At 59.9% G+C, this 56463-nt stretch carries 53 protein-coding genes, 2 tRNA genes and 1 other RNA gene (1 of these 56 running past the window's edge); 40 read left to right on the plus strand and 16 right to left on the minus strand.

Annotated elements, in window-relative coordinates:
* From pstB to V2391_RS00795, 6 genes are all read left to right on the plus strand, one after another.
* Nucleotides 1-635, plus strand: partial view of a phosphate ABC transporter ATP-binding protein PstB gene (gene pstB, locus V2391_RS00770; RefSeq protein WP_035137966.1) — the 3' portion only. 169 nt of this gene lie to the left of the window's left edge; the window shows 635 of its 804 coding nt (coding positions 170-804); the start codon falls outside the window, past its left edge; it ends in the stop codon at nt 633-635.
* A gap of 92 nt (nt 636-727) precedes the next feature.
* Nucleotides 728-1585, plus strand: coding sequence for a phosphate signaling complex PhoU family protein (locus V2391_RS00775; RefSeq protein WP_329737873.1), 858 nt, complete (start codon nt 728-730; stop codon nt 1583-1585).
* Between the two features lie 120 nt (nt 1586-1705).
* Complete coding sequence (locus V2391_RS00780; RefSeq protein ID WP_329737874.1) at nt 1706-2443, plus strand: YggS family pyridoxal phosphate-dependent enzyme; 738 nt, start codon at nt 1706-1708, stop codon at nt 2441-2443.
* 60 nt (nt 2444-2503) lie between these two features.
* Nucleotides 2504-3229 (plus strand): cell division protein SepF, encoded by a 726-nt coding sequence (locus tag V2391_RS00785; RefSeq protein ID WP_329737875.1) that lies wholly within the window; start codon nt 2504-2506, stop codon nt 3227-3229.
* A 57-nt stretch (nt 3230-3286) separates the two neighbouring features.
* The gene (locus V2391_RS00790) at nt 3287-3532 is read left to right on the plus strand and encodes a YggT family protein (RefSeq protein WP_255360343.1); all 246 of its coding nucleotides are present in this window, start codon (nt 3287-3289) and stop codon (nt 3530-3532) included.
* 62 nt (nt 3533-3594) lie between these two features.
* Nucleotides 3595-4272, plus strand: a complete 678-nt coding sequence (locus V2391_RS00795) for a DivIVA domain-containing protein (RefSeq protein ID WP_035137975.1) — start codon at nt 3595-3597, stop codon at nt 4270-4272.
* 166 nt (nt 4273-4438) lie between these two features.
* Here the strand turns inward: V2391_RS00795 and V2391_RS00800 are convergent, their stop codons facing one another.
* From V2391_RS00800 to V2391_RS00810, 3 genes are all read right to left on the minus strand, one after another.
* A complete protein-coding gene (locus V2391_RS00800) occupies nt 4439-4969 on the minus strand; it encodes a nitroreductase family protein (RefSeq protein ID WP_329737876.1) in 531 nt (176 codons plus the stop codon).
* A 285-nt stretch (nt 4970-5254) separates the two neighbouring features.
* Entirely contained in the window at nt 5255-5878 is a 624-nt protein-coding gene (locus V2391_RS00805) for a DUF47 domain-containing protein (RefSeq protein WP_118080370.1), read from the minus strand.
* A gap of 67 nt (nt 5879-5945) precedes the next feature.
* The gene (locus V2391_RS00810; RefSeq protein ID WP_006234237.1) at nt 5946-6995 is read right to left on the minus strand and encodes an inorganic phosphate transporter; all 1050 of its coding nucleotides are present in this window, start codon (nt 6993-6995) and stop codon (nt 5946-5948) included.
* A gap of 248 nt (nt 6996-7243) precedes the next feature.
* On the opposite strand from V2391_RS00810, the gene V2391_RS00815 reads away from it, so the two are divergent.
* From V2391_RS00815 to V2391_RS00830, 4 genes are all read left to right on the plus strand, one after another.
* A complete protein-coding gene (locus V2391_RS00815; protein WP_035137981.1) occupies nt 7244-7582 on the plus strand; it encodes a hypothetical protein in 339 nt (112 codons plus the stop codon).
* A gap of 83 nt (nt 7583-7665) precedes the next feature.
* On the plus strand, nt 7666-8361 hold the full coding sequence (locus V2391_RS00820; protein ID WP_329737877.1) for a Bax inhibitor-1 family protein: 696 nt from the start codon (nt 7666-7668) through the stop codon (nt 8359-8361).
* Nucleotides 8362-8499: 138 nt separating this feature from the next.
* Complete coding sequence (locus tag V2391_RS00825; protein ID WP_329737878.1) at nt 8500-9618, plus strand: TIGR02452 family protein; 1119 nt, start codon at nt 8500-8502, stop codon at nt 9616-9618.
* Nucleotides 9619-9696: 78 nt separating this feature from the next.
* On the plus strand, nt 9697-10356 hold the full coding sequence (locus V2391_RS00830; protein WP_329737879.1) for an SGNH/GDSL hydrolase family protein: 660 nt from the start codon (nt 9697-9699) through the stop codon (nt 10354-10356).
* A 252-nt stretch (nt 10357-10608) separates the two neighbouring features.
* On the opposite strand, the gene thiD is transcribed toward V2391_RS00830, so the two are convergent.
* Both thiD and thiC read right to left on the minus strand, forming a co-directional pair.
* Entirely contained in the window at nt 10609-11439 is an 831-nt protein-coding gene (gene thiD, locus V2391_RS00835) for a bifunctional hydroxymethylpyrimidine kinase/phosphomethylpyrimidine kinase (protein ID WP_329737880.1), read from the minus strand.
* A gap of 177 nt (nt 11440-11616) precedes the next feature.
* Entirely contained in the window at nt 11617-12951 is a 1335-nt protein-coding gene (gene thiC, locus V2391_RS00840; protein WP_329737881.1) for a phosphomethylpyrimidine synthase ThiC, read from the minus strand.
* 171 nt (nt 12952-13122) lie between these two features.
* Between thiC and V2391_RS00845 the strand changes: the two genes are divergently transcribed.
* The gene (locus V2391_RS00845; protein ID WP_329737882.1) at nt 13123-13638 is read left to right on the plus strand and encodes a hypothetical protein; all 516 of its coding nucleotides are present in this window, start codon (nt 13123-13125) and stop codon (nt 13636-13638) included.
* Nucleotides 13639-13774: 136 nt separating this feature from the next.
* Here the strand turns inward: V2391_RS00845 and V2391_RS00850 are convergent, their stop codons facing one another.
* Together V2391_RS00850 and V2391_RS00855 are read right to left on the minus strand one after the other, a co-directional pair.
* Nucleotides 13775-14584 (minus strand): YaaA family protein, encoded by an 810-nt coding sequence (locus tag V2391_RS00850; protein ID WP_329737883.1) that lies wholly within the window; start codon nt 14582-14584, stop codon nt 13775-13777.
* A gap of 102 nt (nt 14585-14686) precedes the next feature.
* Nucleotides 14687-16084 carry an aminopeptidase gene (locus tag V2391_RS00855; RefSeq protein WP_055251716.1) on the minus strand — a complete coding sequence of 466 codons (1398 nt, stop codon included), beginning with the start codon at nt 16082-16084 and terminating at the stop codon, nt 14687-14689.
* A 166-nt stretch (nt 16085-16250) separates the two neighbouring features.
* Here V2391_RS00855 and polA point away from each other — a divergent pair, with 166 nt between their 5' ends.
* On the plus strand, nt 16251-19001 hold the full coding sequence (gene polA, locus V2391_RS00860; protein ID WP_329737884.1) for a DNA polymerase I: 2751 nt from the start codon (nt 16251-16253) through the stop codon (nt 18999-19001).
* 273 nt (nt 19002-19274) lie between these two features.
* Here polA and V2391_RS00865 read toward each other — a convergent pair whose 3' ends face one another.
* Nucleotides 19275-20102 carry an HAD family hydrolase gene (locus V2391_RS00865; RefSeq protein WP_329737885.1) on the minus strand — a complete coding sequence of 276 codons (828 nt, stop codon included), beginning with the start codon at nt 20100-20102 and terminating at the stop codon, nt 19275-19277.
* A gap of 554 nt (nt 20103-20656) precedes the next feature.
* Here V2391_RS00865 and V2391_RS00870 point away from each other — a divergent pair.
* From V2391_RS00870 to ndk, 4 genes are all read left to right on the plus strand, one after another.
* A complete protein-coding gene (locus tag V2391_RS00870) occupies nt 20657-21883 on the plus strand; it encodes an argininosuccinate synthase (protein ID WP_117647260.1) in 1227 nt (408 codons plus the stop codon).
* 233 nt (nt 21884-22116) lie between these two features.
* Entirely contained in the window at nt 22117-22287 is a 171-nt protein-coding gene (locus V2391_RS00875; RefSeq protein WP_156961417.1) for a hypothetical protein, read from the plus strand.
* A 115-nt stretch (nt 22288-22402) separates the two neighbouring features.
* The gene (argH, locus tag V2391_RS00880; protein ID WP_329737886.1) at nt 22403-23833 is read left to right on the plus strand and encodes an argininosuccinate lyase; all 1431 of its coding nucleotides are present in this window, start codon (nt 22403-22405) and stop codon (nt 23831-23833) included.
* A 384-nt stretch (nt 23834-24217) separates the two neighbouring features.
* Nucleotides 24218-24622 carry a nucleoside-diphosphate kinase gene (gene ndk, locus V2391_RS00885; protein ID WP_055251725.1) on the plus strand — a complete coding sequence of 135 codons (405 nt, stop codon included), beginning with the start codon at nt 24218-24220 and terminating at the stop codon, nt 24620-24622.
* 156 nt (nt 24623-24778) lie between these two features.
* Here ndk and rpiB read toward each other — a convergent pair whose 3' ends face one another.
* A complete protein-coding gene (gene rpiB / locus V2391_RS00890) occupies nt 24779-25246 on the minus strand; it encodes a ribose 5-phosphate isomerase B (protein ID WP_055251633.1) in 468 nt (155 codons plus the stop codon).
* Between the two features lie 270 nt (nt 25247-25516).
* On the opposite strand from rpiB, the gene V2391_RS00895 reads away from it, so the two are divergent.
* Nucleotides 25517-26836, plus strand: a complete 1320-nt coding sequence (locus tag V2391_RS00895; protein ID WP_329737887.1) for an L-cysteine desulfidase family protein — start codon at nt 25517-25519, stop codon at nt 26834-26836.
* A gap of 189 nt (nt 26837-27025) precedes the next feature.
* Here the strand turns inward: V2391_RS00895 and V2391_RS00900 are convergent, their stop codons facing one another.
* Nucleotides 27026-27784, minus strand: a complete 759-nt coding sequence (locus V2391_RS00900) for an HAD family hydrolase (RefSeq protein WP_329737888.1) — start codon at nt 27782-27784, stop codon at nt 27026-27028.
* Between the two features lie 315 nt (nt 27785-28099).
* Between V2391_RS00900 and rpsA the strand changes: the two genes are divergently transcribed.
* The 3 genes from rpsA to V2391_RS00915 all read left to right on the plus strand — a co-directional run bounded on the left by rpsA (nt 28100) and on the right by V2391_RS00915 (nt 30671).
* Entirely contained in the window at nt 28100-29266 is a 1167-nt protein-coding gene (gene rpsA / locus V2391_RS00905; RefSeq protein WP_022095232.1) for a 30S ribosomal protein S1, read from the plus strand.
* A 326-nt stretch (nt 29267-29592) separates the two neighbouring features.
* An RNA gene (rnpB, locus tag V2391_RS00910) (RNase P RNA component class A) lies at nt 29593-29954 on the plus strand.
* Between the two features lie 78 nt (nt 29955-30032).
* The gene (locus V2391_RS00915) at nt 30033-30671 is read left to right on the plus strand and encodes a YigZ family protein (protein ID WP_329737889.1); all 639 of its coding nucleotides are present in this window, start codon (nt 30033-30035) and stop codon (nt 30669-30671) included.
* 68 nt (nt 30672-30739) lie between these two features.
* Here the strand turns inward: V2391_RS00915 and V2391_RS00920 are convergent, their stop codons facing one another.
* Nucleotides 30740-31186 carry a C-GCAxxG-C-C family protein gene (locus V2391_RS00920; protein WP_329737890.1) on the minus strand — a complete coding sequence of 149 codons (447 nt, stop codon included), beginning with the start codon at nt 31184-31186 and terminating at the stop codon, nt 30740-30742.
* Nucleotides 31187-31416: 230 nt separating this feature from the next.
* Between V2391_RS00920 and V2391_RS00925 the strand changes: the two genes are divergently transcribed.
* The 4 genes from V2391_RS00925 to V2391_RS00940 all read left to right on the plus strand — a co-directional run bounded on the left by V2391_RS00925 (nt 31417) and on the right by V2391_RS00940 (nt 35347).
* On the plus strand, nt 31417-32700 hold the full coding sequence (locus V2391_RS00925; RefSeq protein ID WP_329737891.1) for an O-acetylhomoserine aminocarboxypropyltransferase/cysteine synthase family protein: 1284 nt from the start codon (nt 31417-31419) through the stop codon (nt 32698-32700).
* A 140-nt stretch (nt 32701-32840) separates the two neighbouring features.
* Nucleotides 32841-34145: an MFS transporter gene (locus V2391_RS00930; RefSeq protein WP_329737892.1), complete on the plus strand. Its 1305-nt coding sequence runs from the start codon at nt 32841-32843 to the stop codon at nt 34143-34145.
* 159 nt (nt 34146-34304) lie between these two features.
* The gene (locus V2391_RS00935) at nt 34305-34883 is read left to right on the plus strand and encodes a xanthine phosphoribosyltransferase (protein WP_022095227.1); all 579 of its coding nucleotides are present in this window, start codon (nt 34305-34307) and stop codon (nt 34881-34883) included.
* 83 nt (nt 34884-34966) lie between these two features.
* Nucleotides 34967-35347, plus strand: coding sequence for a peptide chain release factor-like protein (locus tag V2391_RS00940; protein WP_390397475.1), 381 nt, complete (start codon nt 34967-34969; stop codon nt 35345-35347).
* 86 nt (nt 35348-35433) lie between these two features.
* Here the strand turns inward: V2391_RS00940 and V2391_RS00945 are convergent, their stop codons facing one another.
* A complete protein-coding gene (locus V2391_RS00945; protein WP_329737893.1) occupies nt 35434-36396 on the minus strand; it encodes a diacylglycerol/lipid kinase family protein in 963 nt (320 codons plus the stop codon).
* A gap of 86 nt (nt 36397-36482) precedes the next feature.
* Nucleotides 36483-37904: a chloride channel protein gene (locus V2391_RS00950; RefSeq protein WP_329737894.1), complete on the minus strand. Its 1422-nt coding sequence runs from the start codon at nt 37902-37904 to the stop codon at nt 36483-36485.
* A 209-nt stretch (nt 37905-38113) separates the two neighbouring features.
* Between V2391_RS00950 and V2391_RS00955 the strand changes: the two genes are divergently transcribed.
* The 16 genes from V2391_RS00955 (at nt 38114) to V2391_RS01030 (ending at nt 53323) form a co-directional block, all read left to right on the plus strand.
* Entirely contained in the window at nt 38114-39376 is a 1263-nt protein-coding gene (locus V2391_RS00955) for a molybdopterin molybdotransferase MoeA (protein ID WP_195520768.1), read from the plus strand.
* 10 nt (nt 39377-39386) lie between these two features.
* Nucleotides 39387-39866: a MogA/MoaB family molybdenum cofactor biosynthesis protein gene (locus V2391_RS00960; RefSeq protein ID WP_118080408.1), complete on the plus strand. Its 480-nt coding sequence runs from the start codon at nt 39387-39389 to the stop codon at nt 39864-39866.
* A 203-nt stretch (nt 39867-40069) separates the two neighbouring features.
* On the plus strand, nt 40070-40942 hold the full coding sequence (gene modA, locus V2391_RS00965) for a molybdate ABC transporter substrate-binding protein (protein ID WP_329737895.1): 873 nt from the start codon (nt 40070-40072) through the stop codon (nt 40940-40942).
* Between the two features lie 245 nt (nt 40943-41187).
* Nucleotides 41188-42453 carry a molybdate ABC transporter permease subunit gene (gene modB / locus V2391_RS00970; RefSeq protein ID WP_329737896.1) on the plus strand — a complete coding sequence of 422 codons (1266 nt, stop codon included), beginning with the start codon at nt 41188-41190 and terminating at the stop codon, nt 42451-42453.
* 3 nt (nt 42454-42456) lie between these two features.
* A complete protein-coding gene (locus V2391_RS00975; protein ID WP_329737897.1) occupies nt 42457-43527 on the plus strand; it encodes a sulfate/molybdate ABC transporter ATP-binding protein in 1071 nt (356 codons plus the stop codon).
* Between the two features lie 428 nt (nt 43528-43955).
* Nucleotides 43956-45239: a double-cubane-cluster-containing anaerobic reductase gene (locus tag V2391_RS00980; protein ID WP_329737898.1), complete on the plus strand. Its 1284-nt coding sequence runs from the start codon at nt 43956-43958 to the stop codon at nt 45237-45239.
* 154 nt (nt 45240-45393) lie between these two features.
* A complete protein-coding gene (locus V2391_RS00985; RefSeq protein ID WP_329737899.1) occupies nt 45394-46557 on the plus strand; it encodes a double-cubane-cluster-containing anaerobic reductase in 1164 nt (387 codons plus the stop codon).
* Between the two features lie 104 nt (nt 46558-46661).
* On the plus strand, nt 46662-47426 hold the full coding sequence (locus V2391_RS00990) for an acyl-CoA dehydratase activase (protein WP_329737900.1): 765 nt from the start codon (nt 46662-46664) through the stop codon (nt 47424-47426).
* A 72-nt stretch (nt 47427-47498) separates the two neighbouring features.
* Nucleotides 47499-48548 carry a selenide, water dikinase SelD gene (selD, locus tag V2391_RS00995; protein ID WP_329737901.1) on the plus strand — a complete coding sequence of 350 codons (1050 nt, stop codon included), beginning with the start codon at nt 47499-47501 and terminating at the stop codon, nt 48546-48548.
* Between the two features lie 57 nt (nt 48549-48605).
* Nucleotides 48606-49232, plus strand: a complete 627-nt coding sequence (yedF, locus tag V2391_RS01000) for a sulfurtransferase-like selenium metabolism protein YedF (protein ID WP_329737902.1) — start codon at nt 48606-48608, stop codon at nt 49230-49232.
* A 19-nt stretch (nt 49233-49251) separates the two neighbouring features.
* Nucleotides 49252-49503 (plus strand): DUF3343 domain-containing protein, encoded by a 252-nt coding sequence (locus V2391_RS01005; protein WP_329737903.1) that lies wholly within the window; start codon nt 49252-49254, stop codon nt 49501-49503.
* Nucleotides 49500-50639, plus strand: coding sequence for an aminotransferase class V-fold PLP-dependent enzyme (locus V2391_RS01010; RefSeq protein ID WP_329737904.1), 1140 nt, complete (start codon nt 49500-49502; stop codon nt 50637-50639). The genes V2391_RS01005 and V2391_RS01010 overlap by 4 nt, the downstream gene beginning before the upstream one ends.
* Before the next feature lie 77 nt (nt 50640-50716).
* A complete protein-coding gene (brnQ, locus tag V2391_RS01015; protein WP_329737905.1) occupies nt 50717-52075 on the plus strand; it encodes a branched-chain amino acid transport system II carrier protein in 1359 nt (452 codons plus the stop codon).
* A 91-nt stretch (nt 52076-52166) separates the two neighbouring features.
* A tRNA-Pro gene (locus V2391_RS01020) sits at nt 52167-52243 on the plus strand.
* Nucleotides 52244-52249: 6 nt separating this feature from the next.
* A tRNA-Gly gene (locus V2391_RS01025) sits at nt 52250-52323 on the plus strand.
* A gap of 694 nt (nt 52324-53017) precedes the next feature.
* Entirely contained in the window at nt 53018-53323 is a 306-nt protein-coding gene (locus V2391_RS01030) for a hypothetical protein (protein WP_329737906.1), read from the plus strand.
* A 321-nt stretch (nt 53324-53644) separates the two neighbouring features.
* On the opposite strand, the gene V2391_RS01035 is transcribed toward V2391_RS01030, so the two are convergent.
* From V2391_RS01035 to V2391_RS01045, 3 genes are read right to left on the minus strand one after another with little or no spacing between them, the layout of a single operon-like run.
* Nucleotides 53645-55333 (minus strand): phage/plasmid primase, P4 family, encoded by a 1689-nt coding sequence (locus V2391_RS01035; protein WP_329737907.1) that lies wholly within the window; start codon nt 55331-55333, stop codon nt 53645-53647.
* The gene (locus V2391_RS01040) at nt 55312-55962 is read right to left on the minus strand and encodes a hypothetical protein (RefSeq protein ID WP_329737908.1); all 651 of its coding nucleotides are present in this window, start codon (nt 55960-55962) and stop codon (nt 55312-55314) included. Before V2391_RS01040 ends, V2391_RS01035 begins: the two co-directional genes overlap by 22 nt.
* The gene (locus V2391_RS01045; protein ID WP_329737909.1) at nt 55955-56203 is read right to left on the minus strand and encodes a helix-turn-helix domain-containing protein; all 249 of its coding nucleotides are present in this window, start codon (nt 56201-56203) and stop codon (nt 55955-55957) included. The genes V2391_RS01040 and V2391_RS01045 overlap by 8 nt, the downstream gene beginning before the upstream one ends.
* Nucleotides 56204-56463 lie beyond the last annotated feature (260 nt).

Raw genomic sequence — 56463 nt, forward strand, 5'->3', positions numbered from 1 at the left:
TGCGCTGCATCAACCGTATGAACGACCTTATCGAGGGCACTCGCGTCGAGGGCACCATGACGCTTGACGGCAACGATATCTATGCCGAGGGCGTCGACCCGGTCGATCTTCGCCGCCGCGTGGGCATGATTTTTCAGCAGCCCAACCCGTTCCCCAAATCCATCTACGAGAATGTCGCTTTTGGCCCTCGTCTGCAGGGCGTGACTAGCAAAAGCGACCTCGATGACATCGTGGAAGAATCGCTCAAGCGCGCCAACCTCTGGAAAGAGGTATCCAATCAGCTCAACAAGGATGGTTTGGCGCTCTCGGGCGGTCAGCAGCAGCGTCTGTGCATCGCGCGTGTGCTTGCGGTGCAGCCTGATGTCCTGCTGATGGACGAGCCCTGCTCCGCCATCGACCCCACGTCCGTCTCTAAGGTCGAGGATCTGATGGCCGAGCTGGCGCCCGAGATGACGATCATCATCGTCACGCATTCTATGCAGCAGGCCGCTCGTATTAGCGACTACACCGCATTTTTCTTGCAGGAAGTTGCCGGCGAGCCCGCCACGCTCATCGAGTATGGTCAAACCGACGCGATCTTCACCAGCCCGGTGGATTCGCGAACGGAAGACTATATCACCGGCCGCTTTGGCTGATCGGTGCGACTAGTCCCAATCCGATCGGACCTGGTCCGGTGCGTATTCACTGTGCGGGCGGCATGACCGCACCCAACTGATTGGAGTGAACCATGCGCAAACTGTTTTCCCGTCAGCTCATCGAGGCCCGTCACGAGATGCTGAGCATCTTCGAGGCCGTCGATCTAGCCCTTCACGACGCCGTGAAGGCCTATGTGACCGACGACCGCAAGCTCGCCACCAAGACCAAGAAGCGCACGCTTTCGATCGATGCGCGCTGCGCCAACTTGGAGGCCGTGTGCTACAACCTAATCGCTACGCAGTCGCCGGTCGCCTCCGACTTCCGCTTGCTGCAGACGATCATCTACGTCGACTTTAACCTGCAGCGCATGACCGATAAGGTTCGCCAGATCTGCCGCGCCACGCGTCACATGGTCAAGGCCGATATCTCGCTGCCCCAGGAACTCGTCGCTACGGTCGAGGCCGAGGCCGAGGCTGTTTACCAGGTGCTGGGTTCGTCGCTTTCTGCGCTCGTCACCAACGACATGTCCATCATCTGCAACCTGGCCGTCGAGGACGAGCCGGTGCATGCGGCGTACGAGAAGTTCTTCCGCACCTTTAACCGCATGGACACGGGCGATTTTATGGACGACGACAGCAACTATGACGACCTGCGTCGCGCCATCATGGTCTCGCGCTACCTCGATCGTGTCGCCTCGATTTCGATCGATGCCGCCTGCCGTCTGACCTTCCTTTTGACCGGACAGCGTATGACTGCCGGCGATATCGCCCGTACGGACGAGGATGAGCTTGAGAGCATGCGCGTGCCTTCGGGCGAGGGTGTCATTATGAGGCCCGCCGTGGATGCGGGCTATGTTGCCAAGGTGCCTGCTAACGAGGTGAGCGAGGGTCTTCGCTACCTGCTCGAGCACCTCGAGGACGAGGACGACACCGAGGATGATGAGGAGTAGGGCAGCTCCGTTCGTCGAAAGATTGTAAATACCTAAGTGAGCGCGGCCTTGCACATGCGAGGCCGCGCTCTTGCGTTAGCATGAGACTACTTGTATGGCTGTTAGCGGAGGCGATTGGCAATGGATAACTATTTGGACTTGATGCGCGCTCGCCGCGAGCAGATTCTGGAGCGTTTTTATGCGGCGCTCGATCGCGCGGGCCGTCCCCACGATGCCGCGCGCCTGATTGCCGTCTCCAAGACTGTTGGCGTCGATGAGACCGTTGCCGCTATTCAGGCGGGGTATCGCCATTTTGCCGAGAACCGCCCGCAGGAGCTCGTCCGCAAGCTTGCGGGCCTCGCGGAGCATCCGGAGCTACCCGAGGTGCGCTTCGATATGATCGGCAACCTGCAGACCAACAAGATCAATGCGGTTCTGGGCTCGGCCGAGCTGATTCATTCGGTAAGCTCGCTGCATTTGGCTCAGGCTATCTCGAGCCGTGCGGTCCGTAAGATTGAGGCGGGCGAGCTCTCCGGCCCCCAGCGCGTGCTGATCGAGGTCAATGTGAGCGGCGAGGAGTCCAAGGGCGGCTTTTCGCCCGACGAGGTGCGAGACGCCGCGGGTGAGCTTGCGGAGCTTGAGGGAATTTGTGTGCAGGGCCTTATGACTATGGCACCCCGGGGGAATAAGGATGTGGCGCGCCGCACTTTTGCCGGACTTCGCGAGCTAAGGGATGAGCTTGAGGCGACGCACTCCGACCTGAGCCTGCCCGAACTTTCCTGCGGCATGAGCGAGGACTTTGAGCCTGCCCTTGAGGAAGGCTCTACGCTCGTTCGTCTGGGCAGGGTAGTATTTAGCCCGGAGTTTGCAGTAAAATAAGGCTCTGAAGTGCGCACTGATTATCAGAGCGCCTGCACTAAACCGCGAGAGGACACAACCATGGGCTTCCTTGACGAGATTAAAAATAAGATGCACCTTGGCGGCCAGCAGGGTTACGACCAGGGCTATGGCCAGGATGACGACTACGGCTACGATGACGGCTACGACGATGGCTATCAGAACAACGGCTACAGCGGTGCCTCGGGTGAGGGCTTCTATACCCAGGACGAGCCGAGTAACGGCCTGCTGGGCCAGACGCGCCGCGGTGAGGCCGAGTCGGTCGCGGTGTACACGCGCTCCGGCCAGCTGGTCGGCGATGACTCCCGTCATGCAACGACGTACTATCCGCCGTCGCGTTCTCAGGATAGTGTCGCAGGCGGCTATCGTCCCGGCGCTTACGACACGCCGTCGAGCTATGCCGAGAGCGCTCGCGCCCGCGCCGCGGCACCTGCGCCCGCACCTGCGCCGAGCGACGCTTCGGCCTATGCGAGCAACATCATCAACGCCACGCCGCAGCTGCCTGCCTATGTCCTGCGTCCCGAGAGCTATGACGATGTCGAGACCGTTGTCCGCCGTGTGCGCACCAAGCAGCCCGTTGCGCTGATTTTTGTTGGCGTTCGCACCGAGGTCGCCAAGCGTGTCCTGGACTTTAGCTATGGCTTTGCCTGCGGCCTGGGCGCTACGGTCAAAGAGGTGGGCGATCGCGTGTTTATGGTGCTGCCCGCCGGCTGCGAGGTCAAGGATTCGGACCTCAAGAAGCTGCGTGCCGACGGCTACCTTAAGTAAACCCAAGACGAGGAGATTCTCATCAACATCTACACCATTGTCCAGCTGGTCAACACGCTGTTCAACTTCTATTCCACGCTCATTGTGGTCTATTGCTTTATGACGTGGATTCCCATGAAGCAGGGCGGCCTGCTGCAGGATATCGCCGCGGTGCTCGATAGTGTCTGCGGTCCGTGGCTCAACCTGTTTCGTCGGTTTATCCCGCCGATGGGCGGCGTTGATTTTTCGCCGGTCGTTGCAATTATTGCGTTGCAGTTGGTGCAGAGGCTGATTCTGCAGCTTCTTATAGGTATACTCGTATAGTACTGGCTCAGTAACTTACGTCGGGCGCCCGGCGCCGAGGCGATGAAAAAGGAGAACTTGTTATGGCTATTACCCCTGCTGACATCCAGGCTCAGACTTTCTCTGAGGCCAAGCGTGGCTATGACCCCGCCGAGGTCGACGTCTTTTTGGAGACGCTGTCCTCCGAGGTTGACGCTATGCTTGCCAAGATTGTCGATCTTAAGGGTCGTCTGACTGCCACCGAGCAGCAGCTTGCCGACACGCAGGCTCAGCTTGCCCAGGCTCAGGACGCTGCCGCGCAGGCCGTTCCCGCCGCTCCCGTGGCCGCTCCCGCACCCGATTTCTCTGCTCAGGAGCGCCAGATCTCCGCTGCGCTGATCGCTGCCCAGCAGACCGCCGAGGGCATCGTCAACGACGCCAACGAGAACGCTGAGCGCATCCGCAACGAAGCCGACGCCAAGGCCCGCGAGGTCATCCGTCAGGCCCTGACCGAGAAGCAGGCCGAGCTCGAGGAGATCGACCGTTTGAAGGCTTCCCGTGAGGAGTTCAAGGCCGAGTACCTCAAGCTCATCCAGCACTTCATGGACGATGCCCAGAATTCCTTCCCCGCCGATCTTATGGCCTCCACGCCGGTCGGTTCTGCGGCTTCTCCTGCAGTGACCGTTCCCGCCGCCGAGCCGTTGCCTGTCGCTGATCCGGTTGTCCCCGTGGCCGATCCCTTCGCCCCGATCGACAACTTTGCCGCCGACGACCTGGACTAGCTCCAGAGCTACAATCTAGTGCCCTTAAGAGGAGCTCGCGCCTGCGGGCTCCTTTTTTGTGGCTGCATACGGGTTGGGAAACAAAACGCCGAGCTCTGCATGTGATAGGGCAGAACTCGGCGAAGGACGCGCGATAAAAGGTAGTTTTTAGGGTATGTGCCAAAAACTACTTGAGGAGGAAGTCGGAGAGGGGAATGGTACGGGCCTCGCGATGCTTAGGATCGGCGATGTGGTCGGCAGGATAGCCGCAGACGAGCATGTGATAGGGATAGATGCCCTCGGGCAGGCTGAACTGCTCGCGGGCTACCTCGGGCTTAAAATGGCATACCCAGCACGTTCCCAGGCCCTGATCCTCGGCCTCCATCATCATCTGATCGCAGACGATCGAAGTGTCGATAGCGCTGGAGTTCATCTGGTCATAGGGACGCACCCAAGCGTCGTCGGTAACGCTGCAAACGAGGAAGATGAGCGGAGCTCCAAAGATGGACCCATCACGAGCAAACCGAGGCTGACAAGCAGCTGCCTTCTCCAGAAGCTCAGGCGTATCCAACACCATCACACGGGTTGGATGATTATTACAAGCAGAAGGAGCAATACGCCCAGCCTCAACAATGACATCCACCACAGCCTGCTCAACAGAACGATCCTGGAATTCACGACAAGAATACCGAGACCGAGCCAGATCCAAATACGACATACAAGCCCTCCAACAATTAAAAATCAAACAAATCCAAGGTAACCCAAAGAGTACCCAAAGCAGCAATCAGCCAAGCGCTCATCAAGGGCCAAAGTGTCCGAACGGGTACCAAAGGTCCCTTCAGCCAAACCCCCATTGCGCTAAAACTATCAGCCAAAGTTCCCAATGGTGGTACATAAGGGAGCGGGCCCGACCACTAATACCTTTTGAACGACTCTGCTTGCAGCCGGAGTGAAAAAGGTTATTAGTGGTCGGGCCCGCGACCGGTGGGACATGTACCCCCAATTAACTGTTCTTCATGACAATCGAATCCACGACATCGGCCACATTCTCGCAGCAGTCGGCGCAGTACTCCAGAAAGGCGTAGACGTCACGCCAGGCGATGACCTCGAGCGGGTCCTTGCCGTTGACGTGCAGGTTGCGCATGGCGTTGATGTAGAGCTCGTCAGCCTCGGACTCGATGGTGTTGATCTGGATGACGAGCTCGCGCAGGGTCTTGGACTTGCGGTAATTGGGAAGCTCGACCATCAGGTCCTTCATAGCGCGGCAGGCGTCGGTCACCTTGTGGGCGATGACGATGGCATCGGGATGGATGCTCTGGATGTTAGTGAAGTAGACGCGCTGCACGACGCCCTCGATACGGTCGAGCACGGTGTCGAGCGAGCAGCTCATCAGATCCAGATCCTCGCGCTCAAGCGGGGTGATAAAGGCAGTGAGCAAGGCATCCTCGAGCTCATGGTGCTTCTTATCGGCCGCATGCTCAATCGCATGCATCTCCTCGAGCATGCCGTGGATCTGCGCGGGGTCAAAGTTCTCAAAAATCTTGATGAGCAACTCTGCGGCCTGGACGGCAAGGTCGGCGCAGGCGACGTAGTTGTCAAAGTAGAACGAATCGGGTTTCTTTGCCATGGGTGGGTCCTTTCGAGGCGAAGACGGGTGGGCGAGGTATTGCGGTCCGGATGGACGCTCAGCGTGGCTAGAGGAACATCATGAACAGCTTGGCCATGACAAAGCTGATGAGTCCGCAGGCGGGGAAGGTGAAGAACCAGGTGAACATCATGTCCTTGACCACGCCGAAGTTGATGGCCGAGAGGCGCTTGACGGCGCCGACGCCCATGATGGCGCAGGTTTTGATGTGCGTGGAGGACACGGGGATGCCGGTAAGGGTGGCAAGTAGCAGGTTCGCGGCGCCCGCGAGGTCGGCAGAGAAGCCCTGATACTTCTCGAGCTTAACCATGCTCTGGCCGACGGACTTGATGATGCGCTCGCCGCCCACGCTGGTGCCGATGCCCATGGTGGCCGAGCACAGCAGCATGATCCAGATGGGGATGCCGGCGTCGCCGACGCTCGTCTGCCCGCTGGCGAAGGCCACGCCTAAAAAGAGCACGCCGATAAACTTTTGTCCATCCTGCGCGCCGTGCATAAAGCTCATGGCCGCAGCGCTTGCGATCTGAGCGTATTTAAAGAAGACATTGGCACGTCGTCTGTTGGCGGCGGCGAAAAGAATCGAGACGAGCTTGCACAGGACCCAGCCCATGACAAAACCCAGGCCGATGGAGAGCGCCAGGCCGTAGATGACCTTCATCCACTCGTGGACGTTGACGCTGCTCGCGCCGCCGAGGGCGATGGCGGCACCGGTCAGGCCGGCGATAAGGCTGTGGCTTTGCGAGGTGGGGATGCCAAAACGCGATGCCGTGGCACCGTAGACGACGATGGAGAACAGCGCCGCGCAGAGGCACGCGAGCGCCATGGTGCTGTTTCCGCCAAAGTCGACGATATGTGAGATGGTGTTGGCGACGCTCGCGTTAAAGTGCGTCATGATGAGCACGCCGAGGAAGTTGAATGCGGCGCTCATGAGAATGGCGGCGCGGGCGGGCATGCAACGCGTAGTGACGCAGGTCGCGATGGCGTTGGGCGCGTCGGTCCATCCATTGACGAAGATGGCGCCGAGCGCGAGGATCACGGTGACGGCAAGGACTGGGTTCGACACAATTTGGCCGAGGAAGGTTGAGAACGTTACGTCCATATATGGGCTTTCTCGAAGTTTGCAGGCACGTTACAAAAACATGATAAATCGTATCACCTCCTGTGGGTTTCTTTACCGAGTTCTGATGGGAGAAGTGATTTTTTTGGCACTAACATTGAACATTAGCCCTGTTGACCGCGGGTGTTCTTTTTGCTAACACGCCATGAGGACATGCGCGCGTCCCAACATCCCAAAATCACAGTCTGTTCGCTTTACAATATGCAAACATGCGTTCGATAATAGGGGACATGGAATATCGACAGACAGACGGCAAAACTCGGCGCGTGCACAAGCAGTATGTGGACGTCGTGGCCCGCATCCTCGCGGGCGGACAAGTCGTGCCGGTTACCGTCTGCTGGGTCGACGGCCGCTGTTTTACGATTGACGAGATTGTCTCGTCCACCGGTTTTGGCCTAACGGTTCACGGCATTCGTACGGCGACCTATAAGGTTCGTTTTGGCGGGCATGCGACCGAACTGTATCTGGAAGAACAGGCGCGCGAGCGACCGGATGGCTCGCAGGCTCATCTGATGCGTTGGTGGGTGTGGGCATTCGACCGTACACTCGAGAGTGAACGCCGCAGGTAAGAGTGCGCGACATTCGGGTACAATGGCAGGAATCTTGTCATCTGCTGTGCCGTCTTTCACGGCACTTTTTGAAAGGACGAAGTATGAACGATATCCAGGGCTATCAGAACGGCCCCATCGAAACCGGCGCAAGCCGTGCCAAGGAGATGTCGCCGCGCGCGTACAACCTTGTCATGTCTGCCCTGATCTTTTTGGGCTTTTGCGCCATGGGCGCCGGTGCTTACTTTACGAGCACCATGTCGTTTGCGCGCATGATGATGAGCGGCGCCGCTTTGCCGCTGGTCTTTGGCTCATTTATTTTGACCATCGTCGGCATGGTCATGATGTCGGCCGCTGTCAGCAAACAGTCCGTGGGCCTGTCACTCGTGGGCTACGTGGTCTTTGCGAGCACCTTTGGCCTGACGGCGTCGTTTGGTCTTGCCAACTACGACCTGCCTACCATTAACACCGCCTTTATCGCCACGGCCGCCATCACCTTTGTCTTTGGTGCGCTGGGCGTGACCTTCCCCAAGTTCTTCCAGCGTGTGTATGGCATTGGTTTTGGCATCCTGCTTGCCACGATTCTGATCGAGATCGTGCTGATGTTCATGGGCGTTTCGCAGTCCATCACCGACCTGATCGTGATTGTGGTGTTCGCCGGCTTCATCGGCTACGACACCTATGTGGCAACGACGGTGCCGCCCACGCTGCCCAACGCCGTGCTTATGGCATCCAACCTGTTCGTGGACATCATCAACGTGTTCCTGCGCATTCTGAACATCCTTGGTCGTCGCGACTAGTGCCAAATTGCAGCGGTGCTTGCCGTGCGCGCAACTCGATACGAAAGGCGGTCCTTCGGGGCCGTCTTTTTTGTGTGCGGCGGGGTATCATGGATGGGAAAAGCCGATAGCGGCAGAGACCGAGAAAGGTGACCACTTATGGCAGACGTCGACAACAGGAACCGTAACCGCAGGCCTAATCGCGCGGGACAGCCCAATCCCAAGCGCGAGGCGCGCGCCAAGGCCGCCGAGCGTCACGTGGCGACTGTGTCCGAAGCGTGCGCCAAGGATATTGAGCGCTCGCTTGCCGGCGTGCGTGAGTTCGATGGCATGCCTGCTGGATTTGTCGCGGCGATGAAGGCTAAGGCCCAAGCGACCGACACTGCCGAGGAACAGCTTGCCGAGGAGTCTGAGGCCGCTGAGGTTGCATCCGCAGAGACCGAGGTTACGGCTGAGCCTGCGCCCGCAGAGGAGGCCGCGGAGGCCGAGCCCGCGCCTGCCGCCGAAAAGCCCGCTCCGGTCCTGCCCGAGGTCACCGTGCTCGACGCCTCTGCCACGCAGGCCATTCTGGACAACGGCCGCGGCTATGCGCAGTTCTGCGACATGGCTGTGCTCGCCTTTGCCTCGTTCACCAATCCGGGCGGTGGCTACATCCAGGGCTATCTGGGCCAGGAGGCCACACTCTGTGCCGATTCGTATCTGTACAACGTCCTCGATAAGCAGCGTAAGTGGTACGGCGAGAACCGTCGCCGCAACATCAACTGCGAGCTTTACCGCAACCGTGCACTGGTGGTGCCTGCGGTGCGCTTCGACCGCAACCACGTGCATGCATATGCCGACGTAATCGTCGCCGCCGCGCCCAACGCCAAGCGCGCTCGCCAGGAGTATCGCGTGGGTGACGATGCCTTGCTGGATGCCCTGCGCGATCGCATCCGCTTGGTGCTTGCCATCTGCGACGAGCTGGGTCGCGAAAAGTTAGTGCTGGGCGCTTGGGGCTGCGACAACAACGGCTTTGACGCCGAAGCCGTGGCCGAGCTCTTCCGCAAGGAGCTCGCATCGGGCGACTTTAAGGTCAAGCAGGTCTTCTTTGCCGTGCCTTCTACGCGTTGGGACGAGGACTTTGCCAAGTTCGAGCACGTGCTGGCAAACTTCCCCGAGCGCAACGAGGAGTCCTATGCCCAGGTTGCCGCTCGCGCTGCGGCTGCTCGCGCCGCCGAGCAAGCCCAGGCTGCCGCCGAGGACGATGAGGACGATGACGATTGGCACAAGTACCTGTAATCGGTATGTGCTGACAGATAGGTCGATCCGGCAGGAGAGACTGCTCCCGCCGGCTTTTTACTAGAGGAAGGGCTTACGATGAAAAACATTCTGTGCTTTGGCGACAGCAATACCTATGGCTATGATCCGGCGGGCATGCGCGACGGCACCGCGGTGCGCTATGCGCACGATGTGCGCTGGTGCGGCGTGGCACAGCGTGACCTGGGCGAGGGCTGGCATGTGATTGAGGAGGGGCTCAACGGCCGCACGACGGTGCGCGACGATATGTGCCATCTGGACACTAACCTCAACGGCATTCGCGCGTTGCCGATGCTGCTCGAGTCTCATAAGCCGCTGGATGCGATCGTGATTATGCTGGGCACCAACGACTGCAAGACGGTCTTTAGCGTGGGGGCTGCCGATATCGCTGACGGTGCCATGGCGCTGATTCGCACCGTCCGCGCGTTTCCCTGGACCGAAGCCGCGCCCTGCCCGCGTATTCTGCTGATGGCGCCTATCAAGATTAAATCGCAGATCGCCGATGTGTACATGACCGACTTTGACGAGCACTCCGTCGAGGCCTCGGAGCATTTTGCCGAATACTATAAGTATGTTGCCGAACAGTTTGGCTGCGACTTTTTGAATGCCGCCGATTTTGCCGAGCCGGGCGATATCGATTATCTGCACATGATGCCCGAAAGCCACGAGAGCCTGGGCCACGCCGTGGCAGCCAAGCTCAAAGAGATGCTCGGAGAGTAGCGCGGCCCAAAGCGCTACAAAAGTTCCCCTTGCGGAGGCTTGTTTCGTTGGTTTGTCTTGATCTGTAACAGTTGTAAGGCTGAAAACGGGCTAGATGTTACAGATCGAGATTATTTAGGTCGATATCGGTCGTTTGTCTCGATCTGTAACATCTAGGGTCGATTTTGCCGAGCTACTGTTACAGATCGAGATGTTTGTGGGAACCACCGCAAAGGTGTCTGCCCCCTTTGCGGTGGTTTTGGGCTGCGAATCTTAATACTGCCACATGTGATTGACGGGGCCGGAGCCTCTGCCCATGTCAAAGCCGGCGGCCAGAGCGCCCGTTAGGTAGGCCTTGCCGGCGTTGACGGCATCGGCAAGATCCATGCCCTGGGCCAGCGCGCAGGCGATGGCGGACGAAAGCGTACAGCCGGTGCCGTGCGTGTTATTGGTGTCGATACGCTTGTGACGGAACCACGTGGTGAGCGGATCGCCCAGATGGTTGCCCTCGTCATCGAGCGGCGCGGGCTCTGCTAGCACATCGTTGGCTTCGTTGACAAAATGCCCGCCCTTAACGAGGGACGCGCAGCCAAAGCGGCGGGTGAGGAGCATGGCGGCATTTTGCTGCGTGCGCTCGGAATCGACCTCGTAATCGAGCAGTGCCATGGCCTCGGGAATATTGGGCGTGATGACGGTCGCCAGTGGGAACAGGCGACGGGTAAGCGCTTCGGCGGCGTCCTCTGCGATCAGGCGAGCGCCCGAGGTGGCGACCATGACGGGGTCGACGACGATATTTTGTGCGTCCCAGGCACTCAGGCGGTCGGCGATAACCTCGATAATCTCGGCAGAGGAGACCATGCCGATCTTGACGGCGCTGGGTCGAATATCGTCAAAAACGGCATCGATCTGCGCCGCGACAATGTCCGGGGAGATATTCTGCACGGCGGTGACGCCGAGCGTGTTTTGTGCGGTGATGGCTGTGATGGCCGTCTCGGCATACAGGCGGTGCGCCGTGATGGTCTTGATGTCGGCCTGAATGCCGGCACCACCGCTGGAATCGGATCCTGCGATGGATAGAACGGCGGGTACCTTACTGCGATCCATGTTCGCTCCCTTGATCGGTCGGATTCAAATGGGTCTTCTGTCTGCATTATAAAGTTGCCCGGGCCGGCTGTATGCCGATCCCGGGCGGGCGGTGCAATCTTTACGTAAATGTAAGAAAATGTTCACATGTCAACAATTGACGAACACCTTGTGGCCGTTTGTGGCTCCGGTGACGAGTTAGTCCTCCATGCCGAGGTCGATCGTCGTGCCTTCGAACACCTTGTTAACGGTGCGGACGGCGCACATCTTGCCACACATGGTGCAAGTGCCCTCGGTGGCGGCGGGGGACTCCTCGTAGCGCTTCTTGCCCGTAGCCGGGTCGAGCGCGCACTTCCACATGGCGTCCCAGTCGAGCTTGCGGCGTGCCTGGCCCATCTTGTCGTCCATGTCGCGGGCGTGGGGCACCTTCTTGGCGATATCGGCGGCGTGTGCGGCGATCTTGGTGGCCATGAGTCCATCGAGCACGTCTTGGGCGTTGGGGAGGCACAGGTGCTCGGCCGGCGTCACGTAGCACAGGAAGTCGGCGCCGGAGCTGGCGGAGATGGCACCACCGATGGCGGCGGTGATGTGGTCATAGCCCACGCCGATATCGGTCACCAGCGGCCCGAGCACATAGAACGGGGCGTTGTGGCACAGGCGCTTCTGCAGCTTCATGTTGGCGGCGATCTCGTCGAGTGCCATGTGACCCGGGCCCTCGACCATGACCTGGACGCCAGCGGCCCAGGCACGCTTGCACAGCTTGCCCAGCTCGATCATCTCGGCGGTCTCGGTGGCATCGTTGGAGTCGTAGAGGCAGCCCGGGCGGCAGGAGTCGCCGAGCGAGATCGTCACGTCGTACTCGTGGCAGATCTCGAGCACCTCGTCGTAGAACTCGTAGAAGGGGTTCTCATTGCCGGTGACCTCCATCCAACCAAACAGCAGCGAGCCGCCGCGGCTGACGATGTTCATGAGACGGCCGGTCTCCTTAAAGGTCTTAATGACCGACTTGTTGATGCCGCAGTGGATGGTCATAAAGTCCACGCCGTCTTCGGCGTGCGCGCGAACGACCTCGAGCAGGTCGTCCTTGGTGAGCTTGACCAGCGGCTTTTCCATGTAGCCGATGGCGTCGTACATGGGGACGGTGCCCACCATGAGCGGCGTCTCGTCGATGAGTTGCTGGCGGAACTGGCGCGTCTTGCCCGAGTTGGAGAGGTCCATGATGGCGTCGGCGCCAAAGTCCTCGGCGATCTTGACCTTCTTCCATTCCTCGGCGGCATCGGCCTTGTCGCCCGAGATGCCCAGGTTGACGTTGACCTTGGTGGACAGGCCCTCGCCGACACCAAAGGCGCGCATGCCCTTTTTGATATGCACGATGTTGGCGGGAATGGCGATGCGGCCGTCGGCCACGCGCTCGCGGATGTACTCGGGGTCGCGATGCTCGCGCTCGGCGACCTCCTTCATCTGCGGTGTGATCTGCCCGGCGCGGGCGAAGTCGATTTGCGTGACGAGCTTGGGCTCGGTCTGTGTGCTCATTGGCACGGCTCCCTTCGTTGGCATTACCCATATCAGGTTTGCGGGTCAGGGCGGGCGCGCCCAGTCTCAGCCTGCCGTCTTGTCCTGCAAGCTCCCCGTTTATGTGGTGGGCTCAAGTATAGCTCGAATGGGTACGATTGACGCGATGAGCATGCCCGTGGGGAGGCGAACATGGAAGACAAGCATCTATATCGAGAGACGCAGTGGGATGTGTCGGCCGAGGAGGGCCGTGCCCATCATGGGCTGGTCGCAATTGGTTTTGCGGTGCTTGCCGTGCTGGTGATTGCCTTTTGTATTTGGACGTTTGGCGGTCGCGGCGGCGCTGCCTGGGAGTTTGAGGCCGACGATGCCCTGCCGATCATGACGGTGAAGGTCGCGGGCGGTAACACGGTGGCCGCGCCGGGCGACTATTGGTACCCGCGCGATGAGTTTGTGCAGTTGCAGCTGAGTGGTGGGTCCATTCCAGGTGATGAAATCGAACGCGTGACGTTTGACGCGACGCTCAAAACGCTTATGGTGAAGCTCAAAGATCAAGGAGACGTCCCCACGACCATGGATATCGCCCTGACGGAATGGCGCTTGGAGCCTCCATCGGGTGTTGCGGCGTCCGAGGTGGAGCACGTTAAGGTTACCTACCAAGATGGCTCGACAAGCGAGATTGCCAAAGCAGACGGCTTGGCGGAATAGGTGTCGAGCCTAGCCAGCCAATTCATAAAAGTTGCGGTGGAATAGTTCCCGATTGTGCGATAAAAGGCTCAAATAGGAACTATTCCACCGCAAGTTATATAGAGAAGGCTGAGCGGGTCAGTGTTGGGTGCCGGCTCTAGAGCATCTGTTCGTTGATGAACACGAGGGTTCCTGGGGACGAGAGCTCGGGGACATAGCGGTAGCCAAGGTCGAACTCGGTAAGATCGGCGGCGTCCTCGACCTTGTTTTCCGCCATCCAGCGGACCATTGAACCGCGTGCCTTTTTGCTGGCGGTCGATCGCTGGACGGGTTTATCGTTGCGGACACCTTCGCCAAAAAGGCAAGTGATAACCGTTGTATCCTGTGCAGCATGGGGCAGGACGGCTTTGGCGTATTCCACGCTGGCAAGGTTGACGATAGTGGTGTCGGAACCGGCCGGCGCAATTGCCTGCGCAAGTCGATTCCCCCAGAAGGCATAGAGATCGCGAGCGCCGTCGACGGAGAGCTTCGCCCCCATTTCGAGCCGATAGGGCGACACGCCGTGGAAGGGGCGCACGCATCCGTAGAGTCCCGAGAGGATCCAGAGATGGTTTTGCAGCCAGTCGAGCTGTGCGGCATCCATGACCTCGGGCGCCATGCTTTGGTACTGGATGCCGTGGTAGGACATGACGGCGGGGGAGATTCGACGCGCGATATCGGGATCGGCGAGGTCGGCATCGCTCAGGACGGGCATAAATTCGTGAAGCGTATCCAGGCACGTTGTAAGCAGCCTGTCGCTCACGTTCCAAAGGGCCTGAAGACCTGCCGCGCCATCCTCGCGTTCGATGCCCAACAGTGCCTGATGGAGCCGGGCCGTCTGATGTGCAAAAGGCGGTATGCCCCAAACGTCAAAGGCATCTTGAGCTGTCCGCATCTGTTTGGCGGGCGAAATGACGACCTGTAGCACGGAATCCTCCTCCCGCTAAAAAAGTTGCGGTGAAATGCAGACCGCTTTCCCTGTTGGAAGGCCTGATGAATCCGTATTTCACCGCAAGTTACAAGGGACTGGTTAGGCGCGCTCGATGAAGGCCTTGTAGCCGCGATATGCCTCGTAGATGTCGGCCTTGTTGGCGACCTCCCACAGGGCATGCATGGACAGGACGGCAACGCCGGAGTCGATGACGTTCATGCCATACTTTGCCATGATGTAGGCGATGGTGCCGCCGCCGCCCGCGTTGACGCGACCGAGCTCACAGGTCTGGAAGTCCACGCCGGCCTCGTCCATGATGTCGCGGATGAGGGCCACATACTCGGCGTCGGCGTCGTTGGAACCACCCTTGCCGCGGCTGCCCGTGTACTTGTTAAAGCACAGACCGCGACCCATGAAGGCGGCGTTCTTGGTCTCGAACTTGCCGGCGTAGCCCGGGTCGAAGCCGGCGGACACGTCAGAGGAGAGCATACGGCTGTGGGCGAGTGCACGGCGCAGGGCAAGCGGGCTATCCTCGCCGGCGAGCGTCATGATCTCGGCGACGGTGTTCTCGAAGAAGCGGCTCGTCATACCGGTGGCACCCACGGAGCCGATCTCCTCCTTGTCGACGATGAGCGTGATGCTCGTGCGCTCCACGTTGGCCACATTGATCTGAGCGAGCATGGATGGATAGGCGCAGACACGGTCGTCGTGGCCATAGCCCAAAATCATGGAGCGGTCGAGGCCCATGTCGCGGGCCGGGCCGGCGGGCACGACCTCGATCTCGGCGGAGAGGAAGTCCTCCTCCTCGACGTCATACTGCTCCTTGAGGATGTCCAGGAACATTTGCTTGACGGGCTCCTTGGGGGCGTCCTTGTCGTCCTCGTCAAACTTGACGGGGCGGCCACCCACGATCACGTCGAGGATCTCGGCGTCGACGGCGTCCTTGGCGGGCTTGGCCATCTGCTCGCTCGAGAGGTGGATCAGCAGGTCGGAGATGGTAAAGACCGGGTCGTCTGCCTTGTCGCCGATGTTGATGTCGACGGTGGTGCCGTCCTTTTTGCAGATGACGCCTACGAGTGCGAGCGGGGAAGCGACCCAGTGGTAGCTCTTGACGCCGCCGTAGTAGTGCGTGTCGAGATAGGCCATGTCGCCGGCCTCGAAGGCGGGGTTTTGCTTGAGGTCCAGGCGCGGCGAGTCCACGTGGGCGCCCAGGATGTTAAAGCCCTGCTCGAGCGGGGCGGTGCCCAGGTTGACGAGCATGAGGTCCTTGCCGTGATTGGCGGCGTACACCTTGTCGCCGGCCTTGAGCGCGCGGCCCTCGGCGATCACGGTCTCCAGATTGACGTAGCCCGCCTCCTCGGCCATCTTGATACCGGTCTTGACGCACAGGCGCTCGGTCTTGTTCTCGCTCAAAAACTGCTTATAGCCGCGGCAAAGCTCCTCGAGCTCCTCGATCTGCTGTGGCGTGTACTTTTTCCATGCGCAGGGACGCTCCATGACGCAGGCTCCTTTCGGATCGATCGTGCTGGTTGATGTACCGTGAGCCATCGTATCACGCGCGGGCCCGCGGCGGCAGGGGAGCCTGATGTGCGGTGGTCGCGGGGCGGGGAGCGTGTAAACTGGAGTGAGCAAACCGTGCCCAGCCCAAAGCGAGGTATTCAATATGTCTGACAAGCGCCGCACCTTTGCCGTCATCGACGGCAACTCGCTCATGCATCGCGCCTTCCACGCCGTGCCGCCGACCATGAACGCGCCGGACGGTCGCCCCACTAATGCGATCTTTGGCTTTCTGAACATGTTTCTCAAGATGATCGACGCCTTTAACCCCGACGGTGTGGTCGTGGCGTTTGATAAGGGCAAGCCACGCGTGCGCATGGAGATGCTGCCGCAGTATAAGGCGCAGCGCCCGCCCATGGACCCCGATCTGCACGTGCAGTTTCCGATGATCAAGGAGCTGCTCGGCGCGCTCAACGTGCCGATTCTGCAGTCCGAGGGCTGGGAAGGCGACGATATCCTGGGAACCATGGCGCGCCTGGGCGAGCAGGCCGGCTGCGACATGCTGCTGGTGACCGGCGATCGCGATATGTATCAGCTCGTGACCGAGCACGTCAACGTGGTCTCGACCCGCAAGGGCCTGTCCGACGTGACGATCATGACGCCCGAGAGCGTGGACGATCTGTATCACGGCATCACGCCGGCGCTCGTGCCCGATTTTTATGGTCTGAAGGGCGATACGTCCGATAACATCCCCGGCGTACCGGGCATCGGCCCCAAAAAGGCGAGCGCGCTCATTGCGCAGTACGGTAGCCTGGACGAGGTCATCGCACACGCCGACGAGGTCAAGGGCAAGATGGGCGAAAACCTGCGCGCACACATCGACGACGCGCTGCTGAGCCGTAAGGTGGCGACCATCCGCACCGATGCGCCCGTTGAGCTTGATTTTGAGGCGACGTCCTTCCCGGCGTTTTCTGCCGATGAGGTTTCCGCGGCGCTGGGTACGCTTGGTATCACCGCCATGCAGAACCGTTTCTTGGCGCTGATCGGCGGCGATACCGGGGCTGCGGCCACTGCCAGCACGTTTGAGATTCCCCACGTTATGCGCGCTGCCGCCGGCGATGCCGAGGCGCTCGCTGCCGCTGCCGCAGAGGTTTCGCGTGCGATCAAGGCAGGCGAGTGGGTTGCCGCCGTGGTGGACGATGACAAGGAGGAGGGCGCGCTTTTTGGCCTGACACGCACGCTGTGGCTGGCGACGCCCAAAGGACTGCTTGCACTTGAGGAGGGCGATGGCGGTGCGCCTGCCGTGGTCGATGGCTTCAACTTCGCTCACGGCGTGATTGCCGGCGTGCTTGCGCGCCTGTTTATGGAGGGCCGCGTGGCGAGCCCGGATATGAAAGCGCTGCTGCATGAGCTTTCGCCCATCGATTCCTCCGAGCCCGAGCTCATGGATCCGCTGGCAGTTGATTCCACGCGCATCTTCGATACCGTGGTTGCCGCCTACCTGTTGGATTCCGACCGCTCCGAGTTTGACGAGGCGTATCTGGTCGATACCTATCTGCAGATGGCGCTGCCTGCGGCGCGCGGTGCAGAGGGTGCCGGTGAGGACGCTCCTGCGCCCGCCGCTCGCACGGCGGCCTTGACGCTGGCGCTGGTCGTACCGCTGCGCGACCGCATGACCCGCGAGAACGCCGTCAACGTGTTCGATGGCATCGAGATGCCACTCGTGCCGGTGCTTGCCAAGATGGAGCGCGCGGGCATGCTCGTGGACCCCGACCGTCTGCATAGTCTGTCCGAGGGGCTTGCTACCCAGATTGCCGAGGTTGAGCGAAACATTCGAGACCTGGCGGGTGACGAGACCTTTAACATCGGCAGCCCCATGCAGCTCTCGCATGTGCTGTTTGACGTTATGGGGCTTCCGACCAAGGGCCTCAAGAAGACCAAGCGCGGCTACTATTCGACCAACGCCAAGGTGCTGAGCGACCTTGCCCGTGACCACGAGATCGTGCGTCTGATCTTGGATTGGCGTGAGAAGTCCAAGATCAAGTCCACTTACCTGGATACGCTGGGCCCGCTGCGTCGTGGCGATGGCCGCGTGCACACCACCTACAACCAGACCATCACGGCGACGGGCCGCCTGTCCTCGAGCGACCCGAACCTACAGAACATCCCGACGCGCTCTGAGCTTGGTCGTACCGTCAAGACGGCGTTTTCGGCGGGCGAGGGCAGCGTCTTTTTGGCGGTGGACTACTCGCAGATCGAGTTGCGCCTGCTCGCGCATCTTTCGGGTGATGAACATCTGGTACGTGCCTTTAACGAGGGTGAGGACTTCCATGCCGAGACGGCCGCGCGCGTGTTTGGCGTTCCCGTGTCCGAGGTAACGCCCGATCTGCGCAGCCGCGCCAAGGCCGTGAACTTTGGAATCGTGTACGGTCAGCAGGCGTACGGCCTGTCGCAGTCGCTGCACATCTCGATGTCCGAGGCGCGCGACATGATCGACCGCTACTACGAGGCCTACCCGGGCGTGCGCACGTTCCTCGACAACGTGGTGGCGCGCGCCAAGCAGACGGGCTATGCCGAGACCATGTACGGACGCCGTCGTCATATTCCGGAGCTCAAGGCCAAAAACCCGCAGCTCCGCGGCTTTGGCGAGCGCACGGCTATGAACCATCCCATGCAGGGTACCGCGGCGGACATCATCAAGATTGCCATGGCCCGCGTAAGCCGCCGCCTGGAAGAAGAGGGCTTTGCCGCCCACATGATCCTGCAGGTGCACGACGAGCTGGACTTTGAGTGCCCCATCGACGAAGTCGAGCGCCTGACCGCCATGGTCCAAGACGTCATGGAACACGTCGTAGACCTACGCGTACCCCTCATCGCCGAAGCCAGCACCGGCATAACTTGGGCCGACGCCAAATAAAGACCCTCCATCAACCCCAAAGTGACCAAGAGCAGAAGGGGGCTCCTTGCCGACAAGGAGCCCCCTTCATTCCAAAAAATCAGCCAAGTATCTAGGCGCCAAGACGCCATCCAGGCGGCAAGCAAGTCACCGCAGGACCTGGCCGGGCGAGCGGGTAAGTTTTTCGTAGATTCCGCACGAGCCGGAAAGCACTTAATGTGCTTTCCGAGCGATCCCAGGACCTGACCGAACGAAAAACTTACCCGCTCGCCCGGCCAGGTCCGACGAGCAACGTTAACGAGCCGCCAAGATGGCGTCGATGAGCGTCAGTACGCCCCCGTCGTTGTTGCTCGGAATGCGCCACTTGGCATGTGCGTTCATGTGCTCCTCGGCATTGTCCACGATAAAGCTGTGCCCGACGCGCTCCAGCATGGGGATGTCGTTGTAGGTGTCGCCCACGGCGGCAGCATCGGCAATATCGATGCCCAGGTGCTCGCACAGGTGAGCGACGCCGGCGCCCTTGTCGACGCCCAGGTTCATAAAGTCGATCCACTCGCGCCCGGCGTTGGTGACGTAGAGCTTGTCCGAGAACTCGGGGCTATAGGTCTCGCGAAACGCCGGCTCGGCGTCGTAGTCGGGGAAGAAGATCGAAATCTTGTTGGATTCGACGTCAAGGCCCTCAAAGGTATCGACGTAGTTGATCGTGTTGTAGTACACGCTGATTTCGTCGTGATACTGATGGTCACGGGCAAGCACATAGAACTCGTCGTAGCAGCACAGCACGGGGACGGCGCGCGAATCCTCCGAGGCGCGGCTCAAGACCCGCTGATACAGTTCAGCGTCGATATTGCTCTTATAGATATACTCTCCGCGATAGATGACGCAGGCGCCGTTGTCGGGACAAAAGGCCAGGCGATTCTTAATGCTCTCGAACATCTCCTCGAGCTTGGGGGCGGGGCGTCCGCTGGCGGGGCAGAACACGATGCCAGCCTCGGCGAGCTTGTCCAGGCGCTCATCGAGGCCCTGGGGCAGCACGCGCTCGTCGGTCAGCAGCGTTTTGTCCATGTCGACGGCGATGAGCTTAATGTTTCCGATATTGGCGTCCGATTCGTAAGTTTGCATAAAAGCGAGCCTTTCGTTTCGAAATTGTTTCAGACGTTATAACCATCAACTCGTAGTCGGGCGTATTTTCGCAGGAACGGAGCGTATTTGCACCACGCTTCACAAATTAATGAAAAAACTTTTCAGAAATTTGAATTTGTCGCTTGTACAGCAGGCGCTTTAGCGTAGTATAGCGAACATCGAAAACGGAGACGGAAAAACAACCGCTTACCGAGGAAAAGGTACCGTTTGCGATATTAGAATTGCGCCCGGCGATAGGTGAAAGGAGAGGCAGATGCAGTTCGTAAAGATCATCACCACTGCAGACAATGCCATCCGACGCCAGCGCGCAATTTCCCGACGACGATAACAATCGTCTCTGTCCGCATGGGGCGAATTGCCTCAACAGAGTCATTTTGAGGTCGTTGGGTTTTAGCACGACATTGCTGCATGTTTCTAGGGCATGTATGTGCTGATTTTTGCTATTTAACCTGATATTGCACGGTTTTTGACCTCAAAGTGACTTGCAACTGACCGATGTTCTAATTAGCTACCAAGGGCGAAAGGAAACAGCCATGAGCAAGGAAAAAGTCGTTCTCGCATATTCCGGTGGTCTTGATACATCCGTATGTGTCAAGTGGCTCCAGGACGAGAAGAATCTCGATGTCGTTTGCGTCTGCGGCAACGTGGGCCAGGAGGAGACCGGCCTGGATGCCAAGAAGCAGAAGGCGCTCGACCTGGGCGTTCTCGATTGCCAGGTGCTCGACCTGCGCGACGAGTTCTCCGATGAGTTCCTGACTAAGGCCATCGCCGCAAACTCCATGTACGAGAACAAGTACCCGCTGCTCTCCGCCCTGTCTCGCCCGCTGCTCGCCAAGAAGCTCGTCGAGGTCGCTCACGAGTTTGGCGCGACCTACGTCGCCCACGGCTGCACCGGCAAGGGTAACGACCAGGTTCGTTTTGAGGCTGCCGTCAAGGCCCTCGACCCCGAGCTTAAGGTTATCGCCCCGGTTCGCGAGTGGGATCTGAAGTGCCGTCCCGATGAGGTCGCCTATGCTCACGCCCACAACGTGCCGGTTCCCGAGGGTGCCAACGACAACCCCTATTCCATCGACGACAACCTGTGGGGTCGTGCCATTGAGTGCGGCCACCTGGAGGATCCCTGGAATGAGCCACTCGACGACGCCTGGGTTATGACCAAGAATCCCGAGGACACGCCCGATACCCCGACGTATATCGAGATTGAGTTTGAGGCCGGCAAGCCCGTCGCCGTCGACGGCAAGATGATGAAACTCTCCGAGATCGTCATCGCCCTCAACAAGATTTCGGGCGACAACGGCTTTGGCCGTCTCGACCTGGTTGAGGATCGTCTGGTGGGCCTCAAGAGCCGCGAGTGCTATGAGGTTCCCGGAGCCCTGACGCTCATCACCGCCCACAAGGCACTCGAGGACATTTGCGTCGAGGGCGACCTGCTCAAGACCAAGATTAAGCTCGAGCAGGATTGGGCCACCGCCGTGTACAACGGCCAGTGGTACAGCCCGCTCAAGAACGCGCTCGACGCCTTTATGGCCGATACCCAGAAGTTCGTGACCGGCACCGTCCGTCTGAAGTTCTTTAAGGGCAATTGCCATGTCGTCGGCCGCAAGAGCCCCTTCAGCCTCTACGACTACGGCCTGGCCACCTATGACCGCGACACCACGTTTGACGAGAAGGCCAGCGCCGGTTTTATCGAGATCGATACGCTGTCGCTCAAGACGTGGGCTAAGGTCCAGGGTCCCAGCTCTGCTGCCGCCCAGGCTTAAGTCTTCCTTTCCTTGGTATCCGCGCGGCCCATCCGCGTGATACATAACGGGCGCATGGGGTCCCTACCTTTCGTTATGCTTGCTGACGCTTCTTAACATCGGTGGCCCCTACGTTCCGCCCGCATATATGATGCCGCGTCTGCGGCTGAGTCCGAGCCCCGCCGGGGTTGTCCGGCGGGGCTCCTTCTATCAATTTGGCAGCTCTGCGCCTATATATATGAGGAGTATCCATTATGTTCAATGCTTTCGCGCATGCTTTACTTGCCCTCGCGCCCGAGTTCGATGCCGCAAAGGTCGAGGACGTTCCTATGAGCCTGAAGGCCTGGATCGATGGTTCGCAGGGCAACATTCGGAGGGAGACGTTGGGCGCCAAGTGCATGGCGCGTCACTTCTTTGCAAATTAGCTACATGGTCCCGCGCGCGGCGGGGAATGTGTAAAACTAGCGGTTGAAAATCGCTTTAGCGACAGCGCATTGCTTTGGGCGCTTGTTTTGGTATTTGGAGAAAGGAGACGGTTCCATGGCTCTTTGGGGCGGTCGTTTTGAGGCGGGCGTGGCCGAGGTCACGCAGGAGTTTGGCGCGTCGCTGCCGGTCGACAAACATCTCTATAAGCAGGATATCGCCGGATCTAAGGCACATGCCAAGATGCTGGCGGCCCAGGGCATTATCAGCGCCGTGGATGAGCAGGCGATTGCCGGGGGCCTGACCGGAATCGAACAGGATATCGATGTCGGCAACTTTACCTTCGACATCAACGACGAGGACATTCATATGTCCATCGAAAGCGAGCTGACGCGCCGCATCGGCGAGGCCGGTAAGCGCCTGCATACCGGACGTTCGCGCAACGACCAGGTGGCGACCGATACGCGCCTGGGCGTCAAGGCGCTGGCCAAGGAGCTCATGGAGGCCAATCTTGAGCTGCGCCACGTGCTGGTGGATGCGGCCAAACAGTACGACAAGGTGATTCTGCCGGGCTACACGCACATGCAGCATGCTCAGCCCGTGCTGCTGTCGCATCATCTGCTGGCGTATTCTTGGATGTTCGCGCGCGACTTTACACGCCTGAAGGCCGCCTTTGATGCTGCCGACAACTGCCCGTTGGGTGCTGCCGCGCTTGCCGGTACGAGCTATCCGCTCGATCGTCAGATGACGGCCGCCGAACTTGGTTTTGCGGGCGTGATCCCCAACTCGCTCGATGCGGTTTCCGACCGTGATTTCCTCCTCGACCTGCATTACGCCTGCTCCGTCATGGCGATGCACTTGTCGCGTCTTTCCGAGGAGATCGTGCTGTGGTCGAGCTCCGAATTTGGCTTTATCACGCTTTCCGACTCCTACTCCACCGGCTCGTCCATCATGCCGCAGAAGAAGAATCCCGACTTTGCCGAGCTTATCCGCGGCAAAAGCGGCCGTGTGTATGGCAACCTGGTGCAGCTGCTCGTGACCATGAAGGGCCTGCCGCTTGCTTACAACAAGGACTTGCAGGAGGACAAGGGGGGCGCGCTCGACACTGCCCATACGCTCATGCAGTGCCTGTCCGTTATGGCCGGTATGATTTCGACTTGGACCGTCAACGAGGATGCCATGGCGCGCGAGTGCGGCGTGGGGCACCTTGCCGCCACCGATGTTGCCGATTACCTGGCCAAGCGCGGTCTGCCGTTCCGCGAGGCACATGCCGTGGTGGGCCATCTGGTCCTGATGTGCGAGAAGCGCGGCTGCAATCTTGAGGACCTGCCGTTTGAGGTGTTCCAGGAGGCAAGCCCGCTCTTTGAGCACGATATTACCGAGGCGCTCGACATCCCGTCGATTGTCGCCGCACGCATGACCGAGGGCGGCACCGCCCCTGCCGCCGTTGCCGTGCAGCTGCAGCGTGCAGAGGCGCAGCTCGTGGCCGACGAGGGCGTGTTTGGATCGCTGACTAAGGTCGTCGAGATGGGCCACGGGGCAAAGTAAGGGTTTGGCTGAAGCGGCTTTGGCCATTTATTGATAAATCGTTTTTGCTTTGCGGGCGCCTGCTGATGCGGGCGTCCGTATTTTGTTGCCATGGGGGAGGGGCTTGTCGAGAACTTCTGTAGGACCTTTGGGCAGGTTGTGAAGGGGGTGCGTTCACGGGCGGCAACCGACCGTCCGCTCGGTTCGATGTGGTTGATGGGCGGTCAGATGGTACTCTAGTCGGGCTTCGAAACAGAAGTGACACATATGGAGCGCTTTAATAAATTGTAGCGATTCAATAAACAGCTTTTTGTTTAACTGCAGCTAAAACTCTGTTACGATGCAGTCCAGGCGGGTGCCGGAATGGGACTTGGGCACGCGCGAACCTACTTGAAAGGCTACCTTATGGCTATCGAGAAGACCTTCATCATGATTAAGCCCGACGCCGTGCGCGATCGCAAGATCGGCGAGATCGTTGCTCGCATTGAGCGTAGCGGCCTTGTCATCGAGCGCATGGAGATGACCACGCTCGAGCGCGCTACCGTCGAGGAGCACTACGCTCACCTGGCCGACAAGCCCTTCTTTGGCGGTCTGTGCGACTTTATGACGAGCGGTCCGGTCGTCAAGATGGTCGTTTCCGGTCTCTCCGCTGTCTCCAAGATGCGCACACTCATGGGCGCTACCAACCCGCTTGACGCTGCTCCTGGTACCATCCGCGGCGACTTTGCCGTCGATGTTAACGCCAACGTGATCCACGGCTCCGACTGCCTGGAGAACGCCGAAATCGAGATTAAGCGCTTCTTTGGCTAAACCAGCTTTGACTCCTTAAAGCTGTTAGCGTGTGGCTTGGGCGCCGCGGAACTTCATCCGCGGCGCTCTTTTTATTCAAAAAGCTACTAAGAAGGGGCCCGCTCGGACATGTGCTCCGAGCGGGCCCCTTGCTGTTGGCATGTGGCGCTGAGCGGCTTAGGCCTCGTCGACGACCTTAAGGCCGCGGGTCTGGTCGATTTCGTTGAGGAGATTGACGCGACGCTCGTGGCGGCCGCCCTCAAACTCGGCGTCGAGCCACTCATCGACGATCATCTTGGCGAGCTCGGAGCCCACGACGCGGGCGCCAAAGGCGAGCACGTTGGTGTTGTTGTGCATGCGGGAGAGCTTGGCGCTAAAGGGCTCGGAGCAAACGACAGCGCGCACGCCCTCGACCTTGTTGGCAGCGAGGCTAATGCCAACGCCAGTGCCGCAGATCAGGATGCCCAGGTCGACGTCGCCGTTAGCCACAGCCTTACCCACCTTGTAACCGGCGATGGGGTAGTCAAAGCTCTCGGAGGTGTCGGTGCCAAAGTTCACGACCTCGCAGCCGCGCTCCTTCAGGTGCTCGGAGATGATGTTCTTGAGCTCGACGGCGGCGTGGTCGTTACCGATACCGATCTTCATGGATGGTTCCTCTCTGGTCTGTGCGGCGCAAATGCTAAAGGTTTTACCGCGTTCGACTGCATGATAGCGCGACTTTTGTGTAAACGCTTGGGCGTTTTTTGGTCAAACGCTTTAGCATGCAACAAGACCGGCTTCTCATGAATAATTCCGCCAATTTGTGCTCGAGCGCCGTCCGCCGGAACCATGGTTGCGGTTTTTGATGCATTGTTATCAAATAAAAGAACTAACTATTTTTGAGAGCCCAGCCCGTTATACAAGTAGGAGATACCTATGTCTGCCGATTCCCTTCGTGATACCGCGTTTTGCGATGTTTTGAACCGCGAGCTTGTCTGTGCGCTCGGCTGCACCGAGCCCATTGCCGTTGCCTATGCAGCGGCGCTGGCGAGCCAGACGCTCGGTTGCGAACCCGATCATATGGACGTTGCCTGCTCGGGCAACATCATCAAGAACGTCAAGAGCGTGACCGTGCCCAACTCGGGCGGAATGCATGGCATCGAAGCCGCGGCTGTGCTGGGTGCCGTGGGCGGAGACGCTAAGAGCGCGCTCGAGGTGCTCGAGAGCGTTGACGATGAAGACCGTGCTCGCGTGGCCGAGCTCCTCGCCGACGCCGGCTACTGCGATGTGTCGCTTGTCGAGGGTGTGCCCAACCTCTACATCAAGGTGACTGCCACGGCCGGAGGCCATACCGCGGTCGTCGAGATTACCGACCACCACACCAACGTCACATGCCATACGCTCGACGGTATCCCGGTATGCGGTAAGTCGGCGGGGGAGTGTGCCGCCTGCGCGGAGCGCGTGGTGGCCGAGCGCGCGGCAGATAACGCCGACACCCCTATGAGCATTGAGTCTATCATCGACTTTATCGAGGACGGTGACATTGAGGACGCCCGCGCTGCCGTTGAGCGTCAGATTGAGCTGAACGGTGCGATCAGTGCCGAGGGCCTGGCGCACGCTTGGGGCGCCGAGGTGGGCCGTACGCTGCTGGGTGCACGTGCCGATGACGTCGCCTGCCGTGCCCGCGCCCGTGCAGCCGCCGGGTCCGACGCCCGCATGAACGGCTGCGCGCTGCCGGTCGCCATTGTGTGCGGCTCGGGCAATCAGGGCATTACCTGCGCGCTGCCCGTTATGGAGTATGCCGAGTATCTGCGCTGCGACCACGATCGCCTGGTGCGCGCCGTGATGCTGTCCGATCTTATCGCTGTGCATATCAAGAGCTATATTGGTGCGCTCTCGGCGTTTTGTGGTGCTATTTGCGCCGCGTGCGGCGCCGGCGCTGCGATTACCTGGCTGTGTGGTGGCACGCACGAGCAGATCGGCGCGACGGTCTCGAACACGCTCGGCAACGTGGGCGGCATCGTGTGCGATGGCGCCAAGGCGAGCTGCGCCGCCAAGATTTCCGCGGCCGTTGATGCGGCGATTCTGGGTCACGATATGGCCATGCAGGGCCGCGGCTTCCGTGCCGGCGAGGGCCTGATCCAGGATACCGTCGAGCAGACGATCGCCAGCATGGGCTACGTGGGCCGTGTGGGTATGAAGGACACCGACGTCGAGATCCTCAACATCATGATCGGCAAGACTCGAGTCTGCTAGTTACGCGGTTTTACCAAACCGCGTAACCAGTCGACGCTGCAAACGCCCCTAAGCGGCAATTTGCCTTTCAATCGTCGGGCATGGCCAGAAGGCCTATGCCCTCCTCTTTCAAGGCACATTGCTCGCTTAGGGGCGTTTTCGCTGACTTATGCTCAACCTGCGGCGTTATTTTGTTTGGAGCGAGGGGTCCTACGACAGTTCGTCGGCTACTTGGTGTTCGTAGAAGGCTTCGATTACGGCGTCGAAGTCGCGGGCGAAGTCTTCCATGGTTCCGCGCCAGGTGGCTCGGCTGGGCTTGCCCTGGCCCACAAAGGCGGTTTGGATGCCGCAATCGGGGGACGGGAAGTCACGCTTGGGGTCGTTGCCCACCATAAGGACCTCGTGTGGCTCGAGTCCCATCACCTGAAGCTGCTCGAGATAGTAGGTGGCATCGGGCTTGCAGCGGGTGGTGTTTCCCATGTGCGTGACGAGCTCAAAGGGGGCGTCGGCCAGGTCGCCCCAACCCATGCGGCACTCGATGGCCCCCTGCGGAAAGCTGGGGTTGGTAAAGAGCGCGCAGCGCAGCCCTGCGTCCTGTACGGCCTGAAGCGCGGCGTGTGCGCCCGGCATGGCGTGGGCGTTGATGACATCGTCATTCTTGTGTGGAAGCACTTCGCGGTCATAGTAGGTAAACGCCTCGTAGATGAGGGGATCGGAGAGGCAGATGCCGCATCGGCGCTCGACCTCGGTGCGGTAAAACTCAAGATTGGTGCGGTTGTCCGTGCCGCTGCGGCGATTGGCATTGAGGTCGACCAGGATGGTGCCGAGGCGTGCCATCGTGCCACCGCGGCTGCGGCGTCCGATATCCGCGAGCATCGACGAGACATCCTTAAAATAGCGAAGGATGAACGCGTTGAGGTTGATGCTAAGAAGCGTCTCGTCCATATCGAAAACGACTGCTTTGAGCACGCGGGCACCTTTCTCGAAAAATCGTTCCAGAATCGTTGGCTCCGGATACTTTACCGCAAAGCCGTATGCCTAACTGCCTATCGTCAACTTATGGAGACGGTCGTCCACAAGATTGCGAAAAAGTCTCCATACGAGTAAAAAATCGCAGTTCACGCTTGAAATCGAAATGATTTCCCCGTAACCTATACGAACGTGATTGCATAAGCGTCACATTAGTATCTGTCGGCTCCCGAGTGTTCCTAAACGTTGTGTGCTTGTCGCACCCTTCTGTAGGTCCTAGCAATCGGGGCCCCGTAGTTCGAAAGGGGTCCACCTTTGAGTGAGATTCAGAACTCGTCCATTTTCTCTCTTGACGATGTCAACGAGGAGGAGATGAACAACCTCATCGACGGTACGATTACCGACTTTGATGAGGGCGATCTCGTTAACGGCACTGTCGTTAAGATCGAGCATGACGAGGTGCTCGTTGACATCGGATTCAAGTCCGAGGGCGTTATCCCGGTCCGCGAGCTGTCCATCCGCAAGGACGCTAACCCTGCAGACATCGTTGCACTCGGTGATCCCATCGAGGCTCTGGTTCTCCAGAAGGAGGACAAGGACGGTCGTCTGGTCCTGTCCAAGAAGCGTGCCGAGTACGAGCGTGCTTGGAACCGCATCGAGGAGAAGTTCAACTCCGGCGAGAACGTCGAGGGCGAGGTTATCGAGGTTGTCAAGGGCGGCCTGATCCTCGACATCGGCCTGCGTGGCTTCCTGCCCGCTTCCCTCGTCGACCTCCGTCGTGTCAAGGACCTCACCTCCTACATGGGCACCCGCATCGAGGCTCGCGTCATCGAGATGGACCGCAACCGCAACAATGTCGTCCTCTCCCGTCGCGTCGTGCTCGAGGAGTCCCGTAAGGCCGAGCGCTCCGAGATCCTGTCCAAGCTCAAGTCTGGCATGCGTCTCCAGGGCACCGTTTCCTCCATCGTCGACTTCGGCGCCTTCGTCGACCTCGGCGGTATCGACGGCCTCATCCACATCTCCGAGCTCTCCTGGAACCACGTCAACCATCCTTCCGAGGTTGTCAAGGTCGGCCAGGAGGTCGAGGTCGAGGTTCTCGACGTCGATCTCAACCGCGAGCGCATCTCCCTGGGTCTCAAGCAGACCACCGAGGATCCGTGGCGCGCACTGGTCAAGAAGTACCCCGTCGGCGCTATCGTCGAGGGCACTGTGACCAAGCTTGTCCCGTTCGGCGCTTTCGTCGACCTGGGCGAGGGCATCGAGGGCCTGGTGCACATCTCCGAGATGGCCAACAAGCACGTCGATCAGCCTTCTCAGGTCACCCACGTGGGCGACAAGGTTCAGGTCAAGGTCATGGAGATCGACCTCGACCGTCGTCGTATCTCTCTGTCCATGAAGTCCGCTGCTGAGACTCTGGGCGTCGAGATCGAGGTTACCCCGCTGCCTTCCGAGAAGAAGGACGAGGAGACTGACGCCGAGTAAATCGGTTTGACGATCACTTGTTTTAAGGGATCCGTCCGCAATGGACGGGTCCCTTTTTGCATTTTCTGCTGAGGTTCGCGATGCGGCTCGGGCTGGCCACGGGCTATTGGGTTGTTGTTGCATGAAAAATGCCGACATCCCGCCTCGGGGAGGAGGCGGGAACACACCGAGTAGACGGAGGGGTGTGGAGCGCGGTCGCGTCTCGACTGACGACGTTGCCCATCGACAACCCTATTGTACTGCATGGCGTGGTTCTTGGTTTATCGTGTCGAACGCTTGTGTTGTGCCACTGCCTGCGGCAACGGTGTGCTACACTCTTGCACTGCTGAGTGGGCCAGACGGTCGCGCGATGTGCTGCTTGCAGCACGCGTGAGGAAAGTCCGGGCTCCAGAGGGCGGGATGCCGGCTAACGGCCGGGCGGAGTGATCCGACGGAAAGCGCCGCAGAAAAGAAGACTCCCACCTGCGCCGCAAGGCGTAAAGGGAAAAGCTGAAACGGTGGTGTAAGAGACCACCAGCGTCGTGGCAACACGGCGGCTTGGCAAGCCCCATCCGGAGCAAGCGCGAATAGGAACGCTATGGGCCGGCCCGGTCCGCGTTCGGGTAGCGTGCGTGGAGCTGCACGGTAACGTGCAGACAAGATAAATGACCGTTCACGACAGAACCCGGCTTATAGGCCCACTTGGCTTTTTTGTTACCCTGACAATCGGTACGGCCTTTGCCGTATTATTGAGGCTGTTTGTTGCTTTGCTTGTTGTTGAGGGGCTTTGTTGGACAGCTATTTTACTCTGCAATCGAATATTGAGGCTTCGGGTGAGTTTGTGGACCGCAAGAGCCGGTTTATTGCCCAGCTGGTCCATATTGAGTCCGAGGATGAGGCGAATGCCTTTATCGAGATGGTTCGCAAGCGTCATTACGACGCTCGGCACAATGTTCCTGCGTGGATTTTGGTCGATGGACGCGAGCGCCAGAGCGATGACGGTGAGCCGAGCCGCACGAGCGGTATGCCGACTCTCGAGGTGTTGCGCGGTGCAGGGCTCAAAAATGTTTGCTGCGTAGTGACGCGCTATTTTGGTGGCACGTTGTTGGGGCCTGGTGGCTTGGTACGCGCCTATACCGCGGCGACGCAGGCGGCGGTGGCCGCGGCTCAGGAGGCCGGGCAGATCGTCGAGATGACGAGCGTCGTGCCTGTTGACGTGCACGTGGCCTATCCGCAGTATGAGCAGGTGCTTCGTTTGGCGCAGGATTCGGGTGCCAAGGTTTCGGATACCGATTACGCGGATGCCGTGACACTTCACTTGGTGTTTAAGGCGGGGGAGCAGGACCCGTTTTGCGCTAAAATGCGCGAGCTTATGGCAGGGCGCGAGGAGATTGAGGTCGGCGCTCCCGAGTTTGCGGAGTTCTAACGGCGACGGCCGGCGTGCTTTTGGATGGATCCCAAGCGCGCCGGCCGTCGTTTTTCTGTTACTGCCGTTTACTCGGCAAGCTGCTTTAGCACATCACAGGCGATCTCGATGGCATCGTCGATGCAACCAGGGCAGCTGCGGAGCGGACCCTTATCCGATCCGATGCCCTTGAGCGTGCCGCAGACGGTCGTCGTGTTCTTCTCGCCAAAACGCTTGGCGATTTCGCGCGACAGCTTGTAGGTCTGGCCCTTGGTCTTGGGGTTTTCCATGCCGTCGCTCATTACAAAGCCCATGATGGCCACGGCGCCCGAGATGGCGCCGCAGGTTTCGGTCATGCCTCCCATGCCGGCGCCAAAGCCCTCGGTGAGGGTAAAGGCGACCTGGGGGTCGAGCCCGACGGCGGGAGCGAGCGTGCAGGCGACGGCTTGGGCGCAGTTAAAGCCACGGGCGTGGTATTCGGCAGCCTGAGCCTGACAGGCGGTGATGTCGAGCTGGGCCGTATCGATTTGCTTCATCGTTGTCTCCTTGGTCACGGTGTACCCGCCTATGGTACCCGTGACGGTGCGTGTAATCATCGAGAGCTTCATGGATGCCTCATTTTATCTATCGAGCAAATGCCCAAGGCTTGAGATAAATACCCCTGATCAATTAGTCACATAACCTACCTTGGGGATGGGTTGAGAGGGGTGCGGGGTAGCGGTATCGTGGACCGAATAAAACTAAAACCCAGGCAAGGGAGCTAGATATGAGCAAGCAGACCATCGGTACGACGTGTGTTCAGGGCGGCTATCACCCGGGAGATGCCGAGCCGCGTCAGGTGCCCATCTACCAGTCCACCACGTGGAAGTACGACACGTCCGAGCACATGGGCAAGCTGTTTGACCTGGAGGAGTCGGGCTACTTCTATAGCCGTCTGCAGAACCCCACGTGCGATCTGGTTGCCGCCAAGATCTGCGAGATGGAGGGCGGCACTGCCGCGATGCTCACGAGCTCGGGCATGGCCGCGAATTTCCTTGCGATCTTTAACGTGGCCGGTGCCGGCGATCACGTAGTCGCGAGCTCTGCCATCTATGGCGGCACGTACAACTTGCTCTCCCACACCATGGGCCGTATGGGGCTGACCTGCACGTTCGTTGCCCCCGACTGCACCGATGAGGAGTTGGAGGCAGCCTTCCAACCCAACACCAAGCTCGTCTTTGGCGAGACGATCGCCAACCCCGCGCTGGCTGTGCTCGACATTGAGCGTTTTGCCAAGGCCGCGCACGACCACGGCGTGCCGCTGATGGTTGACAACACCTTCCCGACGCCCGTGATGTGCCGTCCCTTTGAGTGGGGCGCCGACATCGTCACGCACTCCACCACCAAGTACATGGATGGCCACGCGGCCTATCTAGGCGGCGTAATTGTCGATCACGGTCAGTTTGACTGGATGGCCCATGCGGACAAGTTCCCGGGCCTCACTACGCCTGACGAGAGCTATCACGGGGTGACCTATGCCGAGAAGTTCGGCCGCGAGGGCGCCTTTATCACCAAGGCCACCGCACAGCTCATGCGCGACCTCGGCCCCATGCAGAACCCGCAGGCAGCATTCTTCCTGAACAGCTCGCTCGAGAGCCTGCATGTCCGCATGCCGCGCCACTGCGAGAACGGCCTGGCGGTAGCCAAGTTCCTGCAGAGTCACCCCAAGGTGCGCTTTGTAAGCTATCCGGGCCTGGAGGGCGACAAGTACTACGATATGGCTCAGAAGTACATGCCCAACGGTACCTGCGGCGTTGTGAGCTTTGGCTTTACCGGTGGTCGTGCGGCGGCCGAGACCTTTATGAAGAGTCTGAAGCTCGCCCAGATTGCCACGCACGTGGCCGATGCCCGCACCTGCTGCCTGCACCCGGCAAACGCCACCCATCGCCAGATGAACGACGAGGAGCTCATCGCCTGTGGCATCTCCGCCGACATGGTGCGCCTGTCGTGCGGCCTCGAGGACACGGCCGATCTGATCGCCGACCTTGAGCAGGCACTCGAGCAGTGCTAGGCTAGCGTGCGTACGAGGCGCGGACAGCTATCCGACTGACGACGACCTTGTAGTTCCGATTCCATAGGCGGGACCCCGATCGTGACCGTTTGTAGGCGATTGGGGTCCCGTTTTTGCGTTGCACGATAGAAAGGATATACATGGAGAAAACTGCCGAGCAGCTGCGCCGCGAACACATTGCCCTGGAGGGCGACACCCACGGTAAGAATAAATGGGCGATTCTGTTCACCGTGCTCGCCATGACCTTTATGGCGTGTCTGGATGCGAGCATCGTGACGGTGGCGCTCCCAGTGATGCAAAAGGAGCTGGGGGTGGGTTTCGACCGCATTCAGCTCGTGAGCTCGGCGTATCTGCTCGCGACGTGCGTCGCCATGCTGCCGTTTGGCCGCTTGGGCGATGTGCGCGGCAAGGTGAATGTGTTCCAGCTTGGTGTGATCGTCTTTACGGGTGGCTCGCTGCTTTGCGGGCTTTCGGCTTCGCTCGAGGTGCTTATCTTGGCGCGTTTCGTGCAGGGCATTGGCTGTGCCGCCGCGATGGCCAACAATATGGGCATCATCACCGAGTCTTTTCCGGCGCGTGAGCGCGGTCGTGCCATGGGCATTCTGGCGACCTTTGTGGCTCTTGGCATGATGTGTGGCCCCGTGCTCGGCGGCGTGCTGGTGGCGAGCTTTCCCTGGGAGAGCATCTTCCTTATTAATCTGCCCGTTGGCGTAATCTCGTTTATCGTGGGACTCTATACGCTGCCGCATGTGAAGCCGGAGGCTGGCGAACGCCCAATGCCGTTGACAGAGGCGGCGCGTCGCTGCTTTGCGAGCTCGGCTTTCATGATTAACCTGGCTTGCATGCTTATCGTGTTCGTGGGTATCGGTGCCTCCGAGTTTGTGCTGCCGTTCTACTTTCAGGATGCCCACGGCTTTAGCTCCGATATCTCCGGCCTGTTGTTTTTGGCGATGCCGGTCGTGAATGCCTTTGTGGGCCCGCTTTCGGGCTCGGTGTCCGACCGTGTTGGTTGTGAAGCGCCCACGGCCGTTGGCCTGGGCGTGTACGTGTGCGGTCTCTTTGCGGTGAGCACGCTTGACGAGCACTCTTCCATCTTGATGATTGTGTGCTGCGTCGCGTTTATGTCGTGCGGCACGTCGATCTTCCAGAGTCCCAATAATTCGCTGTATATGGGTTCGGCTCCGCGTGAGGCGCTTGGCTTTGCGGGCAGCTTGAGCAGCTTGGCGCGCTATGCGGGCATAGCGCTGGGTATTACGGCGGCGTCGCGCATCCTGTATGGACAGACGAGCGCGGCGATGGGCGAGGCCGTGACCAGTTTTGTTGCGGGCCGTCCGGATGTGTTTTTGTTTGGTTTCCGTTCGGTGTTCTATGTGTTGATGGCTGTGGCCGCTGTGGGCTTTGCGCTCGCCATGGTGCGTTTGGTGAGGGTGCGCGCCCGCCATTAGCTTATGGAGGCAGGCTTGCCACGAATCGGGCCTATCTACTTGTCTTGCGGCTTTATGGTGCGATGCGGCTTGTGGGACGGGCGGGGGTCGGTCCGTGGTAGACTATCGAACAACGTTTATTAATCGCGCGGTATCGTTGCCGCGAGAAGGGGTTGCGCCATGCAGGAGCTTGAGGATCGTATTCGCCATGACGGCATCGTAAAGGCCGGTAACGTCCTTAAGGTTGATGCCTTCCTCAACCACCAGTGCGACGTTGAACTGTTCGACCACATGGGCGCCGAGTGGGCCCGTCTGTTCGAGGGTGTCGAGATCAACAAGATCCTGACGATCGAGGCTTCGGGCATTGGCATGGCTTGCATCGCGGCCCAGCATTTTGGCGGCGTGCCGGTTGTCTTTGCCAAGAAGGCGCAGTCCATCAACCTCGACGGCGAGCAGTATGCCACGACCATCTACTCCTTTACCAAGCAGAAGGAGTACCCGGTCATCGTTGGCAAGCGCTTCCTGTCCGAGGGCGACAAGGTCCTGATTATCGACGACTTCCTGGCCAACGGCTGCGCGCTCGAGGGTCTTATCAAGATCTGCGAGGCTGCGGGTGCCGAGGTATCCGGTATTGGCATTGCGGTGGAGAAGGGCTTCCAGGGCGGTGGCGATAAGCTCCGCGAGCGCGGCTTCCGCGTCGAGAGCCTGGCCCGTATCGCCGATATGGACTGCGAGACCGGCGAGATCACCTTCGCCTAAGTGCGCAACACAAGCGATTGGTATGCGATGTGACAAAGGGACTGTCCCTTTGTCACATTTTTTGTATGAGGGGAGGTGTTGATATGGATGAGAACAAGATGGGATGGCGTGAGTATGCGCACTATGCCGAGATGTCGGTCGAGGAGTTGGCACGCGATTGCGAGGTTCAGGTGTTTCGCGCGACGGGCCCGGGCGGACAGGGCGTCAACACGACGGACTCGGCGGTGCGCATGAAGCATGGGCCCACGGGGATTACCGTGACGGCGCGCGAGAGCCGCAGTCAGTTCCAAAACCGTAGCAGCTGCCTGCGTAAGCTGCGCGCTGAGCTTGAGCGTCGCGGGCGTCCACCGCGCCGACGCGTAAAGACCAAGGTGCCTCAGCGCTCTCGCCAGCGCAGGCTCAATGACAAGCACTTCAACGCCATTAAAAAGGCCAACCGTCGCAAGCCGGGCAGCGACGAATAGCTTCCTCATAAGTTGCGGTGAAATAGGGACTGTTTTGCGGCTTTAACTGCATAAACAGTCCCTATTTCACCGCAACTTATGAGGGGTTAGCGGGTTGGGTGCCAGACTTCGAGAGCGGCGGGAAGGACGTCGACCTCGATGCGCGAGGCGACAACGGGCTCGCCGTCGGCTTGGATGGGGTAGTCGGGCTCCTCAAAGGTGAGTGCGGCATGGCGGCAGCGGCGCATACGAACTGCTGGCAACTTGGTATGGTGGCCGTCCTTGGCCGAAAGAAACATAGGCAGGGCAACCGCGCGAGGGACAGGGCCGCAGGCGTAGCAGATGTCGAGTACGCCGTCGCAGGGGTCGGCATCGGGGCAGATGCGATAGCCCGAGCCATACGTGGGGCCCAGCTGAATCGCCATAACGATCGCCCTCACGCGCTCGGCGGGCGCGCCGTCAAAGCTGACTGTCATGGGGTAGTTGCGATAGCGCAGGCCAAACTGCTCAAGTCCCGAGAGGGTGTAGAGCGGAGCGCCCGTCAGGCCAGTCTTTTTGCGCAGTTCGGTGGTGCCAAGGCCGATGGCGGCATCGATGCCGACCGAAAGCGTCTGGTCGTAGTACTCAACGGTAGCCTCGCCGCTGCCGCATGCGGGGTTCCATGAGCGAATCCGCCCGATGTCCTGACGCTGCAGCTCACAGGTGAGCAGCGCGCCAAAATTCTTGCCGGAGAAATCTTCGATGCCGAGCGTCTGGGCAAAATCGTTGCCGGAGCCCACGGGCAGGACGGCAAGAGCGGGGCGGGCGTCCTCCTTTTGCGTCATAAGCCCGTTGACGACCTCGTGGATCACGCCGTCGCCGCCAAGGGCGATAACGGTGCGATAGCCCTGAGCCTGGGCGGCCAGCTCCTTGGCGTGTCCCATACGTTCGGTTAGCACCAGGTCAAACTGGGATGCGCGTGCGGTCATGTCCAAAAAGCGTTGCAGGCGCTCGGCAACTTCGCGCGCCGCACCCGACTGGGCGGCTGGGTTGGCGATGATGAGCGTGCGACCAAAATCAGTTGCGTGCATGGGGCGACTCCCGGCGTATGACGTGACGGTGCGGTCGCGCTCAGGTCGAATTGCCCCTGATTGTGGCTGCACGGCGATTATTTCATCTACTCTATCAGGTCGTTGTGGCGCTCGATAGCATCCGCTACCGTACCGCCCTCATCCACAATAAGCGAACGGCGCTTGGGTGAGATGATGCGCTGGGCGGGGTACACGCCGCGGTGGCCGCCGGCGAGATAGCTGATAAACGCCACGATCACGAAGAAGCCGGCGGCCGTGCCGTGGAACAGGTCGATGGCCATCATACAGGTGGTGATGGGCACGTTGAGGCCGGCGCAGAAGACGCCGAGCATGCCGAGAGCTGCCAGAAAACTGGGGTCGAGACCGGTGAGGCAGCCGATCCAGCCACCGAGTGCCGCACCGATACCAAACAGGGGCGTGACCTCGCCGCCTTGGAAGCCGGCGCCCAGGGTGAGCGCTGTGACGACCAACTTGATGGCTGCATCCGCCAGGGTGGTGTTGCCGGCAAATCCAGCGCCGGAAAGCCACGTGGAAAGGCCGGCGTAGTCCCAAGCGTCGAGGAGGGCATAGGCGGCCAAAACCACGAGTGCGCCTATAAGTGCGCGAACGAGGTAATTGGTGATAAAGCGACCGTACAGGCTCTTGACGGTTCGAACCGACCAGGCAAAGAGGCGTGCCGCCAGACCGAAGATGATGGCGCTGATAACAACGATGACGACTGTCTTGGGCGTCATGGCGGGGACGCTGGCGATGACATTCGCCTCGTACTCGGTACCCAGGGCGAGTGATGTAAAGTAGCCGGTAAACGAGGCGACCAGACAGTAGATGCCCGCGGTGTAGTCGATCTTGCCGATAAAGCACATCTCCATGCCAAAGAAAGCTCCGGCAAGGGGCGAGCCGAATACGGCGCCAAAGGCCGACGAGATGCCGGCGAGCATGAGGTCGTGGTGATCATGCTTTTTGAGGTGGGCGAGGCTCGAGATGTTGCTGGCGATGGTGCCGCCAATCTGAACCGCGGCTCCCTCGCGACCGGCCGATCCGCCCGTTAGGTGCGTGAGCGTGGAGCAGACGAAGGTGAGGACGGCCATGCGCATATGGATGAGGCGTGTGCCCAGAGCGGAGTCGATGACCAGGTTGTTACCGCGTTTGGCGGCAAGACCGTGGTTTTTGTACACCCATGCGGTGGCAACGCCCACAACGGGAAGCAGTGCGTAAATCCACGCATGGTGTTCGCGATAGTCGGTGGCGATATTCAACGAGGCCAAAAACGCCCAAGCGGCGACGCCCATGGCGAGCGAGACGATGACGACGAGTACGAGCAACTTGGCGCTCGCGAGTAGGTTGCGGGCGTTGCGGCGCGTGTCGGCAGCCAAGAGCTGCTCGGAGCGGGTGAGCTGATGCCTGCCTGCCATGATGACGTCGTTCAGGGAGAAAAAGCCGCCGTCGTCGAGCGGCTGGGAATGATCCTGAGCCTCGTTTGCGCTTTCGGGTTTGTCGTTATGAGCCATACGTTCCTCTTTTAGGTTGCAACGCAAGCATTATAGAACGCGGTAAACGCGACGAGCCGGTGGCTTGGTTTCCATTCTGTTTCGCGGCTTGCGGCCGACAGGTGTATTTGCGGGTACAGGCCAAATCGCGGTCGCGCGTCGGGGATTATACTGAGACAAGCATAAAGAATCGGCGCTCCTGTTGTGCGCCGTGGCATTAAGAGGTGCATATGGCAGAGAAACTCATTCCGCTGGAGGACGCGCAGTCGATTGTTCTGTCGCACGTTGCTCCGACCAATCTCGTAGAGATTCCCGTGTGGCAGGCGGCTGGTTTTCCCTTGGCCGAGGATGCTGTGGCCGATATCGACATTTCGCCGTTTGCCAACAGCGCTATGGACGGATATGCCGTGCGCTCGGCGGACTTGGCGCAGGCGTCTGGTGAGACGCCGGTGACGCTCGACGTTATCGGACACGAGGCTGCGGGCCATGTGTTTGAGGGTGCTCTTGGCCCGGGCGAGACGGTCCGCATTATGACAGGCGCGCCGGTGCCCGAGGGTGCCGACGCCGTAGTGAAATACGAGATCGTCGAGGTGCTTGACGGCGATGGCAACGAGGGCTCGCACGTCCGCTTCTCGGCGCCGGCCAAGGTGGGGGAGAACGTTCGCTCTGCCGCCGAGGAGGCCCATGCCGGCGATGTTGTGATACACGCCGGCGAGGTCGTGGCTCCGGCGGGCGCGGGCCTGCTGGCAAGCGCCGGTTACGCGAGCGTGAAGGTGCACGCTGCCCCACGTGTGGGCATCATCTCGCTGGGCACGGAATTGGTCGCACCGAGTAAAGTACCGGCGCGCGGTCAGATTCGCGATTCCAACTCCTCGGCGTTGATGGCCGAAGCACTCGATGCAGGAGCCGAGCCCGTGTTCTACGGCATTGCGTCTGATGATGAGCAGGCGATTGCCGAGCTCGTGCATCGCGCGGTGCAAGAGTGCGATTTTGTCATTACGAGCGGAGGCGCCTCGGCGGGCGATTACGACTATGTGACGGCACTCGTCCGGCGCGAGGGCGAGGTGCTGTTCGATCGCATCTCGATGCGTCCGGGCAAGGCCATCACGTTTGGCTTGCTCGGGGGTAAGCCCTACCTGGGGCTTTCAGGCAATCCGGCTGCGGCGTATGTGGGCTTTGAGATGCTCGCCCGTCCGGCGATTCGCAAGATGCGCGGCTTTGCCGAGGGTCCGCGTCCCGTGCAGCAGGCGACGCTCACACACGGTGTGAAAAAGCGCCAGGACCGACGCTTCTTCGATCGCGCCACGGTTTTGCGCGACCCCAAGACCGGTGAGCTGATGGTGACCGAGGCCAAGACGCAGAATTCGGCGCTGCTCGGCACGATGCAGCGGGCCAACTGCCTGCTGCGTATTGACGAAGGACCGTGCGAGCTCAAGGCGGGAGATGTCGTGGACGTTGTTCGCGTCGACCTGCCCGAGGGCACCGTGTTGTAGGAGGAATGCTGTGGAGTTGAAGATATCGATTGTGACGTGCTCGGACACGCGTGATCTTGCCCAGGACGAGGCTGGAGCCGCACTCGAGGAACTTATCGAGGCACAGGGCTGGACGGTCGCCTCACATGTGGTCGTGCGCGATGACGTCAGCGAGATTGGTGATGCCATTGTGGAAGCCGCCGATGAGTGCCACGCCAATGTCGTGCTCACCTGCGGCGGCACGGGGCTTTCGATGCGCGATGTGACGCCCGAGGCGACGCGTGCCGTCTGCGACCGCGATGTGCCGGGTATTGCAGAGGCGATTCGCGCGTACTCCATGACCAAGACGCGCCGCGCCATGCTCTCGCGCGCTATTTGCATGCAACGAGGTCATACACTTGTCGTTAACTTTCCCGGTTCTACGAAGGCCGCCCGCGAAAGCTGGGAGGCCATAGCAGACCAGCTGGAGCATGCGGCTCAGATGACAGCGGGCGGCGGACATACCAACTAAGCGGTTTACCTGCGGCGGGGCGACCTGAACGGCTGCTCCGCCTTTGTTTTCCACCGAAGCGACGCCGAGGTGCGCGCTAACTCGAAACTATATTCTCTGACGAGAATAATTTCTCACTATCATTATTCGCGCGAAAGTATAATCTGATTGCAGGTTATAGCCCGCGGTGGGGTACCCGGGCACAAGGTCCGAAAGGGTTGAATATGTTCGATATGGTTTCTCGTCGCGGATTCGTCTCGCTTTCTGCTGTCGCCGCTGCCGGCCTTGGTCTTGCCGGCTGCTCGGGCAGCAAGACGTCCGAGCCGGCCGGATCCGATGCCGGTTCTGCCAAGGCATCTTCCAAGAAAGCTGTCGAGCTGCAAGTCTTTGCCGCCAACTCGCTTGAGAAGGCTCTGCCCGAGGTCCAAGAGCTTTACACCGACCAGACCGGCACCACCTTTGCCGACACGCAGTTTAAGGCCTCCGGCGACCTCGTTGAGCAGATGCGTGCCGGCGCCACGGTCGACGTGCTCATCACGGCCTCCAAGGGCACCATGGATGACGCTGAGACCGCCGAGCTCGTCGACGCCGACACGCGTGAGGACATGTTCGTCAACGACCTCGTGATCATTCGCGCCGAGGGCTCCGACACCAAGGTCGAGGCCATTGCCGACGTTGCGAACCTGGAAGGCATGATTGCCATTGGCGACGCCAAGACCGTTCCCGCCGGCAAGTACGCTAACCAGGCCCTGGCCTCCGTGGGCCTCTACACCGGCATCGAGGGCGACGACGGCGAGTATGCTCCCGAGATCGCCGACAAGGTCGCACTGGCCGATAAGGTCGGCACCGCTGCCGCCTACGTCTCTACAGGCGACTGCGTGGCTGGTTTTGTCTACAGCTCCGATATCTTCCGCTACGACGGCATCGAGGAGGCCTTCGTGTGCCCCGAGGATTCGCACAAGCCCATCGTGTACCCGGGTGCCGTTGCCGAGAGCTCCGAGCATGACGACGAGGCCAAGGCGTTCATCGACTTCTGTCTGACCAACAAGAAAGCTCAGAAGATTTGGGCTAAGTACGGCTTTGAACTTTCCGCGTAGTGCGGCTTGGCGCGATAATTCCATCGTTTTGCGTTTCACTCCGTCCTTGTATTCTCTTGGAGCTTTTCGTGCTTAATAGATTCCGCATGCTTGTCGCCTGTGCTTTGACCTTCGCGCTTTGTTGGGTGCCGGGATTTGCGTTTGCTGGGGACACTGAGGACGGGGCCCAGGTTGCTGCGACCGCTCATGGGCTTTCCTATGGGATCGAGGGTTTTGAGCGGTTGGCCAAGGGGACTGCCCGTATCATGGAGGGCCAGCCTGAGGGCTACCGGTTTCCCGTTGACGAGGACGTGGACCTTGTAGTGGCGCCTGCTGCCGATCGCGTTGTGGTGTGGATATCGCCCAAGGCGGTCGAGAAATATGGATTGGATCCGCAGGACAACGAGTGCGTATCGGGTCTCAAGGCCCTCGTCTGTGATCTCGACAGCGCAAACTGCATGGGAGGTGCGCAGCTGGGTGACGTGGACCTTCCTTGGTATGTCACGGCGGAAACAACGTTTGATGCTGGCGGGTATACCTATGGCTTTGACGAGCGTGGCGCGGATGGGGACCGCTATGTGGTGATTGCATCAGCCTCGGGTGATGCCAAGGGCGGAGCGCGTTGGCTTGATAGCGCTCAAATGGTAGAAGCATCGTCTGTCGTGATGCGGGATGAGCAGGGGCCCTTGACCTCTCTGGCTTCCTTTTTGGGCGACATCGACTATCGCCCGTTTTGGGTGTCCATAAAAACGAGTGGCCTTGCCCTGCTGATCTCCTTTGCGCTGGGCCTGTTCGCCGCGTGGAAGACTATGGGTACCTCGAGTCGCATCAAGGGCCTGCTCGATTCGGTCTTTACGGTTCCTATGGTGCTGCCGCCCACGGTCTGCGGCTTTCTGCTCCTCATGCTGTTTGGCCGCTCGACCGGGGTGGGCCAGTGGCTCATCGCGCACGGCATCTCGATCGTCTTTACCTGGCCCGCGGCGGTGATCTCTGCCGTCGTCGTGTCGTTCCCGCTCGTCTATCGTACGGCGCTCGGAGCCTTCGAGAGCCTCGACACGCAGATGCTCGATGCGGCGCGCACGCTGGGCTGGTCCGAGCGTCGCATCTTTACCAAGCTTATGATGCCGCTCGGCTGGCCCTCGATTGCCGCCGGCACGGTGCTTGCCTTTGCCCGCGCGATGGGCGAGTTTGGCTGCACCCTGTTCTTTGCGGGCAACTACGCCGGCATTACCCAGACCATCCCCATCGCCATCTACTTTGAGTGGATGGGCGGCAACACGTCGGTGGCACTCTTTTGGGTCATCGTCGTAATCGTGTTCAGTTTCTTAGTCATCCTGTTCATCAACATGTACACCGCGCATTCGCAAAAGTATCGCGAGCGTGGTCTCTCCCGTGCGAAGCGCAAACAGGCCGAAGATCTCGCCGGACAGGGCGATTCGCTCGACCCGGCGGGCGGCGATGCCTTGCGTATCGATCGCGAGGCGCTGGCCGAACTTATGCGCGATGACACGGTCGCAAAGGGAGGTCGATAAGCCATGTCGCTCGTTCTGGATATCAAAAAGCGCTATCCCGGCTTTACTCTCGACATTCAGCTCGAGGCTGGCGAGGAGCGCGTGGCGCTGCTGGGCGCCTCGGGTTGTGGCAAGAGCTGCACACTGCGCTGCATTGCCGGTGTGGAGACGCCCGACGAGGGCAAGATCGTCGTCAACGGCGTGACCTTTTTTGACTCGGGGGCGGGCATCAACCTGTCGCCCCAGGAGCGAAAATGCGCCCTATTGTTCCAAAACTATCAGCTGTTTCCCAACATGACGGTGGCCGATAACGTATGTGCCGGTGTAAAGGGCGCGGGCGACGCCGCGGCGCGCAAAAGGCTGGCCGAGCGCTATCTGGGCATTTTCGGTCTGGCTGATTTCGCCGACCGCTATCCCGCGCGCCTCTCGGGCGGCCAGCAGCAGCGCGTGGCGCTCGCGCGCATGGTGGCGGCGCGCCCGGGCATCTTTATGTTCGACGAGCCCATGAGCGCACTCGATTCCTATCTTAAGAGCGCGCTCGAACAGAACATGCTCGACCTGTTCGATGTATGCAACCGCACCGTGCTCTACGTGAGTCACGATATCGACGAGGCGTGCCGTCTGTGCGAGCGCATCTGCGTGATGCACAACGGGCATGTTGAGGAGATCGGCTCCATCGAGGATGTGGTCCGCCGTCCGCAGACGCTGGCGGCGCTGCGCCTGACGGGCTGCAAGAACACAAGCCGGGCGCGCAAGATCGGCGAAGAAGAAGTTGAAGCCCTCGACTGGGGCATGACCTTTAACGTGGGTCGCGAGGTTCCCGATAATGTGGCGTACCTGGGCATTCGCGCCAGCTACTTCCATGTTGACAATCGCGCTGAGCGGGGTCGCAACAGCTACGACCTGCACGTGGCGCGTGTGAGCGACTCGCGTTTTGAGCGCCTGGTGCTGCTGGACGCGCCGCGCGTCGATGCGCCAACGCGTCTGCAGTGGAAGGTCAACAAGGTGGGCGTACCAGCGGATGGACTACCGCAAGCAGGCGAGACCCTGCGTATGCACTTCGATGCGAGTAAGATCCATTTGGTTTGTCGATAGCGCCGGGTAATGCCGTCGGGGATATAAGCCTCGGGGGCTTTGTTTGCCGTTCGTTGAATGAGAGATGACAAACTCTTATCAATCAAGATAATAATTTATTAAACGACGGCATACGATGCTGTCGTACGAATGTCAACGGTGTTCGCATGGTCGATGACCGTTGATATAGTTGACATCAACTGGTTAAGGAGGGTGCGCACATGCCGCAGACGACATACATTTGCCGCGTTGCCGCGCGTGCCCTATATATCGCTCGGAGCCGCATATGAGCAGGTATGTTCACGGCTCCGGGAGAGACGACGCACAACTAAATAATCGACCGCAAAGCAGGTTCCCTAAAATTCCGGGTTTGAGCACGGTCGGGCAATCGCCGTCCGTCGTGCATCGATACCGTTGTTATCCGATTTTGGTTCGAGAGGGGAACCGTCATGGCTGAAGAATTTGATTTCCATCCGATGTGGGAGAGCCTCGGCATGAATCTTGCCGACCATGATATGCTGCTGGGCGCCGTGGGCCAGATGTACGGGGACATGTTCCTGACGCAGAACAATCGCCCCAAGTCTACGTCCTACCTGGACTTTGTGGCCACCAACATCCACAGCGGCCGTATTAAGGAGATGCTCGACAAGAAGGAGGCCGGCGAGGCCACCAAGATCGTGGGGTCGTTCTGCGTGTACGTGCCCGAGGAGATCGTGCTTGCCTGTGACGGCATTCCCGTTGGTCTGTGCTCGGGTGCCGACTGGGCAACCGACAAGGTCGAGGAGCACCTGCCGCGCAACACTTGTCCGCTCATCAAGAGCTTTGCCGGCTTTAAGCTGGGCGAGGTCTGCCCCTACATTGAGTCGAGTGACTTGGTGGTAGGCGAGAACACCTGCGACGGTAAGAAGAAGGCCTACGAGTTCTTTGCGACGCAAAAGAACATGTACGTCATGGATATCCCCAACGTGCACGACGAGTCGACGCTCGTGACCTGGAAGGCCGAGGTCAAGAAGCTCGCCGCCAAGATCGAGGAAGAGTGTGGCGTCACGATTACGCCCGAGCGTCTGAAGGCCGCCATCCACGCCGTCAATGAGAAGCGCCGTGCCCTGCAGCGCCTCGCTGCCACACGCGCTGCCGACCCTGTGCCCATCAGCGGTCTCGACAGCCTGCTGACCGTTCAGGCCGCCTTTATGGACGACACGCCGCGTCTGACCGGAGCCATTAACGATATGGCGGCTGAGTGCGAGCAGCGTGTCGAGGCCGGCGAGGGCGTGGCGCCCAAGGGGACCAAGCGTATCCTGTACACCGGCACGCCCATGGCCGTGCCCAACTGGAAGCTGTTCAACCTCATCGAGAAGGCCGGCGGCGTTGTGGTGGGCGAGGAGTCCTGCACGGGTTCGCGCTACTACAAGGATCTGGTTGACGAGTCCGGTGAGACGGTTGACGAGATGCTCGATGCCCTCGCCGAGCGCTACTTTAAGATCAACTGTGCCGTCTTTACGCCCAACGACCAGCGTATGAAGGATATTGTCCAGATGGCCAAGGACCTGCATGCCGACGGCATCGTCGACGTGGCCCTGCAGTTCTGCACGCTTTACGAGATGGAGTCGTTTGTCGTGGAGAAGGCCGCCGAGGAAGCCGGCATTCCGTTTATGCACATCACGACCGACTACGCCGGCGAGGATGCAGGCCAACTGCAAACCAGGATCGAGGCTTTCTTGGAAACCATTTAGGACTATCCGCCCTGGCAGCTTCCCTAGGCGCCCGATCTTGCCGTTCAAACCGTCGCTTGTGTACCAAAGTATGCGGCGCTTCTCTTTCACGGCAACCTCGGGCACCTGGGAAAGCCGTTTCCTTGGTTGGTTGAAAGGTTTGTTAAGGAGTTATATGTCGGAAAATAATGAGCAGCCGTTGCCGTCCACGTTTGAGGAGTTCAACGAGCAGCGTAAGGCCGCGTTTATTCGCGTTAAGGATTACAAGCAGGCCGGTAATCGCCTGGTCGGCTTCCTGTGCAGCTATACGCCACTCGAGATTATCGATGCCGCGGGGGCTGCGAGCGTGGCGCTGTGCGGCACGTCTGACGAGGTGATTCCCGAGGCCGAGAAGGTGCTGCCGGCAAATCTCTGCCCGCTCATCAAGTCGACCTACGGCTTTGCTTACTCGCAAAAGTGCCCGTTTACGTACTTTAGCGACATGATCATCGGTGAGACAACCTGCGACGGCAAGAAGAAGATGTACGAGCTACTCAACGAGCTCAAGCGCACGCACATTCTGCATCTTCCGCAGGGTCGCGATCGCGCCTACGAGCGCGAGGGCTGGTACGAGGAGTGCCGCCTGCTCAAGGAGGAGCTCGAGGGCTTCTACGGCATCACGATTACCGATGACGACCTGCGCGCCGCCGTGCGTCGTCGCAACCGCCTGCGTGCGGCCCAGCTCGAGATGTTTGCGCTGCAGGCCAACCAGCCGGCGGCCATGAGCGGCGTCGATCTGATGAGCACCATGTTTGCCGGCACGTTCAGCTTTGATATCGAGGCCTATACACAGCAGCTGGAGCAAAAGGTTGCCAAGCTGCGTGAGGCCTACGACGCGGGCGAGCGCCCGGTCGCGGCAGATGCCAAGCGCATTCTGATCACCGGCTGCCCGGTGGGCGGCGTGATTAACAAGATCGGCCGTACTATCGAGTCCAACGGCGGCGTGGTCGTGTGCATGGACGACTGCTCGGGCGAGCGCACGGCGGCCATGATGATCGATCCGGAGGCTCCCGACATCCTGCGCGCCATCGCCGACCGCTATCTGGATATCAACTGCTCGGTCATGACGCCCAACGACGGTCGTATGAAAAACACGCTGGCCATGTGCGAGAAGTATCACGTCGATGGCGTGGTAGAGAGCGTGCTACAGGCCTGCCATACCTTCAACGTTGAGAGCGCGCGCATGCAGGAGGCCGTCGAGGGTGCGGGTATTCCGTACATGAAGATCGAGACCGATTACAGCAATGGCGACATGGGTCAGATCGAGACGCGCATCGCTGCCTTCATCGAAACCCTGTAGGTGACGGTATGTGACAAAGGGACTGTCCCTTTGTTACATGTGAGGGAGGATGCCAAGGCGCCTGAACGCGCCGCTATCTTTGATGTTTAGATTGGGAGAGAGCCATGATAGGGATCGGGATCGATATCGGATCTACGGCGGCTAAGGCTGCTGTGGTCGATGGGAAGGGTTCGGTGGCGTGGACGTGCGTGCAGCCAACCGGGTTCTCGTCGGTCGATGCGGCCGAACGTCTGCGCTGCGAGCTTGCTGCTGCCGGCTACGACGTGGCGGCCGACGACGTACGCGTGGTCGCGACTGGCTACGGCCGTGTCGCCGTGCCCTATGCGCACAAGGTCGTGACCGAGATTACTTGCCACGGCACCGGTGCCGCGCGCCTGTTTGGCGATCACGGCACGGTGATTGACGTGGGCGGCCAGGACACCAAGGTCATCCAACTCAAGGGCGGTCGCGTGGCCAAGTTCGCCATGAACGACAAGTGCGCTGCCGGCACGGGGCGCTTTTTGGAGATCATGGCCGACCGCCTAGGCATTTCCCAGCAGCAGATGGCCGACCTTGCGCGTTCCGGCGAGCCCACCAAGATCAGCAGCATGTGCACGGTGTTTGCCGAAAGCGAGGTCATCAGCCTGATCGGTCGTGGCGAGCCGCGCGAGAACATTGCACGCGGCGTGATCGACAGCGTGGTCTCGCGCGTGGCGACCATGGCCGGGCAGGCCACGGGCGCCCCGTACTACCTAACCGGTGGCCTGTGCGAGAACGCCTTCGTGGTGGAGCGGTTGGGCAAGCTACTGGGGTCGCCGGTGACCACCTCGCCCCAGGCTCGCTTTGCCGGTGCCATCGGCGCGGCGATTCGCGCCCAGGCGCTCAATTAATGCACCCGCTGCAGGCTCGCTTTCATGCGTATACTGGGAGAAAATGATTGACCGAAGAGAGAGGAGGTATCGATGGCTGACGATCAGATTAAGCTCACGTCCATGACAGCCGCAAGCGGTTGAGCCGCTAAGTTGGCTCCCGGAGCCCTCGCCCAGGTCCTGGGCGACTTGCCCAATGTGCATAACGACAACCTGCTCGTGGGGTTCGATACCTCCGACGATGCGAGTGTCTTCCGCGTAGGGGAGAACCTGGGGCTCGTGCAGTCCATCGACTTCTTTCCGCCGATGGTCGACGACCCGTTTCTGTTTGGCCAGATCGCCGCGGCAAACTCACTGTCGGACATCTACGCCATGGGCGGGCGGCCGAGCCATGCCATGAACCTGCTGTGCATTCCCAGTTGCCTGGGCATCGAGGTCGCAGGTCAGATTCTGGCGGGCGGCGCCGACAAGTGCGTCGAGGCTGGTTGCTCCATCGCGGGCGGCCACACCATCAACGACGACGAGCCCAAGTACGGCCTGTCCGTGAGCGGCTTTGTCGCGCTCGACCGCATGCTCGCCAACAGCGGCGCGCGCGTGGGCGATGCGTTACTGCTGACCAAGGCGGTTGGCTCGGGCATCATCACCACGGCCATTAAGGGCGAGCTCATCGAGCAGGACGAGGCCACAGCCATGTTTGACTCGATGCGCACCCTCAACGAGGCTCCGATCCGTTTGGCCGAGGGGCTCGAACTTCACGGGTGCACCGACATTACGGGCTTTGGCCTGATCGGGCACGCGTGCGAGATGGCCGAGGGCTCGGGCGTGCAGATTGAGCTTGCGTCGGGGGCGGTGCCGCTCTTTGACCAGGTGCTCGACATGGCGCGTCTGGGCATTATCCCCGCGGGCTCCTACCGCAACCAGGACTTCTTTGGCCCGCGTGTGGCTGCCGACGAGGACCTGGGGCCGGGCATGTTGGATGCGCTGTACGATCCGCAGACTTCGGGCGGCTTGCTCATTGCGGCACCTGCTGCCGATGTGGATGAGCTTGCGCGCCGTTTGCATGCCGAAGGACGTATCGCCGCCGCCGTCGGTCGCGTGTGCGAGCCGGTGCCAGGCGGTCCTGCCGTCCGCGTTGTCCGTTAACGACACGTTTATTGAGCTATGTACCGTTCTAAAACGATTTATTCGAAAGGAAAAGCTATGTCTACCAAAATTGAAGTCAATGCCATGGGCGATGCCTGCCCGCTGCCCGTCGTCAAGACGCTTAAGGCCCTCAAGCAGCTCGATGGCGAGGGCGCCGTCGTGACCTCGGTCGACAACGAGACCGCCGTCAAGAACATCTCCAAGATGGCGCAGGAGAAGGGCTGCACGGCCTCAGTTGAGAAGGTTTCTGACGCCGAGTGGCACGTGACCGTGGCGACCTCTGGCGCCGTTGCCGTTGCGGACCCCGAGCAGGATGGCGCTGCCTTCTGTGATGCCAGCGCCGGCAAGGGCAAGCTCGTCATTTCCGTCTACACCGATTGCATGGGCCGTGGCGACGACGAGCTGGGCCACAAGCTCATGAAGGCCTTTATCTTTGCCGTGACGCAGCAGGAGGAGCTGCCCGCGGCCATGCTGTTCTACAACGGTGGCGCCAAGCTCACCGTCGAGGGCTCTCCGGTGCTCGACGACCTGAAGGGCCTGGCCGAGCAGGGCGTCGAGATCCTTACCTGTGGCACCTGCCTCGACCACTATGGCATTAAGGACCAGCTTGCCGTGGGCGAGGTCACCAACATGTACGTGATCGTGGAGAAGATGGAGCAGGCCGTGCGCGTCGTGCGCCCGTAGCGTATTGGTTGGAGTTGCCATGAGGGAGAAGCGCCCGGCGCTTGTCATCACGTTTCCCACCACGGCGGCCGCCATGGGTTGCGAGTCCCTGTGCATCGAGCGCGGCCTTCCCGGGCGAACGATTCCCGTGCCCGGGGAGGTCGCTGCCGGCTGCGGTTTGGCATGGAAGGCGTTGCCTGCCGATGAGGAGCTGCTGCACGGCGAACTCGCCGCGGCGGGCGTTCCCACCGAGGGCTATACCGTGATTGATATGTGGGAGGTCGTGCGATGATCTATCTGGATAACGCGGCGACGACCATGCACAAGCCGCAGACGGTCATTGATGCCGTGACGCAGGCGATGTGCTCGCTCGGCAATGCCGGGCGCGGCGCGACGTCGGGTGCGCTCGACGCGGCGCGTACCATCCACGGCTGTCGCGCCAAGCTTGCGCACCTGTTGGGCTGCCCGCGGGCCGACCATGTTTGTTTTACGCCCAACTCCACCGCGGCCCTCAACACCGTCATCAATGGCGTGGTGCGCCCCGGCGACCGTGTGGTCACAACGGTGCTCGAGCACAACTCGGTGTTGCGTCCGCTCAACCGCCTGGCGGCTGAGCAGGGTGTGACCGTTGAGCATGCGGGCTGCGACGCGAACGGCGCGCTCGACTACGACGAGCTCGAACGGCTGGTCACGCCCGGTACGCGTGCCGTGGTGGTGACGCACGCCTCCAATGTGACCGGCAACGCGGTCGACATTGCACGCGTAGCCGCCATGGCCCATGCGGCCGGTGCACTCGTGATCGTCGATGCCTCGCAGTCTGCCGGCACGGCGCATATCGATATGCAAGCCATGGGGCTCGACGTCGTGTGCTTTACCGGCCACAAGGGGCTCATGGGACCCCAAGGCACCGGCGGTCTGGCCGTGGCAGAGGGCATTGACGTGTCTCCGTGGGCCATGGGCGGCACGGGCGTGCACAGCTTCGACCCGCTGCAGCCGCTTGAGTGGCCTACGCGCCTGGAGGCGGGCACGCTCAACGGTCACGGCATCGCGGGCCTTTCTGCTGGTCTCGACTTTATCGAGGCCCAGGGTGGGGTCGAGGCGATTGCTGCCCACGAGCGTGCGCTCGCTGATCGCTTCCTTGCCGGGGTGCGCAAGATTCCGGGGATTAAGCTCTACGGTGCGTTTGACCAACCCGCGCGCTCGGCGATCGTGTCGCTCAACGTGGGCGATATCGATTCGGCCGAGATTTCGGACGCGCTCATGCAAGGGTGGGGGATTGCGACGCGCCCCGGCGCCCATTGCGCCCCGCTCATGCACTGTGCGCTGGGGACCGAGCGCCAGGGCGTTGTCCGTTTCTCGTTTGGGTATTTCAACACGACCGAAGAAGTCGACACGGCTATCGATGCTCTGTGCGATTTAGCCTGCTAAAGCTGCTAGACCGTTTATACTTGCGGGACGGGTGTTTTTGCCCGTCCCGTTTTTGTTTCGACCCGAAAGGTGGTCCCATGGCTTCATCCGCCCCGCGCGGTCTGCGCTCCGACCATGTCGTCACCGTCGGCATCGCCCTGTTCTCGATGCTCTTTGGCGCCGGCAACCTCATTATTCCGCCGCTGCTGGCGCTGCAGGCAGGTTCTGCCACGCCGGTCGCCATGCTCGGCTTTCTGATTGCCGCCATCGGCCTGCCCGTCATGGGTTTTATCGCCGTGGCGCTTGCTGGAACGGCGCGCGAGCTTGCCGGCCGCGTGCACCCCAAGTTTGGTGAGTTCTTTGTCGCGGCGGTGTATCTGGCCATCGGCCCGTGCCTGGCCATTCCGCGCACGAGCTCCACGGCCTTCGAGATGCTGGTGCCGCTGCTGCCCGAGGGCGTCTCGCTCGGCACGGCTCGCCTGGTCTTTGCCATCGGGTTCTTCGTGGTCGCGTTTGCGCTCACGCTGCGCCCGGGTGTCATCACACGCGTACTCGGTCGCATTACGGGCCCCGCGCTCATTGCGCTCATCGTGCTGGTCGTGGGTGCTGCCGCGATCTCGCCTCTGGGACCGGCTGCCGCGCCTCAGGCTCCCTACGATGCGGGCGCCGCCGTGCAGGGCTTCCTGACCGGCTATCAGACCATGGACCTGCTCGCGTCGCTCGCCTTCGGCATCATCATTGCCGAGACCATCCACGAGTTGGGTGTTACCGATGACAAGCGCGTGGCCTTCGAGATTTCGCGCTCCGGTGTGATCGCCGGTGTGCTCATGGCCGTCATCTACTGCGGCCTGGCGCTTGCCGGCATGCAGCTCGGCACGGTCATGCCCGATGCCACTAACGGCGCTGCCATCCTCGCCCGCTCTGCCTCCATGCACTTTGGCCTTGTCGGCACGGTCGTGGTCTTTGCAATCTTTTTCCTCGCCTGCATGAACGTGTGCATCGGCCTCATCAGCTGCTGCTCGCGTTACTTCTGCGAGACGTATGTGGTTAAAGGGGGAGCGGAGGCTTCCGAGGAGGCCATGCGCCGTCCCTTTGCGGTTCTCGCCTTTGTGTTCGCGGCGTTTTCGTGCGTGCTCTCCAACGTGGGCCTCGACATGATCCTCATGTTCTCGGTGCCCATGCTCAACGCTCTGTATCCCGTCGCCATCGTGCTGGTGCTTATGGGCCTGGTGCATGGTTTTTGCGATGCGCATCCGCAGGTGTGGGTTTGGGTCGGCGGCGTGGTCGCGGTGCAGAGCGTGATCACCTCGGTCCGCGACGCGTTCTTTGCGAGCGCGTGGCTGCCGTTCGATGTGCTGCCGCTGGCAGACATCGGTGCTGCGTGGGCACCGGTTGCTGTGGCGGCGTTTGTGATCGGTCTGGTTCATAGCCAGTTTGTCACACATTCGAGGAGCTAGGGTTTCTGCGCTTGCACAGGCGGGAAGTCTCCCCTATAATTTCCTTCGCTTTGGGACACGCAAGGTTTATGCCTTAGCTGCTCAACACCTTCGGGACGTGGCGCAGTTTGGTAGCGCGCCTGCTTTGGGAGCAGGATGTCGCAGGTTCAAATCCTGTCGTCCCGACCATATCTTGCGGGCGTAGTTCAATGGTAGAACCCCAGCCTTCCAAGCTGATGACGCGGGTTCGATTCCCGTCGCCCGCTCCAAGTGACATAATCGCAGGTCAAAGTACTTATTTGGCTTGCGATTTTTTATGCCGAAATTAGCTCATGACACACGCTCATGACACAGATATGACACACATTAGGTTCGTTAGGCGGTAGATATGGAGCCGTGAACGGTCGTGTTGCCCGTCTTTTTCAGTGGCTAAGATTCGTGCCGCCGAACAGCAATCAACAAGAGTGTGTCATGGGGTTGTGTCATGGCTGTGTCATGAGGGGTCTAGTATGCTTCGCTACCCGCGCGTGATGGGTGGGGAGGGTACCCCTGCCCCCTCCGTAGCCCCCTCCGCGCTTGGGCTGGAATACCCCCCCAAGAGCTCTTTTTTGATATGCGAACAAAAACGCAGGTAGATAGGCATATGCGGGCATATACCGGGGGAGGGGGTCGATTTACGCGAGCGTGCTGGGGCTACCCAGCGCCACGCCCTGATTTTTTTATCGCTACGAAAATGGGAGTCGGTAACGCAACTGTTACGGAACGTCACGAAACGGGCGTCGGGTTTTACCGTCGCCGCGACGCTAATTCCCTTACAAAGTACCCCAAAACGGGCTATCGCTTTACCGTTTCATGAAACGCTAATTCCCTTACAAACGGGCGGCCTGTAACGCGATTGTGACGCGGCGGGGGAACGCGGCCATACCATCCAAGCGTCTTGTAACCGCATGGATTGGAGGCCTCATGGCCATAGTGAAAAGGTGCGCATACTGCGGGCAACTGTACAAGGCCAAGCGCCGAACGTCGCTGTACTGCGGTGGGAAATGCCGGACGGCGGCCTATAGGGACGGTATCCTCGTCGAGTACGTAGCTCCCCACGGGAAAGAGGTCCTAGCGGCAACGGCCCAACTGAGGTCAGACGCCAACGCTTTCAGGGACCTAGCGACGAACGCCCCACGTCGATGGCGCGAGACGTGCAGGCGCGTAGCCGACGGCCTTGATGAGCTGCTAGACGGTATGGACCTGTACGACGAACCCGCGACCGATTGAACCCTACGCGGCTTGCGCGCTAGGTAGGCGATAGCTCCTATTCGTGACTGCCGCGCTCCGCAGCTTTTAGACCCCTTCTGTGTGTCAGTATGGGGTCTTTTTTCTGCGAGCCGCCGCCATAAAAAACGCCCCCGCTTGTTTTGCGAGGGCGCGATAGGGCTTTTGGTCGGGCTTGAACTGAAAAAGCGTCAACATCAAAAACGGCTGTCTACCTGCGGAAATGTCTATTGCGTTGACGACTTATACCTGTTTTAACTTCTATATAAAGAAATAAGAGATATATAAAGGGATATAAAAACAGGGGTCAAAGCGTCAACAGTGTCAACATTGCTGGTCGGTTCCCAGTCTTAGCCCTTTTATGCGGCTGCGAACGACCTTGTTTCCAACCCTGCCTGTGTCCTTTCGGTATCCTCGGTCGCGTAGCTTTTTGTAAAACGTGGGTCTAGGCTTGGGGTCTATTCCGCTCACCTTGCACCATGTCTGATAGCCCTGATAGATATCGGCACCGTCCGATACTGCGTTATCGTCTGCTATGCAGCACTCATCGAGGAACGCACCGATTATGTCCTCTTCCATTGCATACTCTTTGGTGATTCTTAAACAGGTTTCGGGTACGGCTAGACCAAAGTTTGCAGCCCTGATATATCCCGCTATTATCCAGTTCAGAACCCCGCTTGCATATTCCGATCCCATCATCTTCTCTTCTAGCTTCTTGTCGCGCTCTTCCTCTTTCAGCCTGTTATAGAAGGGCAGTATGACGCAACGCCCAGAATCGAATATCGTTGAATCGTTGATACGCGGCTTATGGTTTGTGTTCATAAACACGGTGCAGTTGGGGCGAAATTCGACCTGCTTTCCGTTCAGCGGTCGCGCCTTAATCGTATCGCCGCCCGTTATTCGTTTGATGAAAGCCGCATCGAGCGTCATTCCTTCGTTCAGCTCTGGCACGTCAACGAACCTTGCGCCTTTCAGCGCCATATAATCTGGCGAAGCGCTCGCCCCGTTTCTTCTGCCCGCCGTGAACGTTGCCGCTTCTGCGCTCGTGCCGTAATCTCCGAAGACGTTTTTAACCGCGTTGATTGTCGTGCTCTTGCCCGTTCTGGTCTGACCGATAGCGATATAGAAACGGTCTTCGTCTGTGTCTCCAGCCGCCGCAAGCCCGACACATCCCTGAAAGAACGGTATGGCCTCTTCGTATCCTTCGAAGGTGCGCTCTAGGTGCTTTTGCCAATCCGCATAGCTGGCGTTGGGGTCGTAATCGCAATTCGCCACCTTGGTAATAAGGTCATCGGGCGTGTGTGGATGGGTCTTAATGGTCTTGCCGAACTCGACTGTGACGTTTCGGCAGTTGAACAGCTTACTGTCCCTGTCGAACTCGTTGATGCCCGTTACCATCCGTATTCGCGCACCGTATAGAAGGCTCCTATATGTGCTTACGTTGTTGTATTTGAGGAACGCCTTCATTTTCTTCGTACGGTTCTCTCCTTCACCCAAGCTTGCAATTGCGATTCCAAATTGTTTAACAAACTCTTGCATAAGGCGCTCGGCTCGTTCATTGCTGCCCGCCCTACCATCAATCCATCGCGTGCCGTCATAGTAGTAGAAGCCCCTCACTTCTGGCACCCATCGTAGAACGCCGCTATAAGTCTTAGCGAATTGCTCTGAAACCGTAATGTCACTGATGAAATCGGGCACGGTGATAGCGCTTGCCGTGCATTGGGTGACGCTCCCGTTTTTGCGTTCGTATTCGGGGTCTCTCCCCTTGGGGTATTTCGTTGCGTTCTTAATTATCTTTTCGACTTCGTTTTCTGACAAAAGCGGGTCGCACCTCTCGGCGTTCGCCTGCCTTACCATCCGTTCTATGTCCTCATCGCTATACATTTTGGCTTGAAGATGGCTGGCATAGGAATAAAGTTGTTGGTTGCGTTCGCCCTCTGAAATACGCTCGGGCAGTTTGTATCCTTGGTAGTTGGGGCTATGGGTCGGCTCTAAACCAGTGGTCGGTTCCAAGCTAAGACCTCCTTGTCGGTTCCGAAAAACAGTCTGTTTGATTGCGCGGTGGATTGGTCAGCTTCTGGGTATGTTGCCAACAACGCCGCGCCGAACGCCGCCGCTTCTTCTGGGTCGTTCGTCTCCGTGCTGCGTCTGAACATGAGCCTGTATCGCTCGCTATCGGCTGGGCAGTAGGGGTCTGGACTGCTGCTGAAAGTCAGATAGCTAATGACCAAAGGCAGGTTAGCCCTGAACGCCCTTAGCACGGCTTCTGTGTAGGGCAAGGGGTCGTAACCCCGCTCCTTTGTTGCCGCGTCATTGTCTATGTCTATGCACCACAGCTGTTGCGACTTCCAGCAATTAGGGGAGCGCTTGCCAACGCATATGCCGCCGCATACCGTATAGCCGCACGAAATGGCTTTTGCTAGCGTCTCAACATTCGGGCGGTATAGGTGGCTGGGTTGGATAATTCGCCTGCTGATAGCCGCCACCTCGCCGCCTGTGGGCTTGCTGCTGTGTCTGGTGGGGTCTAGAAGAACAGGGGTCTGTAGGTCGAGCGTTGCACGGTCGGTTCCATCGTCCTCGCCGTATGTCGCTATCCTCTCCCCGTGAAAGTATGCGACCCCGTACAGCTCCGCGTCACTCATGGTCGGTAGCCCCTGCCGTGATGGGCATACCCGCCAACTCGAACAGAGCCGCCTTGTTGATACGCCACATACCCATGACTTTCGCCGACTTCAACTTGCCCTGCTCGCACATGCGGCAGATGGTGCGCGGGGAGCAAGCCAAGATAGCCGCCGCCGTGTTTGCGTCCACTACGGGCGCGTTGCCCTCGATTGCAGCCGTGATTAGTTCGGTATCGCTGATTCCCTTTGTGAGCGTTTTCATTGCCCTTATCCCTTCGGGTGTGCGCCGATGGAGCCGCGTCCAGCGCCCTCGGCTTCTGTTAGTTGCGTCTAGACAACTTGGAATATAGACAAAGAAACGGACATGATTAACTGGGAAAATGCGCTCTGAGACTTGGCTCTGTTCGGTCGTTTCGCACGTTTTGGCAAAATCGGGCGAACAGAGCTTTGAACGATGGAGGTCTATGGAGCGCTATGGAAACCTATGGAAACCTATGGGAGCCTAAACAGAAAAAGGCGCGT

The sequence above is a fragment of the Collinsella sp. CM84Y_54 genome (genome assembly GCF_036317945.1).
Lineage (GTDB): Bacteria > Actinomycetota > Coriobacteriia > Coriobacteriales > Coriobacteriaceae > Collinsella.

What these genes read in the sequence shown, in the direction of transcription:
- V2391_RS00775 (WP_329737873.1), top strand. Translation starts at nt 728, where the DNA reads ATGCGCAAACTGTTTTCCCGTCAGCTCATCGAGGCCCGTCACGAGATG.
- V2391_RS00780 (WP_329737874.1), top strand. Translation starts at nt 1,706, where the DNA reads ATGGATAACTATTTGGACTTGATGCGCGCTCGCCGCGAGCAGATTCTG.
- V2391_RS00785 (WP_329737875.1), top strand. Translation starts at nt 2,504, where the DNA reads ATGGGCTTCCTTGACGAGATTAAAAATAAGATGCACCTTGGCGGCCAG.
- V2391_RS00795 (WP_035137975.1), top strand. Translation starts at nt 3,595, where the DNA reads ATGGCTATTACCCCTGCTGACATCCAGGCTCAGACTTTCTCTGAGGCC.
- V2391_RS00800 (WP_329737876.1), bottom strand. Translation starts at nt 4,969, where the DNA reads ATGTCGTATTTGGATCTGGCTCGGTCTCGGTATTCTTGTCGTGAATTC.
- V2391_RS00805 (WP_118080370.1), bottom strand. Translation starts at nt 5,878, where the DNA reads ATGGCAAAGAAACCCGATTCGTTCTACTTTGACAACTACGTCGCCTGC.
- V2391_RS00810 (WP_006234237.1), bottom strand. Translation starts at nt 6,995, where the DNA reads ATGGACGTAACGTTCTCAACCTTCCTCGGCCAAATTGTGTCGAACCCA.
- V2391_RS00815 (WP_035137981.1), top strand. Translation starts at nt 7,244, where the DNA reads ATGGAATATCGACAGACAGACGGCAAAACTCGGCGCGTGCACAAGCAG.
- V2391_RS00820 (WP_329737877.1), top strand. Translation starts at nt 7,666, where the DNA reads ATGAACGATATCCAGGGCTATCAGAACGGCCCCATCGAAACCGGCGCA.
- V2391_RS00825 (WP_329737878.1), top strand. Translation starts at nt 8,500, where the DNA reads ATGGCAGACGTCGACAACAGGAACCGTAACCGCAGGCCTAATCGCGCG.
- V2391_RS00830 (WP_329737879.1), top strand. Translation starts at nt 9,697, where the DNA reads ATGAAAAACATTCTGTGCTTTGGCGACAGCAATACCTATGGCTATGAT.
- thiD (WP_329737880.1), bottom strand. Translation starts at nt 11,439, where the DNA reads ATGGATCGCAGTAAGGTACCCGCCGTTCTATCCATCGCAGGATCCGAT.
- thiC (WP_329737881.1), bottom strand. Translation starts at nt 12,951, where the DNA reads ATGAGCACACAGACCGAGCCCAAGCTCGTCACGCAAATCGACTTCGCC.
- V2391_RS00845 (WP_329737882.1), top strand. Translation starts at nt 13,123, where the DNA reads ATGGAAGACAAGCATCTATATCGAGAGACGCAGTGGGATGTGTCGGCC.
- V2391_RS00855 (WP_055251716.1), bottom strand. Translation starts at nt 16,084, where the DNA reads ATGGAGCGTCCCTGCGCATGGAAAAAGTACACGCCACAGCAGATCGAG.
- polA (WP_329737884.1), top strand. Translation starts at nt 16,251, where the DNA reads ATGTCTGACAAGCGCCGCACCTTTGCCGTCATCGACGGCAACTCGCTC.
- V2391_RS00865 (WP_329737885.1), bottom strand. Translation starts at nt 20,102, where the DNA reads ATGCAAACTTACGAATCGGACGCCAATATCGGAAACATTAAGCTCATC.
- V2391_RS00870 (WP_117647260.1), top strand. Translation starts at nt 20,657, where the DNA reads ATGAGCAAGGAAAAAGTCGTTCTCGCATATTCCGGTGGTCTTGATACA.
- V2391_RS00875 (WP_156961417.1), top strand. Translation starts at nt 22,117, where the DNA reads ATGTTCAATGCTTTCGCGCATGCTTTACTTGCCCTCGCGCCCGAGTTC.
- argH (WP_329737886.1), top strand. Translation starts at nt 22,403, where the DNA reads ATGGCTCTTTGGGGCGGTCGTTTTGAGGCGGGCGTGGCCGAGGTCACG.
- ndk (WP_055251725.1), top strand. Translation starts at nt 24,218, where the DNA reads ATGGCTATCGAGAAGACCTTCATCATGATTAAGCCCGACGCCGTGCGC.
- rpiB (WP_055251633.1), bottom strand. Translation starts at nt 25,246, where the DNA reads ATGAAGATCGGTATCGGTAACGACCACGCCGCCGTCGAGCTCAAGAAC.
- V2391_RS00895 (WP_329737887.1), top strand. Translation starts at nt 25,517, where the DNA reads ATGTCTGCCGATTCCCTTCGTGATACCGCGTTTTGCGATGTTTTGAAC.
- V2391_RS00920 (WP_329737890.1), bottom strand. Translation starts at nt 31,186, where the DNA reads ATGAAGCAAATCGATACGGCCCAGCTCGACATCACCGCCTGTCAGGCT.
- V2391_RS00925 (WP_329737891.1), top strand. Translation starts at nt 31,417, where the DNA reads ATGAGCAAGCAGACCATCGGTACGACGTGTGTTCAGGGCGGCTATCAC.
- V2391_RS00930 (WP_329737892.1), top strand. Translation starts at nt 32,841, where the DNA reads ATGGAGAAAACTGCCGAGCAGCTGCGCCGCGAACACATTGCCCTGGAG.
- V2391_RS00935 (WP_022095227.1), top strand. Translation starts at nt 34,305, where the DNA reads ATGCAGGAGCTTGAGGATCGTATTCGCCATGACGGCATCGTAAAGGCC.
- V2391_RS00940 (WP_390397475.1), top strand. Translation starts at nt 34,967, where the DNA reads ATGGATGAGAACAAGATGGGATGGCGTGAGTATGCGCACTATGCCGAG.
- V2391_RS00945 (WP_329737893.1), bottom strand. Translation starts at nt 36,396, where the DNA reads ATGCACGCAACTGATTTTGGTCGCACGCTCATCATCGCCAACCCAGCC.
- V2391_RS00950 (WP_329737894.1), bottom strand. Translation starts at nt 37,904, where the DNA reads ATGGCTCATAACGACAAACCCGAAAGCGCAAACGAGGCTCAGGATCAT.
- V2391_RS00955 (WP_195520768.1), top strand. Translation starts at nt 38,114, where the DNA reads ATGGCAGAGAAACTCATTCCGCTGGAGGACGCGCAGTCGATTGTTCTG.
- modA (WP_329737895.1), top strand. Translation starts at nt 40,070, where the DNA reads ATGTTCGATATGGTTTCTCGTCGCGGATTCGTCTCGCTTTCTGCTGTC.
- modB (WP_329737896.1), top strand. Translation starts at nt 41,188, where the DNA reads ATGGAGGGCCAGCCTGAGGGCTACCGGTTTCCCGTTGACGAGGACGTG.
- V2391_RS00975 (WP_329737897.1), top strand. Translation starts at nt 42,457, where the DNA reads ATGTCGCTCGTTCTGGATATCAAAAAGCGCTATCCCGGCTTTACTCTC.
- V2391_RS00980 (WP_329737898.1), top strand. Translation starts at nt 43,956, where the DNA reads ATGGCTGAAGAATTTGATTTCCATCCGATGTGGGAGAGCCTCGGCATG.
- V2391_RS00985 (WP_329737899.1), top strand. Translation starts at nt 45,394, where the DNA reads ATGTCGGAAAATAATGAGCAGCCGTTGCCGTCCACGTTTGAGGAGTTC.
- V2391_RS00990 (WP_329737900.1), top strand. Translation starts at nt 46,662, where the DNA reads ATGATAGGGATCGGGATCGATATCGGATCTACGGCGGCTAAGGCTGCT.
- yedF (WP_329737902.1), top strand. Translation starts at nt 48,606, where the DNA reads ATGTCTACCAAAATTGAAGTCAATGCCATGGGCGATGCCTGCCCGCTG.
- V2391_RS01005 (WP_329737903.1), top strand. Translation starts at nt 49,252, where the DNA reads ATGAGGGAGAAGCGCCCGGCGCTTGTCATCACGTTTCCCACCACGGCG.
- V2391_RS01010 (WP_329737904.1), top strand. Translation starts at nt 49,500, where the DNA reads ATGATCTATCTGGATAACGCGGCGACGACCATGCACAAGCCGCAGACG.
- brnQ (WP_329737905.1), top strand. Translation starts at nt 50,717, where the DNA reads ATGGCTTCATCCGCCCCGCGCGGTCTGCGCTCCGACCATGTCGTCACC.
- V2391_RS01030 (WP_329737906.1), top strand. Translation starts at nt 53,018, where the DNA reads ATGGCCATAGTGAAAAGGTGCGCATACTGCGGGCAACTGTACAAGGCC.
- V2391_RS01040 (WP_329737908.1), bottom strand. Translation starts at nt 55,962, where the DNA reads ATGAGTGACGCGGAGCTGTACGGGGTCGCATACTTTCACGGGGAGAGG.
- V2391_RS01045 (WP_329737909.1), bottom strand. Translation starts at nt 56,203, where the DNA reads ATGAAAACGCTCACAAAGGGAATCAGCGATACCGAACTAATCACGGCT.